The following is a 40,577-nucleotide window of genomic DNA, read 5'->3' on the forward strand; positions in this document are numbered from 1 at the left end:
GTAAGTCCTGAGTGTCTGTTTCTGGCCGATTTCTGCCTTTGGCCAAAGGCAGCTCTGGGTCGAAAGCAGCCCCTCACTTTCTCCAATGTGGGTCTAGCAGTCCTCCAACGCCCCAGCCAGACTGGTTAATCCACTGCGACTCCTTCGCTTTGTAGCAATTTCTAAGCAAGCTGCAATTACTGCCTGACAGGGGCACTGCCGGTACTATGCTTGTATTTTTCTTGAAAGGGGTCGACGTCATGCCTTGTGATTATTCATTGTCGGATGTACTGGAAAGACTTTACGAAAACCAGCAGGCTCTGCAGGCGGCCGTTATGGAGTTGACCCTCCTGGTTGAGGAGCAAGGGGCGCAGGAAGTGGGCGGAAATGTCCGTGGAGCACTGTGGACCATGGGTGAAAACGCCGGCCATATTAAACAAGGCCTGGCACGATTGAAGAAATCAGACATCGGTTGACCGATTGCACACAAAAGACCAATCGACAGTCATGTCGAGGTGAATTCTGGGAACCAGTCCGGTTCACCTCACAGGCAGCTATCGGGCCAGAATCGGCCACTCGACTCAATCGGCGAAAATGCGCTGGATTTGCGTTTCGCAACGCCACTCACTTAGCGAAGAAGGCGGTTGTGAACTATCGTTCTTTGGCGATGCCTTGATGTGGTTTTCAGACACGTGGCTTCAGAGTTGTATGTTTGGCCGATTAATAATTTACAACATAAGTTAGCTTGGCACCTATTTCACCTAGATGAACCGATCAAAGTAGGGAGTTATGAGATGAAAAGGATAAAACCCATACTACTGTCCGGCGTTGTTCTTACGAGCGGCTGCCAGCACACTTATGAATCGTTTGTTAGGGAGGAAATGAAGATCCCTAACGTGTTCGTGCCCTCAAGCGATGAGGTCATCCGTATAGTTTGTTTATGGCTAAGAAGGGTAGTAATTTTGAGCAGGTTTGTTCGACAGCAATGCTTACTGGCTTGAGCGAAGATCAAATCAAGGCCAAAAGAGCAGTTAACAAGACAACTGACTATGAGCTTGTTAGCGGCTCGACGGCGACTTTCGATGTTGAATTGAAAAGTAATGATTTGGGCGGACTGTATGCAAATTACGCCATGAAATATGTGAATAATCAGCAGATCTGAAATTTGCTTTAGCCTCGGTCGAAAGCAGACGGTCTGTTTTAGATAGTCCGCGTCGCTAACTCCGATGACGGTTCTCGTCCTCCATTTCCTTCAAGGGGTTATCGTACTTTTGGTGCATAACCCCGAGTGTCGCGACGTGATAGTCAATCCGGCAAAGACTGGAAAACTTCTGCTCCAGAAATACGCCTGAAATCTATTGATGATGGAATGCCAAATGTAGGGTGTGAATGGATATTCTGGCAGCCGCAAATCGCTCGTACCCCATTTGCAATATTTATATTATTTTCATAAAAAATTGCTGTTATTCAATATTGATTGCTACCCTGAATTGAGCACGGGGACATCAATGAGACGAATTGTTATTTTTGGTCTTGCCGACGTTCTCAGGTGCAGACTGTACCGACACATGGAGGTCCGGCACATGAAGTACAGACAGCCAGGGTATACAGCGATTGCTTTGGTCATTGATGATGATCCCTTCATCCGGCTGCTCGCTCGCGACGCCTTGGAAAAGATCGATTTGAAGGTGGAGGAGGCTGGCGATGGGGCATCGGGCCTGTCCGCCATTGCTGCACTGGCGCCCGATATTATCCTGCTCGACGTCATGATGCCCGATATGGATGGCTTTGCGGTATGCCGCCAGGCGCTCCTGATCCCCGGCGCCGCACTCACCCCCGTCCTGATGCTCACCGCCCTTGAGGACACAGACTCAATCAATCAAGCCTATGAAGCCGGCGCCACCGATTTCATCAGTAAACCCATCAATTGGTCGATACTGGGGCATCGGGTGCGCTACATGTTGAAAGCGAGCGCCTTGTTGCGCAATGTCATCAAGAGTGACTTGCAGTTGGCGAAAGCCCAGCGTATGACCTCAGTCGGGAGTTGGGAGTGGAGTATCGAAGCCGACATCACTTCCTGGTCGGAGGAAATGTATCGGATCTGCGGGGAGATATCCGGGACGTTCGATCAAAGCTATCAGAGTTTCCTTGCGCTGGTGTATCCGGCAGATCGGCAACAGGTCGAAACGGCGATGCGCGATGCGCTCGAACAGGTGAGCGCTTACGATGTCGAGCATCGCTTGCTGCGCCCGGACGGCACGGAGCGCATCGTCCATGGGAAAGCGGAAGTCATCTGCGACGCCAATGGCAAGCCCGTTTTGATGTCCGGAACGCTGCAAGACATCACATTACGCAAGCAGGCGGAGTTCCACATCAGTCACCTTGCCAACTACGATACGCTGACAGACCTTCCCAACCGGAATCTGTTGCATGACTGCATGACGCAGTCGATCCTGCTGGCCCGTCGGACCGGGCAACAGTTGGTCATGCTATGCCTGGACCTGGATGGATTCAAGTTCATTAACGACGGCTTCGGCCATGCTGTCGGGGACACCTTGCTCAAGATGGTCGCCGTCCGGCTTCAGGGGGCGATACGTAAGTGTGACACGGTGGCGCGCCTGGGCGGGGACGAATTCGTGCTCATCTTGCTCGGCCTGCCCGACGACGGCAGGGACCTGGGGTCCATGCCGCAAAGAGTGCTGGACACGTTTGCGCAGCCCTTCATCGCCGACGCTCATGAACTGCACGTGACCGCAAGTATCGGCGTGAGCGTCTTCCCCGGCGATGGCGACACCAGTGATACCTTGCTCAAGAACGCCGATGTGGCCATGTATAGCGCCAAGGAGAAAGGACGCAATTGCTTCCAGTTTTACGCGCAAGACATGAGTCTGCGCGCTGAGCGTCGGGTGGAGTTGGAAAATGCGCTTCGCGCGGCGCTCGAACGACAGCAATTCGAACTCCATTATCAGCCCAAAGTCGATCTGCGCAGTGGCAGGATCAGCGGAGTGGAAGCGCTATTGCGCTGGAACCGCCCGGGTCACGGCATGGTGCCACCAGACAGCTTCATTGGTCTGGCAGAAGAGACGCGGCTGATCGTCCCGATCGGCGAGTGGGTCTTGCGCACGGCCTGTGCCCAGGCGAGAAAGTGGCACGATATGGGCTTTGACGGTTTATCCGTCGCAGTCAATTTGTCGGCACGCCAGTTCGCCCACCAAGACATCGTGCAACTAGTGCGGCAGGTGCTCGCAGAGACGGAACTGCCGGCCTGCTACATTGAGCTCGAGCTCACCGAGAGCGTGCTCATGAACGACAGCGCTGCCATGCTCAAAGTACTGCGTGAAATCAAGGAAGTCGGGGTCGTGCTCACGCTCGATGACTTCGGCACCGGCTATTCTAGCCTGGCTTACCTCAGGCGTTTTCCGATCGATGTACTCAAGATAGACCGCAGCTTTATCCACAACGTCACCACCGACGTCAACGATGCCTTGCTCGCCAAGAGCATTCTCTTGTTGGCCCAGTCCTTGAAAATGAAGACCGTTGCTGAGGGCGTGGAAACGCAGGGACAACTGAATTTTCTAAGCGCCAATAAATGCGACGCGGTGCAAGGCTTTTACTTCAGTCGGCCGGTCACGGCGGAAGCGCTGACGGCGATGCTGAGCAGTGATATTGGCCTGCTGCCGCAGGCGACTGGGCGCGAACGCACCGTGCTGCTACTTGACGATGACCCAGATGTGCTTAACGCACTCGCGCGCCTGTTTCGCAAGGACGGTTATCAGATTCTTCAGACCACGACGGCGGCCGAAGGCTTCGAATTGCTGGCCACGCATAGGGTGCAAGTGATCATCAGCGATCAGCACATGGCCACGATGAGCGGCACCGCTTTCTTGGCCAAGGTGAAGGAACTGTATCCCGATACGATCCGCATTATTCTGTCCGGCTATACGGAGCCGAACTCGGTCATCGACGCGATCAACGGCGGCGCCGTGTATCGCTTCTTGACCAAACCGTGGGACGACCATGTCTTGCGCGATCAGTTGCGGGAAGCGTTTGAACACCACTGGCTGATCTACGGAAAACCAATCCAGGACGATCAGGCGCAGGCCTGCTGAGCGGCGCGCCGGCGCCGGACCAACATTGAAGGAGAGAGATATGTTTCTGCTGTCGAAACGGTATTTGGCGGCCTTGCTCCTTCTGTGCGCAGCGGGCTTGACCTTGGCCCAGGAACCCAGCGGGAGAGTGCTGGTAGTCGGCAGCGAAGAAGAGTTCCCGCCGTTTTCCACCGGAACCACGAGTGCCACAGCCGGCGGTTTTACGGTGGAATTGTGGAAGGCTGTGGCTAAGGAGAGCCACCTGAACTATACGATCCGGGTCGGCCCCTTCAGTCAGATTCTTCAGGAATTCAAAGACGGGAAAATCGATGTCCTAATCAACCTGGCACAGTCCGAGCCGAGGCGCCAGTTCGCCGATTTCACTGTGCCGCATGTGACGGTCAATGGTGCCATTTTCGTGCGCAAGGGCGAGTCCGGTATCGGCGCCGAATCGGATCTGGCGGGCAAGTCGATCATCGTGCTGCAATCTGATCTAGCCCATGACTACGCGATCTCGAAAGGCTGGCAGAAGCAACTCGTGGTAGCACCGACAACAGCAGACGGCTTCAGACTGCTCGCCGATGGCAAACATGACGCGGTCCTGATCAGCAAACTGGTCGGCATGCAGACCCTGCAGACGCTCAAGATCGACAATGTCCGGCCCCTGAACATCAAAGCCGGCTTTGCACAAAAATTCTCGTTTACCGTACACAAAGGTAACGCCGATTTGCTGGCCAGCATCAATGAGGGTATGGCGATAACCAAGCTGAACGGCACTTATGATGCGATTCACGACAAGTGGTTTGGCGTCTATGAAGAGCGCAGCGTCTCGCTGCGCGACACGCTTCCGTATTTGCTGCCGATGATGCTGACGCTGCTGATCCTGGTGGCCTATGTGCTCCATCGGCGTCGCACTGAAAACGCCCTGCGCAACGCCAATGAACGCCTCGAAGAGCGGGTTGCGCTGCGCACGAGCGAACTGGAACTGGCGAAGAACGTGGCCGAGTCGTCGAGCCGCGCCAAAGGTGATTTCCTCGCCAACATGAGTCATGAGATTCGCACACCGATGAATGCGATCATCGGCATGTTGTACCTCACGCTTAAGACAGAACTCAATCCGAAACAACGTAATTATCTCGAAAAAATCGACATTTCCAGCAAACATCTGCTCGGCGTCATCCATGATATTCTCGACTTCTCCAAGATTGATGCGGGTAAACTGGACTTGGAGTTGATCGATTTCGACCTGAAAGCCGTACTCCAGAACGTAGTCGATCAGGTGTCATTCAGGGCGTTCGAAAAGAGCCTCCGGCTGCGCCTCGAGATCGATCCTGGCGTGCCGCGTTACTTGCGCGGCGACCCGTTGCGCCTGACACAGGTATTGCTCAATTTCGCCAACAACGCCGTAAAGTTCGCCTCCAGCGGTGACATCGTCATCAGCGCTTTGGAGGCCGAAGCCGGTAGCAACGACAGTCTGATTCGTTTTGAAGTACAAGATAGCGGGGTTGGCATGAGCGCCGCACAGCAAGAGACGCTGTTCCAGGCATTCCAGCAGGCCGACACCACGACTACGCGCCGCTACGGCGGCACCGGTCTTGGGCTCGTCATCAGTAAGCAGCTGGTGACGATGATGGGGGGCGAGGTGGGCATGCAGAGTCAACTGGGTCAGGGCAGCACGTTCTGGTGTGCGATCCGCTTCGTTTTTGGCCGCGCCCCGCTTGGGCTCGACGACCCGCAGGCATTGGCGCGGCCGACCTGGTTGCGAGGCGCACGTATATTGCTCGCTGAAGATAACCTGTTCAACCAGCAAGTGTCGATCGACTTGCTGGAAGATGCCGGGGCCGTAGTGTTGCTGGCTAATAACGGAAGCGAAGCGCTTGCCCTGTTGGACCACGAGCGCGTTGACTGCGTGCTGATGGATATCCAGATGCCGGAGATGGACGGGCTTGAAGCGGCCCGGCGCATCCGTTCCGAGCCGTCCTTGTGCGGATTACCGGTGATTGCACTGACGGCCAATGCGCGCAAAGAGGATCGCGAGCAGTATATCGCCGCTGGCATGGATGATTTTGTCAGCAAACCGATCGAGCCAGAGGTGCTGTACGCAACGCTTCGAAAATGGCTGCCGGCGCAGGCGCCAGAGAATCGGACGTCCAAGTTGCCCGCCCTGAGTGCCGAGCCGGCCCCTGCGCCCCAGCCCCAACGGCCCATGGACGCCATGTCGCAGACCGGGTCGGAGGGTATCGATCTGTCTGTGCTAGCCAAACTCTGCGTCAATAACCCGGAACGCGTCGCGCGCTATGTCGACGTGTTCATGGACTCGGTGCAGCAGGCCGGGAAGGAGATCGAAGCCGCACTGCAGCGCGAAGACCTCGCGGCATTGAGCGCCTTAGGGCATAGGATCAAGTCCTCGGCCAGCGCCGCAGGTGCGATGGGTCTGGCCGACTTGGGGCGGACACTTGAGACGGTGCAGACGGACAGCAGCCTGGAGCAGGCACGGTATCTGATCGCTCGACTGCCATTTGTTCTAGAGAAAATCAGGGGGCAGGTGGCAGCGTATGCAAGAAAGCGCTGACGGCATCGCCGCGACAATAGGAATGAACTACCCACTCTCCGAGTCTCTACCGCGTTTATTCGCAGGCATACAAAGCTCCCTTTGATAATGGCTGTGGCCGCCTTCGACCACAGTTATTGAGCGTAGACCACATAGCGTTGTTAGGCGCCTAGAACAATCCACCAAACACCATCGGCTCCCAGTTCATAATCACCAGCTCACCGCTGACTTCAGCCTTCCCCTGCCGCTGATTGGTGTTGCTGTAGCGGATGTCCAGCGTCTCGAAATGAAACCCCTCAAACACCCGCCGAATATCCGGGTGGTCGTTGATACTGACCATGACTTTACCTTTGCAGCGTCGCATAAAGTCGGCCATCCGCTCGTAATTCTCGAAGGGAAAATCCACCCCATAACCGGCGGTCTGCCAGTAAGGCGGGTCCATGTAGTGGAAGGTATGGGCGCGGTCGTAGCGTTCGGCGCAGTCAAGCCAGGGAAGGTTTTCCACGTAAGTGCCGGACAACCGCTGCCAGGCGGCCGAGAGGTTCTCCTCGATCCGCAGCAGGTTGATCGCCGGGCCGGTCGTGGCGGTGCCGAACGTCTGTCCGGTGACCTTGCCGGCGAAAGCGTGGTGCTGCAGGTAGAAGAATCGGGCGGCGCGTTGGATGTCAGTGAGGGTTTCGGGGCGGGTCATCTTCTGCCACTCGAACACCTGACGAGAACTGAGCGCCCATTTGAACTGGCGCACGAACTCTTCAAGATGGTTCTGCACGACGCGGTACAACGTCACCAGGTCGCCGTTGATGTCATTGAGGACTTCGACCGGTGCCGCCTGGGGCCGCATGAAGTACAGCGCGGCACCGCCGGCAAAGACTTCGACGTAGCATTCGTGAGGTGGGAAAAGCGGAATGAGGCGGTCGGCCAGACGGCGTTTGCCGCCCATCCAAGGGATGATGGGTGTAGACATTGATAGCAAGACCTTTACTGTATGGATAAACAGGTGCTAGGCTCGCCGGGCTTTGTGCACGGAGCAAGAGCCTTGGCTGGACTTGCAGGGACAATCTGCAGGGACGGTGGCCGGGTTGGATGTTGACGCATCCACCCCGGCCGCTCTTTTTCACTTCGGTGTTGAGACTTCTTTGGCATAGGCCTGGCAGGCAGCCAGGGCGATCAATCCTTGATCGCCGGCATCGGTGATGCCGATAATTCGTTGAGCATGCGCTGGGTCAAGTTGGGCTCTTGTGGGTCCATGAACCACGCCGCCGGTGGCGGTTGTGGCTGGCACCGCACAGCCGCTGACGGGATCGGTGGCGTCGAGTAAGACTGACAACCGCAGATCAGCAGTAGCGAGACGATCACGCAGGCGAGCTTGAAGGTTTTTTGCATGGGTCAGTTGTCCGTAATGGGCTTGGTCGCTGGACTGCAAGCGCTGCTCCAGGGCCAGACGTTTGTCTTGTTCAGTCCGCTGCAGCGCGGCCGAGGCCAGCGCTATCTCGGTGAGGGTGTCGCTGTGGACCCGGGCTTGTTGCTCCAGCTGCAGGCCGTAGCGCCAGTCCTGAACTGTCCAGGTCGCAGCAATCACACCGCCGAGCAACATGGCGACCAGAAGGCCGACAGCCATGGGTCGGTATTGCATCGGGATCAGGTCGAAGACACGCATAGCACCGCCCTCGCCCGCGCCCACAGTTCTTGTCGATCTTTCAAGCCGTTGAGCCCACCGTTGATCTTTCGGGTGATGCCCTCGAAATCATCACGATCCGCCAGGGCATTCAGCTCGCGCACCCACCAGAACCATGCAGCCGATTCGGCAGCCCATTGCGGCAACTCGAGTAGCTCCGGTGTTCGCAACAAACGCTCATCGCTGAACAATGCCAAGCTACATCGCAGATAGTTGCTACGACCCGTCACCTGAATCAGACCGCGACCGCAATAGCGCTGACCATCACCGTCGGCTTCCAACGTGTTACCCAGCCTCGAGGCGAGTGAACCCGTGTCGTACTTTGCTAGGTACTGCTCGCCGCCGAGCTCGCGGACATACTGCAGCTGGCCAGACTCATGACCGGCCTGCGCCAAAAAGGCCGCCTGGCGTTTCGTTGTATCGATCTGGCGACGGGTCATTGCCGCGTTCAGAGCAGATACAAAAACGCCCGCTTTGCGGCGGGCGTTAGGCATGATTCGCAGCAATTGCTGCTCAGTAATCGACATAGCTTCTCCAGAAATAAAAATGCCGCTCACAGGCGGCGGTTGCTCGATCCGGTTGGAACAGCGTCACAGCTGGACCACTTTGGTTTGCTTGGCCTGCTTTTTCTTCTTGCCTTGGGCCTTGGCCTTGCCCTGCTTGCCGCCGTTGCATTCGACGGTGGTGTCCCACCCCGATTGGGTAAATACCTGCTCCACCGAGTCGACCAGATATTCCCCATCCAGGCCGACCTTGAAGCCCTGGGCATTGATCAGGCGTTCGGCAAACAGGTCGGTGCGGCCGACCATTTCCAGGCGGACTGCAGCGGTCGAGCGGTTGAAGGCCGCCAGCCGTGCCCGAGCGGCCTGCTCGGCGGCGGTCTTGTGCGGATGAATATGGCGATCGGTATGCACCGGCGGCAGGCCGTCCGGGGCGCCCTCGTTGTCCAGGGTGACAACCGCCAGCTTGCCGGTCTGCTTGTCCTGGTACTTGGCGCTAACGGCCTTGTGGGTCGAGCGATCGCCGAGGCGGAACTGCCAGCGACTGACATCGCTGCGCCCGATCGTGACCACGCCAAACGCCTTGCCGCTCGCTCTCTGCCCGCCCTGCCGGGGCATTACCAACAACTTGTCGTCCGCCACCTTGGCCGTACAGTCATATTGCCGGGCCAGGCGCGTGACAAAGTTAAAGTCCGACTCGTTGAGCTGGTCCGCCCGGGGCACGACGGTGGCCACCCGGCAGGCCGGCTCCCAACCATTGCGCCGGGCGATGGTGCTCACGATCTGCGCAAGGCTGACGTTTTCCCAACTGCCGCTGCGCGTGGTCTTGCCACTGCCGCGCATGTCGCTGGCCTTGCCCCGGATCACCAGGGTATCCGGCGGCCCGGATAACTCGACCTCATCCACCGTGTAACGGCCCTGGCGGGCCAGGTCCTGGCCGGCGTAGCCGAGATAAACCTCAATGCTCGCGCCGCGCTCGGGCAGTGCTACGGCGCCGTCACGGTCATCAATGCGCAGCTCAAACTCGTCCGACTCCATGCCGGGCTTGTCCGAGGTGCGCAGCAACAGCAGGCGGTCATTGATCAAGCGGGTAATGTCGCTGCCATCAGCAACGATGCGAAACATGGGGGTCATGGTCGGTACCAACAAAAAGCCCCGCACTCGGCGGAGTAATCCGGGGGATGTAGGAAAAGCTCAGCCCCAGAGCTGAATGACTTCCTCGACAGCCGCCTGGGGCAGGTCCGGCAGCACGATCAGCAGCCCGGCGCGAAAAGGTTGCGGCTCAGCAGCCAACCCGGGGTTGGCCTCCAGCACCGCCTCCACGCTCCCATTCAGATGGCCATAGACGTTATGGCAAAGGCTGTCCAGCCGATCGCCGTCAGACGTTCTGCAAGTCTTCGCCATAGCGAACGAACTCCAGGCTAAAAGATTGTTTGCGCGGGATGCCGCCCTGCAGCAGCGCGCTCTGTTCTTCATCGATCGAGGTCAGGCACCAGTCGCCCAGGACGTGGCCATAGCCCGTGGTCAGCCCCAGCGGCAACAGCTGGGCACCGATACTGCGCAAGGTGTCCAGTTGCTTGAGGCCGCCTTTGTGGCCCGGGTAGATCGCGCCCTTGAGCGTGATTTTCTCGTCGCCCATGCCCACCGCCTGCTGCGCCGGCCGCCGCGTCAGACGCTCCTGCGAGGCCCAGCGGAATGCCGTCTGCCGACTCAGCTCGTCAAACGCTGCGGTGTCCAGGTTGAAGTAATACGGCGGCGCCTCATGCTTGTGCGGCTGGATGATCAGCAGGTGCGGAAACGGCTTGACCGCTTCCACCGCCGGCGTGGTGTCCTTGGCAAAGGCGCTGGTCGGAATGATGCTACCCAGCGAGGGGCTGAGTTTGCCGGCCAGCTTGTTGATCGCGGTACCGGCCCGCGCCGCCAGCTCCTTGAACACCCCCAGGCGCTCCTCGATCTGCGAGGCAGCGCGGGTCGCCGTGTTGTAGATGGCCACCACCGCGCCCACCTTGGCCTGCGCGGCAGTGACGCCACGCATGACCCGCTGCAGCTTCTCGCCCACGGCCGGGCCAATGATCGGCAGGCGTTCCAACTCACCCACCGCGCCGCTCATCTCGCCAATTGCGCCATTGACCGGCCCCAGCATCCCGTCCAGGTTGCGCCGCCCCGCCTGCCCGGCCGCGACCAGGTACTTGAGGCTGCCCTGCATTTGCTCCATGTACGGCATCCCGCCTCCTTACCCAACGTGTGGGGCATCGAATAGTTTTCGTGACTCGGCTTGACGGGTGAAGTCGTCAAACAGGCGGCGCAAGTGCGGCTCCAGATCGCGGGACAATTGCGCCGGATCTTTTACGTCCCCCTGCACCGTGATGGCCAAATTCGGCGCAAACGTCAGCTTCTGCTCGATCTTGGCCGGCGGCGGCATGGGGGCCGGCGCCGGCTTGAGCATCATCGGCGGCACGGCCCCCGACTTCGACTCGGGCGCCATCAGCGCCCGGGCGACATCGCCCATGGCCGGCCCTGGCAACGGCTTGAGCAGTAACGGCGACGGCGCTAAGGCGTTCGGGCTGGCTTGGGCCTTTGCACCAAACACCGCCTTGCCTGCCTGGCCGCCCAGTTCACCCCCACCCCAGGCACCGAGCATGCCGCCGATCAGCCCACCAACCACGGTACCAATCAACGGCACCACGGAACCGACCGCAGCCCCTGCGGCGGCGCCGGCCATGGTGCCAGCCAGCGTGCCCGCCGCATTGCCGTAGCCCTCGGCCTTCTCGTCCTGGGTCGTGGCCGTCTGATAGACCTCGACCGCCTTCAGGCCTGCGCCCAGGACGGCCAGCGGCACGGTCGCCTTGACCACCGTAGCCGCCCTTGCCAGGCGTCCGCCCTTGCCCGCACCTTTCGCGGCCTCGCCGGCAACATCAGGACCGGCCGCCGTTGGGTTGGTCACAAACACGCGCTGAACGGCGTTCGGCTGGCCAGCCATCGCGCCGCGAGTGACATTGAGCAGCCCCCGGCCAATCTTGATTGCCGCGACCACATTGCGCAGCGCGAGAAGCCCCGCACCGGCCGCCGCCAGGCCAATGACCAGCGGCGGCGCCTTGTCCGTTAGAGTGGTGATACCCCGCGCCGCCGTGGTCAGCCCGTCGGCCAACGCATCAGTCGCCGGCCGAATCGCATCACCAATGCTGCGCAATGCGTCATTACCGGCCTGGGCCATTTCGGCCCACTTCTGCGACGACGTTTCCCGGCGCTCGGCCAGGTTCTTGTCGAGAATGCCAGACGCTTGCGCCCCGTCCTTTTTCAACTGCTCGTAAAGCTGCTTGTTCTGTACATAGGCCGTCAGCGCGGCCTTGACCTGCATGTCGGCGAAGAGGTCGCCAGTGCGCAATGCCTGCTCCAGGGCGTTGATCATGGCCAGGGCTTTGACCGGGTCCGCCTCCTGGCTGATCTTGGCCGTCGCCTCGGCCATCTGCTTGGCCTTGTCCGGATCGGTCGCCTCGATGTAGCGCTGCGCCAAGGCAAAGCTGGATTCCAGCGTCGACATGCCTTTCTGCAGACCAGTGTTCATCGAGCCCTGGTAGTCGATCCCGGCCTTGTCATAAGCCTTGACCACATCCCCCGAACCGATTTTTTCCATCCAGTTTTTAAGATTGTTGGCGGCCTCGTCTGCGCCGCCGGCAGTTTTCATTTGCACCTGCAGCATCGCGCCGAGCTGGGTCACGGCATCCATACCGCTGATGCCCAGCTTGCCCATGCTGGCCAGCAGCTCGGGAAACCACTTGGCCATGTCGCTGGCTTCAAAGCTGCCCGCCTGCCCCTGATAGGCGATCGCCTCCAGCGCCTGCTGCATCTGCTTGGGATCGCTGATCTCGGCATTCTGCTGCAGCGCCTGGATCATCTTGGCCGTGTCGGTACCACCTGAGCCCTGGCCAACCACGAACTTGGCCGCCACCGGCGCATACTCCAACGCCTTGGCCAGGTCCATGCCGGCGCCTACCAGCTGATTGACCACATCGGCCACGTCGTTTCGCCCCATGCCGGCGCGTTCCGAGGTCTGGATAATGGTGCGCGACATCTGCGCCTCGGCCGGCGCATTGGCAATGCCGGCCTTGATGGCGATGTCGCGGATCATCGCTTGGTAATCGGCGCTGACCTTGGTCGGGATCGCCGCTACACCCGTGGCGGCCACGGCCTGACCGATGCCGCTTTTCAGGCTGGCCCGGCCGTCGTCAATTTGCTTGTGTCCCTTCAGCTGCAGGTCAGCGCTGCGCGCCACCTGGCCGAGCACCTTGTATTCCCGGGCCAGTCGGCCCACCTCCACGCCCTGCTTGCGCAGACTGGCCAGGTTATTTTCCAGTCGCCGCAGCAGCGCCGAGGCGCCTTTCTCGCCGCTGTCGTGCGCCTTCTTCCACTCATCGCGCAGACGCATGGTCTCGCCAATGGTCTTCTGCAGCACCCGCGCCTTGTCGCCCTGCGCGGAAAGCTTGTCGATGCGCCTGCCCACATCCTTGAACGCGGCGCCCACGGTCGCACTGACCGCGCCGCCGATCACCAGACCGAGTGCCAGTTTATTTGCCATAGAAGGGCCTTGTTACGCGTAACGGGAGGGAATGGGCTCAGTCCATGAGCCACCAGAGCATGCGGTCAAACGGCATACTCTCGATTTCAGCGGCCGAGAAGTGAAACTCCTGGGCCAGCCGCTTAGCGACCGCTCGCTGTGTCGTAGGGGTAAGGCTCATCATCTTCGACCAGGCGAAAATAACCGGCCTGGAGGCGGTTGTAGTCCACCACGGTCAGGCGCTCGACATCTTTCGCCCCTACCTCGGCCAGGCTAGCCAGCAAGATCACTTCGCGCTTCTCATCATCGCCCGCCGATTGCTGGGTGGCCTGGCGGACATCGAACACGCTCGGCGCGCGCAGGTTGAGGGTGTTGACCTTTACGCCGTTGCACTCCACGGCCTTGCGCAACTTGATGCTTGCGCCGTCCTCGGTCAGGGTCAGCCAGCTTGGCAGTTTTTTCTCAGTCGTCATCGTCATAGCTCCTTACATGCCCAGTGCGTTACGCACGTCCATCAGTTGGTCGACGCCATTAATGACGCGCACCGAGCTCACGGGATCGATTTCGTACATCACCCGGCCATCGATCTCCAGCTTGTAGTAAGTCACGGCGACGGCGTACTTGAACTCGCCCTTGTCGCCGGCCTTCCAGTCGCCCGGGTCGACTTCCTTGAGGCCGCCGCGCAGGGTCGCCACCACGGCAGTGACTGCGCCTTTCTGGCCCTTGAAGGCGCCCCGGAACGTGGCGTTGAAGCCGGTTTGATCGAAGGCGCCGAAATGCTTCAGCACCTCCTTACGCACACCGTTGGTGTTAAAGCTGGCCTCCAGCTTTTCCAGGCCCATATCCATCTCCACCGGCGCATCCATGCCGCCGCCCCGGTACTCGTCGGTTTTAACCGTCAGCTTAGGCAGGGTCAGGCTCGGCACATCGCCCTGCAGGCTGGTACCGTCGATGAACAGGTTAGTGTTGAACAGCGTTTGCGGAATCATTGGGTGCCCTCCTTAGGCTGCTTCCAGGACTTCAGTCAGCCACTCGTTAGTGACCTCGATTTGGAAAATCGGGTTTTCCGCCGGCGGTACATCGGTAAAGCGGATCGTCCAGTACACCCGGCCCTGCTCAATCTGGGTGGCCGTGTTCAGCTCGGGATCGGCGTACACCTCGAAATTGATCACGGCGCCCAGGGCCTTCAGGTCGCGCATGAACGCCTGCAGCCCCTCGGTCACATCCTTGATGTAGGTCTTGGTGATGCCCAGGTCCACGGCCCACTTGTGCCCCGCCTGGATCGCGTCCATGACCATGTCGGTGGTGCGCACGCGGGTGACGAAGGCCCATTTCGGATCGCTGGACAGCGTGCGGTTGCCCCACAGACGGAACCCGCCATCACGGATGATGGTGGTGACGTTGGCCGCGTTGAGCAGGTTGGCCCGGCAGGTCGGATCACCGTCCAGGTACTCGACCGGCCGGCCGGTGCCGGTGATGCCCGCGATTTCCTTGTTCGACGGCGACGCCCAGAAGCCAAAGCGCGCATCGGTCTGCGCGAACAATCCCGCCGCATGCGCGGACGCCGGCACGCTCTCGTCGGCGTTGGCCAACGTGCTCCACTGCTTGACGCCGGGATCGACCAGGAAAAAGCGCTTGGAGCCAAAATTACCGGCAAAGGCAATGGCTGCCTCATCGGTGGTATTCGGTCCGTCAATGATGGCCAGCGCCTTGAGCTTGTCCGCCAGCACGCCCATGGCCGTAGTCACCGCCTCGGTGGCGCTGTGCGCAGGCGCGATCAACAACCGCGGTCGCAGGTTGAACAGGCTTTTGCCGTCCAACAGAGCTTGCAGGCCGGTGCGCTTGCCGTCCGCCGCCACGCCGCCAATGATCGCGCTAGTGAGTACGCCCGCCTCGGTATTGGCCGGCACGCCGATGGCCACGATCGCCGCAGCAGCCTGATTGAAGATGGCCAGCGCGGACTTGGTCAGTGCCGAGTCGGCACCGAATGCCGCCACCGCCTCACGCGGGGTGGTCAGCAGCGTAGGCACATCGGACTCCACCAGGCCCAGGCCAGGGGTGAAGGTGTCGACCAGGCCAATGACCGAAGACGACGGCAGGCGAATGACGCGCGCGCCCTTTTCGACCAGCGCCGTCGTGACGCCGTGAAAGAAGTCGGTAGAACTCATAACTATCTCCATAGAAACAAAAAAACCGCCAATCGGCGGTTGCGTTACAGCGGTAGAACTTGTGCTTACATCGGCGTGACGCGATACCCGACCGCGATCCAGCGAACACCAAAGGACTGAACGCCGCTATCATATTCAGTGAAAGCGAGAACGAATCCCGAAGTGGTCAATGAGGTTTCGACCATCGCGCAAGTAACCGACGAGGCCGCCCAATTGCCGCCTGGGTGCATGGTAATAACTGGAATAACAATAAAAGGCGCGGTATCAAACCAACGAGGAAAGTTGAACTGCACATTCCATTGGCCGCCCCGCATGTCGCCCAAGTACGAGTTACCCCACTGCACAAACAGCCCGGTGTCCTTGTCCCACCAGAAGCCCGTCGGGCTGTGATACAAGCTTGCCGGCGTGCCGGCGCCGATGTTCCCCCGCGCCCAGGCCGGGTTATTGGCACCCGTGCCACCGAGCGCGATCGGCAAAATGCCGCTGACAATCTTGCCCGCGTCCAGGCCGGCCAAGGCCAGTTGAATGGTGAGGTCGCTATTGCCGTCGAACCAGCCAATCCCCGTCGCCGCACCGTTGAAGGTCAGCGCCCGGCCGTTCTGCAGCTTGGTCGCAGTGCCGGCGTTGCCGGTGGTCGGCCGGCTCAGGGTGCCGGTAGTGATTTTGCTGGCATCCAGCGCCGGAATATCCGCCGCCGCCAGCGCCTGGCCTTCGACCACCAGGCCCTTGGCGTTGACCTTGACTTTGCCATAGGCGCCCGCCTTGACCCCCGTATTGGCGAGCGTCAGGGCGATGCCCGCATTGTCCGAGCCATCGAACTGGGCCTCACCGGTGGCATCGCCCGTCAACGCGATTTTGCGTGCGGTCTTCAGCTTGACGGCGCTGCCCGCCTCGCCCTTGGCGATCTCCTCGCGCACGGTGTTGACGGTTGCCGTGACCAGGGTCGGGTCATCAAACAACGTGATGTTGGCCGTGCTGCTCACCAGGATCTGCAAGCGGATGCCCTGGGTGCGCCCGGTGCCTTGGGCCAGGGTCGGCTTGTAGGTCGCCGGGTAGCTGGCCACCGCGACCAGGGCGCCGGTCGAGTCGTACAGACCGACTTCGCGCACCCACCAGCCACCCACGTCTGACGGCAGGATCAGTTCCGCGACGATCACCGGGCGATCCGCACGAACCGTCAGCCGGTTTAACTTCATCCGCACGTTTTCGTGAATCAGCTTTTTTTGCAGTTTCGACGGTAACGGCGTTACCCCGTTTCCATCCCCCACGCCCATATGGGTGATGTCCCAGGGCGTCCCGTTTGCAATCGCTTTGGCTTGTTGCGCCGCGCCAACATCCGTCAGCATGGCGATATACAAAGTGTTTTGCTCTGCCATGAATACGCCTAATTAAATAATTAACAGTTCGCCCACAGCCGCACGTGTCCAGGGACTTAGAGAACCAGAATCAGTGCGCTGTAAGTTGCTTTGAAGAATGTGCTGCCGGGCGAAACTTAGGCCGGCATCGGCGCCCCATAGATATTCGCGCCTGGCCCCAGCGTGCGATACAAGATGTACAAGCTAAGCCCACGCAAAATCTCCCCGGCCCAAAAGCCGAAGAACATGCCGTTATCGGTGCCTAGGCGCACCGCTGGCGACCATGACCCGTTCATGGGTTGACCCGGTACCGGCGTGACCACGTAATGGGTCTGCAGTTCGGTCACACAGGCCTCGATCAGGTAGTCCAGATCCGCCACCTGACAGCCCGCCAGCCCCGCCAGGCACGCGCCGGCCAACCACAGCCCGGTGATATGTCCGGTAAAGTCATCCGCGACCGGCTGCGGCAGGCCGGCCATGGGGAAGTCGGTGGGCAAGATGCCGCCCGATGCCTTCACAAACTGGATCAACCAGGTCAGCCAGTTTTCCGCGTAGGCGATCAGCTTGGGCGGCACCGCCTTGCCCTGGCTGGCCAGCTCGTACCAGGCGCGACAGGCGCCCATCATGGCCCGGGGCTGGTAGCCGCTCCAGGCGGTACCCGTGCCCCAGTGGTGCATGGTCCAGGTATCGGGCGCGCCATATTTGTAGTTGTCCCAGCGGTTCCACACGTAGGCCGAGGCGCCGGGGCCAAGCTGGCCAAACTGCTGCCAGTACCACTGCTGCGAGTCATACAGGAACTCGACCATGTGATTGAGCTGAGTGCCGTATTCATCCTGCGGATCGATGCAGTAAATGAACGGGTACTGATAGCCCGGGTACGGCATGCCGTGCCAGGCCCCGATCTGGTCGGCGCCCTCCGAATAGATGTTTGAAAACGGAATCAACCCCGGGCAGTACGCCAGGGAGTCCGATCGATACTGCAGGATGGTGCAGTCGCCGACCAGGGCGCGGAACTTGGCCTGCCCCTTGATCGTTAACCGATAGTTGAGGGTGTAGCCATCTTCGGCGGCGAAGGCCGGCGGAACGTCGTTGATGCAGTAATAGGCGAACGTCAGGTTAGTGTCGGCGCTGTTATCCATCAGGATGGAGAAGTCCTCCAGCTCCGTATACACCGGCGCGCTCGGCTCGGGCCGGCCCTCGGCGCCGGGCTGATAGCTGGACAAGGCGGCATCCTCGGGCCGAATCACCAACGTTACCCAGACCCCAGCCGTGGCCGGCAGCATCCACCACCAGCGCCAACCCTGGTCATCGCTAATGCGCAGGTTAAAGTTGCCGTCAGCGCGATAGGTGATGCTCTGCAGCGGCGCCTTTTTACTTGGTAGCAACCAATGCCCGATGCTGTACCAGCCCTCATCGGTGGGGAAAAACGAGCTGACCGCATTGCCGCCACGCCCCCCGAAAATGCCCGGCTCATAGCCCTCCTGCGACACGATGTCTTCTGAGTGCGAGACGGCGCGCAGGTCCGCCATGATGTACTCGGAACCATCCTCCTTGCTCAGCCGGGTAAAGCTGCTCAAGGGAATGTCGTGCGTGACCACCTCGATATTGGACACCGATTTGGGCAACGCACAGCTGTACTTGACCCCACTGCCCTCGGCCTTGCTCGGCGAAACCACCAGCTCGACCTTGGCATTGAGCGGGGCATTGAAGGTATCAATGCCGCCGTAACAGGTCCGCACCAGGGAATCCTTGCTGATGCGAAACCACACCGCTTGCTGCTCCAGCGAGACTTGCGCTGCTTCCTCGGTGTCCACGGTGATGTACCCCAGCGAGTCACGCCCCAGCACCGGCGCCACCTCATTGGGGTAGCTGAACTGGTAGGCGATGCCGTCGGTGTAGGGTGTGCGCTCGGTACGACTCTGCCGGAAAAAGCGGTCGGCCGAGTCGATTTGCGTGTACTCGTGCGCGGTAAAGCGACAGGCGTCCATCGCCTGCTTGTAGCGCGCCGCACCGGTGATACGCCACAGCAGATAGCAGGCATCCATGTACCACTGCTCACCATCGGCGGCGTTACCCATCTGGTTGACGCCGCCCAACAACGGGACATGCAACGGCCGGTTGTGTTGCACGGCATTGCGCGGGATCAGGTAGCCGCCGTGCTCCACCGGCTGGCGGGTGGCATAGTTGAATTTATGCACGCCGTTGACGCCGGTGTTTTTCAGCTGAACCTGACCGCGCTCCTCGAGCGCGTGACCTTCGGACAGCACCTCGCCATCCGCATCAATTTTTTGCCCGGTCCAGGCAATGATCCAGTCGACATCGTATTGCACCGCGGAGCTGTCCCAGTCGGTCGAGCCGTCCGCCTTCACGGCCTGCACCGTGGCGTTGATCGCTTCCCAGGCCAACACCCCGTCAAAGGCAAAGGTCGCCTTGTCCAGGTACTCGCCCCAGTGCGGTGCTCCGTGGGGAATCGTCAGGGCGCCATTGCTGAACGTAAAAGGCACGCCTTTGAAGCCGCTGTGTGTTGGCTCGACGGGATCGATCGGCCAATTGGCCAGCACCGGCTCCTTGGCGTTGACGATCCAGTTGGCAATGCGCCGCTGCGGCGTCGCCGGGATCGGCTGGCCCTTGTAGAAAAACTTCTCGTAGGCCTCCCAGTGCCACACCGCCGCCTCCAGGTAGCGGGCATCCTTGGTCGCCAGGTAGGCATGCGCATAGCCGAGGATCTGCAGCGCCTGGCCCTCGGTGGTGCCGTCGCCGTTGGGCTGATACTCCATTTGCGAGTGCGCGATAAAGTGCCGATTGTTGGCCAGCACCCCCTGAGTGTTCTGCGCGAAGTGCTGCAGCGTGGCGTCGTCAGTGTCGCCGGTATTGCGCTTGAGAAAGCGGTGGTGCCCTTCAATCATGCTGAGCGCATTGGCCAGGCCGGTTTTGTGGCCGACCGGGCGGCGGCTGTTAAGCGGGGACAGAAACATCGAACCAACTCCCATCAGAAACACCCAGCCAGTGATTGTCGACCGACATGAAAGTCAACACGTCAGCGGCGCCAGCCTCATACGCCAGTACCGGCGGCCGCTTGCTCGGCCAATGGACGTTGGCCGGGAACGTGACCTTGTTCGCCCCGGTGCCTTGGCGCAGGCGCACCGTGAAGGACCAGATGTAACCGGCCGGCACGTTGGCATTGAGAAAGCTGAGCACGCATTGCGGCTGGTCGAGGGTCACATCGAAGAACGACACGCCGGCGGTATAGGCCACATCCAGGGCCAGCGCGGCGCCGGCCGAGGCGATCGCCTGCTGGCGCGGCAGCAGCAGGCCACCGGTCAAGTCGGTAATCATGTTCGCCAGCGCCAGCAGCGTCGGCGACGGTCCCGAGCCGGTTTGGACGATCGCGTCCGCCGGCTTGTTGACGATGTCGTGGGCCGTTTGCGCCGCCGCTTCGAATAGCTCGACGGCAGCGCGTTGGCGGTCAGAAAGCTCGCTCATATAACCCTCATCAGGCCGGGCAAAGTGAAGTTGCTGAAGTAGCTGAGGTCATTGGCCAACAGCTCCAGGTTGATCAGGTCGAGGTCATCGGCCCACAGCTCCGGCGAGGAAATCACCACCTCATCCCCCGAGGAAATCGCCGCTCCCAGGTAGTAGGTACCGTTCGGGCTGTAGGTGATGCTCAGCCCCACCAGGTGCCGACTGATCGGCTTGGTGTCGTTGATCATCCGTTCCAGCTCGGCAATGCCTTGTTCGCTCAGGCCACTGTCGAACAGGGCCAAACTCAAGCTGAACGTGCCGGGCTCGCCCATGGGCTCCAGCTCATGCCACTCGGTGATATCAATGATGTCGGCAAATGGCTCAACCACCCGGCGCAACGCGCCCACGGTGCCCTTGCGCTTGTGGACCTCAAACGACTCCTTGACCACCTTGCGCTTGATCGTCTCGGACCAATCCGGGTCCCAGCGGTCGACGCTGCGCTGGATCGCCAGCCACGGCAGCAGCTCCGCCGGGCAGGTATCGGGCGAAATCATGTCGCGCAGCACGTTCGCCAGGTCGGGGTTTCCCAGCGACACTTGCGCCAGAGCCTGTTCCAGCGGCGTGCGGTTGGACGGCAACAGGCTGGCGTCACTCATCGGTGCCCCCGATCGCCACGGTAAAGCCCGTGCAGTTGGCGGCCTCATGATCCTGCACAACCACATCAGCGGCCGGGTGAATCAGCTCGACCCGCTGGACCCGCGACACATGCAGCGCGGCATGGATCGCCGAGCGGCGAATGTCGCGACCCAAACGGCGCTGGGTGTTCACGTAACGTTCCAGGGACGCCCGGGCCTCATTCAGGCTCAGCTCCATTTCCGGCCCCGGGTAGAGGTACAGCACCGCCTCAATCTGGTAATCGATCAGGCTGGCCGACTGCACAATCAAGCGATCGCCCACCGGGCGCACGTCCTCGTCACTGAGCGCGACCCGGACCTTTTCCAGCAGATCCGCCGAGGCCTGGCCATCGCCGAGTCGGCTCAGGATGCTCACCAGCACCGTGGCCGGGCTCGGGCTGCTGGCCCGGGCATCCGCCACCCGGCCATCGGCCGACAGTGCGTGAAACACGTAGGCATCCCGAGGGCCGGCGATCGACATCCCTTCAAACGCCAGCAGCGTGCGCTCGACCAGGGAATCATCCAGCTCATACTGCGCCTCGATCGGCGGCACGGCGGTTGGGTCAGCCTCGACCACGGTCAAGCGCTTGACGTTGTAGTTGGCCGCCAGGTGGTCGACATCGCTACCCCGAGCGAACGCCAGCAACAGCGCTTTAGCCGCGTCGTTGATCCGCGCCCGCTCCAGCATCTTGTCGTAGGCCCGCTTTTCCAGCAGCTTGACCACCGGATCAGACTCCAGCACCGCTGACCAGTTGTCGCCCATCAGCTGGCGAAAATCGGCCAGTGCCTCCTGGTAAAAGTCTTCAAAACTCAGCGTCTCGATGACCATCGGCGCCGGCAGGCGGGAAAGATCCAATGCGCTCATACAGTGATTTCCAGTTGCTCGCTGACGTCCTGATAGGTCCCGGTCAAACGAAAGGTGATACGGCCATCGAGCACGGCCAGGACTTGCACCCGCGACAATTTCAATCGCGGCTCCCAGCGCCCCAGGGCCCGAGCCGCCTCAGCCTGGACAGCACTTTTCCAGCCCTCGGTGACCGGCATGTCGACAAAGCGCCGAACCGTGCTGCCGTACTCCGGCCGCATGACCCGCGACCCCAGCGGCGTGCTTAGGATGTCTCCAATGGACTGCCTCAAGTGCTCAAGGCCCGAGATAGGCAGCCCGGTATGGCGGTCCATGCCGATCATGGGTTTACTCCGGCAAGCGCTCTAAATCGGCGTGACCATCGAGAAAGGCCTGCGCCTGGGCGTCCAGCGCCTTGATCTGGAGGCGGCCATTGCTGACCTGCAGCAAGCGGCCACCTGGCATAACCAGGGTGCGCGAGGTGAAGGCCTTGTCGCGGAAATTCACCACCGCCGCCAGCTCCTCCTCGCTGAAATCTGCCGCTGATTTGATCGGCACCGCCACGGCATCAGCGGTGATAGGCACCGCCGTGGCATGCACGGTGATAGGCACGGCCACGGCATCCACCGTAACCACCTCGGCCGCGTTGGCGGCCTGGCTTACTTTGCTCGTCATAGTTTTTCTCCAGGCAGAAAAAAGCCCGCGCTCGGCGGCTGGATAAGGGTTTCGATTAGTGTTGGTGGTTGGGCGAATTGCCACCGGCGTCCATGATCTTGCCGGCCGCCTCGATGTCGCCCGTGACGCGTAACGAACCGTTGATAAGCACGTCACCTTTCCAGGTCAGTCGCCCGGCCTGCGCCTCAATGGCCTCTTCCGTTACGGTCACGCTCGAACCGCCCACGGTGATGGCCACCGTGCCCTCCGGTAGGGTGATGCGGTAGCTTTTGGCCTCCCAGTCGTAGACCAGCGAGCCGCCATCGTCGAAATGCCAGGCCTCGACATGGTCGCGGTTGTCCGGCGCCATGCCAGCATCGCCATACAGCCCCGGCACGAAGGTGCCTTGCGACACCTCGCCACTGGGGCTGATCAGGCTCCCCTGCTCGCCCATACCGGGCGCACGCCAATGCCGCGCTTTACCGGCCGCCAAGCTGTGCCAGCGGACCCAGGCGCTAGTCCACTCGCCATCAGATACCCGACACACCGGCGGGCTGGCCGTCAGGTCGACGGCGACCACATAACAAGCCTTGACCAGGCCGGCAAGCATGCGGTCATGCTCAGCACTGGCGAAGCTCATCCCAGTGCCTCGGGCGCCACGGGCTGCTCCTCATGGCCGACGTGAAACAGCAGCGTGCCCGGTGGCTCATCTGGCCATGGCCATTCCTCGACGCCGAGATAAACGCCCTGCGTCCACTCCACCAGCCACACGGTGTAGCCATCAAGCTCGGGTCGGGTCCAGTCCTGCTGGGCCTGCACAAACTCGGCACACTCGACTGGCAGCCCCCAACTCTGCGCTCGCAGCAATACGGCGAGCTGAGTGGCCAATTGCACGGCCTGTCGATGGTGGTCATCCCTGATCGGGTCGACGATGATTCGCGCTTCGAACTTGCAGACCAGCACCGTCTCACCCGTACCGATGTCCTTACCCGGCTCGAACTCTGCCAGTTCGAGGAACACCGCTGGCAAACGAATGTGATCAGCAATAGCAGGCCATGCAGCGACCGTTTGCACACCCGGCAGATTGACCTGCAGATGTTGCTCGATAGCGCCGTAAAGCTGATCGAGGCTAAAAGGCTCATCAGACACGAGCATTCCCCTTCAGGTATTTTTGTAGTTCAAAGTTGAGTTCTTGCTTGAGGATCTCCAGCAAGAGTTCATCGGCGCGTTTGATCCAGCTGTCGAAGTGCGGACGCGCTTGCTCCAGCGACACCTTGGCTTTGGCCAGCGGGAAACGGTTGTCGTTTTCCTCGACAAAGCCCGAGCGCCGACGGCCCTGCTCAGTATCGGGATAGTTCTCTGCGTTGAAGTGCTTGCTCGCGGTGCGAATCCAGATATCGGATTTGCTTCCGTAGACCTTTTTGTAGAACGCCCCCTGATAACGCCGACTAGCCACCGATACACCGCTACCAGTTTGCCGTGCTCGGCCGGTGCGACTCGCCTCGATCGCATTGAGGCCAAACCACAGCTTGCCGCGCATCGTGCTGCCAGTGACCGGATAAGCCCGCAGGCGTTGCCGAACCGCAGCGATGGCGATCCGCTCCTGTTTGCCCACCGCCCGAGCGATGTGCGTGCGCAACCGGCCCAAGGTTTTGTTGATCGCCCGTCGCTGTGCCGCTGCCGCAGCTTTCGGCAGCAGCTTGGCAAAGTCCTGAAAGGCTTGAACGTGCACCGCTGACGGCTGGATGGTGAGCATCCCGCTATCGCGCTTTAGCTCCTTGAAGCTGCCTACACTCATGCGCGTTTCCTCAGGATCAAGGCCACCAGACCGTCACCGCTGGGCTCCAGCTGCAGCAGGTCATAGTCGCCGCCACCGTCCAGCTCCGGCAGATCCACGCTCACCAGCAAGCCTTTGCTCAGGCCATGGGAATCGCTAACGCGAATCTCAAAGCGCGGTTCACGCAGGCCGGTGTTGAGCTTGCCGAACTTCGGTTGCAACCAGGGTGCGGCGAACATGCCGAGGACCGGTTCATCTCGGCCCTCGATCCGGACGGTGTCGCCCAGGGTTTCGAACACCACCGCATCGACTTCGGCGATTAGATCGCGGAAGCCCATGATCAGAGCTCCAGGAGAATCTGCGCTCGAGGTCGAGTGCACAGGTGCAACGGGTTGGACTGTGCCTCACCAGCCATGCCTTTGTTGAACGGCAGCGGCTCGATCTTGCTGTAGTACGGAATGCCCTGGGTGTTGACCGTCTCCATGTAATCGGCCGGAGCGAACGCAGAGATGTACAGGTCCGGCACACCCTCCGGCACTAGCAGCGCCTTGTCGTCATGGACAAAGGGTTGACCAGCGATGCGACCCCGGTAGCGTTCCCAGGTGATGCCACCGAACTCAAAACTTTCGCGTGCGTCACCGCGCAGAGCAGCGGCTTGCAGGGTGTTTTTGTAGGTTTCTTCTACATCCTTGTGGGTGACCAACTCTTCCCAGAATTTCTTGCCGCAGAACGCACGCGAGCCGCTGGTAGTGGTACTGCCCAACGCATCCTCTTGCATGTCCAGTGCTTCAAGGCATTGAACACGTAACTTGGTGTCAGGGGTCTTGAAGCCCATTTTCAGGGTTTGCTTCTCCACCCCGAAACGCTGGTACAAATCGAGCAAAACTGTCTTGCCATCGGCATCCAGGATCACACCGTTAAGGGCGCCCATACGCTGATATTCATGGGTGACGTCCAATTGGCGACGGGCTTTCAACAGTCGCGCATTGACCACGTCCTGCACGGCCTGCAGTTCGCTGCGGGTGCCGAAGGCGCGGATGCCCTGAATCTCATCGGCCTTGATGGTGAAGCGCTCAGGCAGGTGCACGGTGTTGAACGGGATCAGGTTGCGCTTGCTGCCCGCGACCACCAGACCCGAAGTACCGCGCTCACCGGCCGGAACCAGTGCCAGGGTGTCACCATCCTTTTCGATCTGCACGGTCAGAGTGGTGATGCCCTCTTCCTGAAACAGGCCGAGGCTGCTCAAGCGCCCGGGCAGGTATTGCTGCTCGTTGATGGCAGCGGTCAGCGACGAAACAGAAAATGCTTCGTCGTCAAAGATGGCGATGTCGGCCATTGGGGAATCTCCAGAAAGTAAAAACCCCGCTCAGGGCGGGGTGCAATAAAAGGGGCGGTCGGCTTAGCGCACGATCACGAAATGCTCGGCCAGGTCTTTCTCAGCCTCCGGATCGAGGCCGGTCAGATGCGCTTCGCTGACCTCGGCCATCCGTACCACCGCACGGCCTCGGCGCACAATGTCGGACGCGCCCAGCGGGCCATACAGAATGGCGACGGCCTTCTGGCTGCCGTCCTCGGCGGTCGGAACATACGGCGCGAATTCCCCCGAGGCAGTCACCAGCCCCAACACTTGGCCGGGGTACAACGCCGCGCCTGCGGCCACGTTGATCGCTTCGCGGGAGATATTCCCGGCGCCTTCGGACAGCAGGAACTCGCCCGCGTGCATCGGCTCTTGTTTGATAGTCATGCTCTCGCCCCTTTGGCAGGTTGGGTCTGGGCTGCGCGACGGGCCGCGTAGATCCCATTTGGATCGGGTTGTTTGGCCTGGGGTTTCGGCGCCGGGTCATCGTTGATCGGAAGGCTGTTGTCGATTTCAAAACCGCCCCCGCTGACCAGCTTGTCGAACAGCCGACCGCGCACCGCTTCGGCGCCCAGCCCGGCCGCGACGAACTCTTGGGTGAACTCCGGCAAACGCGCCGCCACGCACAGATCGCGCACGGCTTTGGCATTGGTTAACGCCGCGTTGACGGTGGCTTCGTCGGCCAGCTCGGTGCTGCTGATCAGCGACTCGATCAGGTTGCTGATACCGGCCGTGTTGCAGCTTTGGGTAATCAGCAAGGCCAATTTGGCCGAGTCCACAATGGGCGGTTTTTCGGGGTCAGGCTTGACTGGCTCCGGGGTGGGTTCTGGCTCGGGCGGTTCCTCCAGCTGAGCCAGCAACGCTTTCGGGGCGTGCTGATAACGCTGCAAGGCGCCACCCTGCCCCAGACAGGCTTTGACGGTGACACCCTCGCCGACTTGGTCGGCCAGTCCCAAGGCCACCGCTTCGCTTGCGGTCAGCCAGGTTTCAGCATTGACCAACCGCCGCAGCTCGACTTCGTCGATGTTCGGCGCCTTCGATTTGTAGGCCGCGATAATGGCTTCCATCGCTTGATCCAGCGCGGTGGCCACCTTGCGCAGATCGTCGGCATCGCCTGACGCGTAAGTCCACGGGTTGTGGATCATCAACATCGCGTTGGACGCAATAACCACCCGGTGCGCGCCGCACACCGCGACACTGGCCGCGCTGGCTGCCAAGGCATCAACCCGGCCGGTACAACGCTCGCCCAAACGCGACAGCGCGTTGTGAATAGCCAAGCCGTCAAACAGGTCACCGCCTATGCTGTTAAACGCCACGACCACCGGCGACACGCCATCATCCAGTGCCGCAAGGTCGCGCACAAACTGGTTGGCGGTGATGCCCCAGGTGCCAATCTCGCCGTACACGTAGACCTCGATGCTGCGGGTCTCGGCTTCGCCGCTGGCTTGCAGGCTGTACCAGTGCTTGTTTTGCGGCGGTGGTTGATCGCCGGCTTTGTTGAAAATCCGTAGCGGGTGCTGCGTGGTCATGGTGTCTCCTTGTCGGCTGCCGGTTCTGGCTGGTCGACGAGCGTTTTGTAGTTGAGGCCCAACTCACGGGCGCGGGCCTGATCGGCAGCGTTTTCAGCGTCGACGGTTTCGGCGTCGTAACCCTGACGCAGGACCATTTCGCTGCGGGAGTTGAAGCCCGCGTTGACCTCCATCATGCGTGCCTGAATGTCCTGCACCGGCTGGATGTAGGCCCAGCCTTGCGGTACCCAGCGAGTACGCAGGTATTCACGGCGGCGTTGCGCGTAATCGGCCAATTTGAGGCGACCAGCCAACACTGCCATGTCCATCCATGCAGCACGCACAGGACGGCACAGCTGGTGCACGTACACGCCGAATTGCAGTTGCTCCAAACGGCGCCGGAATTCGTTGAGCACCACCCGCAACGCCCGATCGTTGACCTCGCGCATGTCGCCAGTGAGGATCTCGTAAGGCGTGCCGGTACCGGCTGCAGCGGCCATCAGTTGCTGACGCATAAAGTCCGGGTAGTTGTTGCCCGCGTCCGGCGGCTTGGAAAACTCCACCTCTTCGCCCGGCCCCAGCTCCTGCATGGTGCCGGGCTCCAGCGCGACCATTGGCGTAAAGCCGTCGCGATCCTCGCTAAGTGGCAAGCCGGTAATCGGGTCGCGGGGTTGCTGCGTCGCTTCGGGCGGCGGCTTGCTGATAAAACCGGCAAACAGGTTGGCAACCTCCTGACGAAACAGCACCGCGTCGTCGTAGTTGTCCAGGCTGCGCAAGCGCTTAAGCACCGGCGCCAAGCGCGGCACCCCACGCAGTTGGCCGGGTTCGACCGGCTCAAAGATGTGCAGCACCTGCGCTGCCGGTATCCGTACCAATTGGTTGTAACCGGCGTTCAGCGATGAGGCATCGCGCGGGTGCACGCGATACATCCAGTAGGCGACCCGCTGATGGGCCAGGTTGAACTCAATCCCAGCACGGATGCTGTTGCCGTTTTTGCACGGTTCAAACTTGTCGTGCGGCACAAATTCCGGGGCCAGTACCTGGAGCTGCAACGGCACTGCCAGATCCTCGTCCAAGCCGCGTGGCCGCAAACGCACAAAGCATTCACCGGCGGTTTCCACCGTGCGGGCAATCAATGCCTGCTGGCCGTAGAAGTCGGTCAGACCATCGGCGTCCGACTCGTCGACCCAGTCTTCCCACAATTCCTGCTGCAGTTTGCGCAGGGCATCGTCTTCGATTTTGGGTCGAGGGGTGATGCCCGTGCCGATCAAGTTGCTGACGCGTTTGTCGATGACGTTAAACGCGTACGGGTCATTACGTACTGCCGATCGCGAGCGAGCCCGCAGGTTGCGCAACGCCGGAGTGTTGAGGCTGTTGATGCCAATGTCAGGCGCGTCCCAACTGGCCGAACGCCTGCCCTCACCGGCCCCTTCGTAACTGGCTTTGATCCGCTCCGGCAGCAAGAAGCCGTTGCGGGTCAGCGTCGGATACTGGCGTGCCATTAGAGTCCCTTGCCTCCGTGAGAAAGACGGATCACCCGCGCGCGAGGCCCGGCAGCCGCGATCAGTGAACTGCGGATCTGATCGCGAGCCTTAAGCAGCTCATCCACCGTGCGGTATTCCACGGTGCGATCGGCATAGCGCACGGTTTTCTCGCCACGCGCGATGGCCGACTCAACGGCATCGAGGTGCTTTTGGGTAAAGGACATAATCAGCGTCTCTTGAGGTAGCCGCTGCTGGAGCTGCGACGTTGAGGGGGACGTGCGACCGGCTGCGGTGGAGCTGCCGGGGTTACAGGTGCAACGGGTTCAATCGGTTGTTGCACAACTGGAGGTGCTGTTTTGGCCGGCGCTGCAACACGTTCGACCTGGACCGGCTTGTCATCGAACAACCCGGCCTGCGCCAAGGCTTGTCGAATCCGCTCCCAGTCGTGCTCCTTGTAGCGGTTGAGGCCGAGGTAATGCGCCATTGCCAGGCAGTACACCATCAGGTCGAGCGCTTCGTTGCGTTCGGCCTTGCCCTTCACCCACTCGATACGCTTGTGACCGCGCACGTAGCGCGCCACCTTGCGCTCGGCCACGCACTGGTCGAAGAAGTCATCCGGCAGGTCATTGGCAAAGTGCAAGGCACCCGGCCCGTCTTCAAACGAGTAGCGGTTGTAGATCCAGTCCTTGGCGGTGTCGGTGCCGACAAACCACAGCTCGGCGCCGTTGCGTTCGGTCTGACCTTTCCATGTCACGTCGACCATCGACGGGCGTTGTGCAATCACCGGTTTACCCGGCTTGCTCGCGCCCTTGATGGCAAAGATGTTGCGCCACCGGCGGATGCGGCAGAACTGGTACACCTCGTCCGTGTGGTGACCGCCAGAGTCGACGGCGGTGGCCAGAATACCGAGGCCCACTCCGCAAGGGTGCGGGTAGCGCACCTTGAGCTTGTCATCGAGCACGGCCCACGTACGCTCATCAGCTGGGTCGCCCCAGATCACCTGGTAGTCGATGACCCAGCGCTCCATACCAACGCCCCAGCCCATCACCATCAGCTCCAGGCGGTTGGCTTGCACGTCGACCGAGGCGGTGAGCATCAGCACGCGGTGTGCCATCGAGCCGAGGCCGTAGGTTTCGCGGCGGGCGCGCTCTTTCAGCACATCGGCTTTGGTCTGCTCCTGGGCGCTGTCCCAGACCTTGGCCAGACGGGTGTTGTAAAACACCTGCATGGGCTCAAGGTCGCCACGGTTTTGCGCTTTTTTCGCCTTCTCAAACTGTTTGGCCAGCGAGCGCCAGTCCATCCAGCCGAGCGGCGAATACAGCGCATTGAGGTGAAAGCCGATGGTTTCGCCATCGCCCTGCGCGTGCGATCGCCATTCGCCCTGGGCCAGCATCTGGCCCTTGTGATGTTCGTCGATCAGCACGTCGCAATCAGGACTGGCGCACTGGTAATGCACCACGCTGTAATCAGCCGAGTAATGCAGGCTTTCCCATTCCAGCACCTGCATGTGGCCGCAGTGCGGGCATGGCACGTAGTAGTAACGCTGATCGCTGGTCTCAAACAGATCGGCGATGCGCGAAGCGCCCTTGATTGTGGGCGAGCTAGAGAAGTAGAACTTCGCGTTGCGCCCGAAGGTACTGCCCCGGGTTTCGGCCAACTCGATGGGGTCGCCCTCTTCGCCCACGTCCACATCCCAACGGTCGATCTCGTCGCCGTAGATGTAGCGCGCCGACAGCTCGGCCAAGTTGGCTGCCGAGCCTGCGGTGGTAACGTACAGCGAGCCACCTTCGAACTCTTTGGTGTCCATCGTGTTGCGTGCGTCACGCGAACGGTTGGCCGCGACACGCTCGCGCAGCACTGGCGTGGCCTTGATGGTCTTGCCGATCCGTGACGACACCCGCTTGGCTAAGCTGAGGCTGGGCAGCAGGGTCAGGATGTTGGACGGCACCATGTGAATCAGGCCGCCGATCCAGTTCAACGCAATCTGGGTTTTCATCAGCTGCGAGGCCACCATCGTGACCACGCGCTTGCAGGGGTGAGCCGGCGACAAACAACGCATGGGCTCGCGAGCATAGGGCGTTCGCGAGGTGCGGTACTGACCGGGCTCGGCGGCGCCGGTGTCACGCGGGATACGCATGTACTCATCGGCCCACTGGTCGACCCACAGCGATGGGTCAGGCCGTAGCCCACGGAAATACGCCTCACGGTACACCTCTGCACCGTTCGGGATTTCCGTGTGCATGGATTAGCTCTTTTGGTTAAGGGCGTGAACCAGGTCAGCCGACGACATGCGCTCGGCGTCCTCCAGCGAGGCGCGAATTGCAGCGGTCAGACGGCGTTCGATTTCCCAAGGATCGGTCATGGCGGCCAGCTCCGGTGCCAGTTGTGGCGGCATGCCCAGCAGTTGATCGCGCAGCAGGCGACCCGCGTTGAAGGCGCCGGTTTTGACCGCTTCCAGCTCGACCTGCGAACCCTGGACCTTGTGGAATTCAGCCTCGGCCAGCTGCGCCAGGTAGTACTCGCGATGGGCGCGGGCCTTTTGGAAGTCAGGCTGCTTACCTGCCGGGCCGATGGCGGGCTGCGGCGCAGCCATGTTCGGCGTGGACTCAACCAGCGGTGACAGCTGACTGGTCACATCGCGCTGCAGCCGGCCTTCTTGATGCCGAGCCGCGACGGCGGCCTTGGTTGGGTCCGCCGTGTCGCGGATCAGCGCGATGGTTGCCTCAACATTGACCAGCTTGCCGTCATCGGACAGGACCAACCGATTGTTGTTTTTCAGCCAAGTGATGTAACTCGGCGCCTTGCCGATGTGGGCCGCAAAGGCGCTCTTCGACAGAAAGATGGGGTCTGTCACAAGCCCTCCTTTTCAACGGCTTTTCAATGCAAGCCTTTCAATTTCAATGGATTGAATTTCAATAAGCTGCCAACCCTGCGGCTAACGATTTCCCGCGGGTTTCCGACCCCGTACCCTCCGAATACCCCCAGGGTCCCCGGCGGTTTTCGGCGCCCCGGTACGGTGCATCACCCCTGTTCGCCACTGGCACGTGGCACTTCGGAAACGCCCAGCCGCTTGGCAGCCCAGCGTTCGTAAAGGCCGATGGCAACATCCGCACCGGCCATCGCAGTCAGGCAGCCCAAGCTGCCCGCCGTCCAGATCGTCATACCCGCGCCGATCATCAGCATCATCGCCGACACGCCACAGACAATGCAGGCGCCGGACCGAAGTGCGAGTCGACGCAACAACGCCCAGCCCCGCGCCCCATCCTTATCGGCTCGCCACATCTCACCCGACACACCGCCGACCAGGGCTAGGATGATCACTAACCAGATCGGCATCTCTGCCAGCGCTTGCTGCTCGTTCGTCATCGCCCTACCCCATAAACGCAAAAACCCGGCGCAATGGCCGGGTTTGGTGTGTGGTGCCTGCCGCTTTCTGCGGTCGCACCTATCGAAGATGGGTACTTTTTACAGGTGGATTCCGGTGGCAGCAAGCGAGTTTTAATGCCATGGAACAATACGGGTGCAACGTGGGTGTGACGCAGGTACAACGTAGGTACAACGCATTCAATCGGCTATCGCTTCTGATGCCCCGTCCTACCTGTCCCACTATGCAGAGTCGAAGTAGGACAGCTACAGGCGCCTAATTTCGGGGCTCTGCCCTACTGTCCTACCTTATTTAACTTTCTCTTGTGTATAGAGAGAAAACTAAAAGCACGCATGCGCGCCATGGGCGCGACTACGTGCCCGCTATGCTTACGTGTGCATGGGGCGGGCAAAGGTTGGACAGTAGGACAGCCCAGTAACGGCGCGGCCTGCGCTTGTCCGACTGCTCTAAATGGCAGTCGGACAAGGCCGGACAGTAGGACACTGGCACGCGGAGTGATACCAGGGGTCACGCAGCCTTCCCCATCAACATGCCAGCGATGTGCAGGTGCGCTTCGTGCAGACGTTGGTAATAGGTATCGCGACTGCAACCGCAGTGGGTGTACTTCTGCGAGAGGAAGCTTTCGTGATTGCAATAGTGCTCCCACACCACCACCGACAGCTGCGCCGGCAGATGCTTGTTCACGATCAGCTCGATATCCGCCGACTCATCCAGCAGCACCCGACTACCGCGAGTCCCACGTATCAGCTCGCCCTTGCACTCCATCAACATCGCAATCATGTTGCCGCCACCAGATCCGGCAAAGTCGGGGTTCATCGGAGAATGCAGATCCTGCGCCCAGAGCTTGAGCATCTCATCAATTCGCTTAATCAAAGCAAGGCTCCTCTACCAGGGGCGCCTGCAATGCAGCCCCACGCCCCCAGGTCTCTGGCTTCTGATAGGCCCATTGCCGGATGCCGCTCTTCGCCAACGCCGGCATGCGCTTCTTCCGCCAGCCCAGGCGATGCATGATCGCCCCGACGCGCATCTGCTCCGGCTTGCCCCAATGGCCGACGTCTAACTTGAGGGCCTGGATCAAGATCTCGTTGCCGGTGGCGGTTTCACCGATCTGCGACTCCTCCAACCAGGTCAGGATCGGACCTTCCCACTCGTCCACAACAAAACGCTCGTCCTGTGCCTCGGCGAACATCCAGGACTCGTCCTTTGTCACCCACCAGATATCGCCGGCCTCGAAGCAGAACACCGCTTCAGCCCACAGCTGGTCGCGGATCTCGCGTAATTTTTCTAAGTCGACCTTGTTGCAGAACACCGGCCAGTAACGCCGGTTGCCGGTAGCGTCCTTGAGGTATTCCTCTTGGTTGGTGGTACCCACGAACACACACTGGCGTGGCACGTCATTCGTTCTGCGGCCGTAGCTCTCTCGGTACGTGTCGGTGGATGCCGAGAAGAACTGCTTGGCCTTGGTGCTTTCGGCCTTGTTGAAGCTGTCCAGCTCCCCCAGTTCAACGATCCATTTGCCACGAATCGCTTGGAAGCTGTCCTTGTCACCGAGGGCAAAAGGCGTGTCCATAAACCACTCGCCACCGAGAATGCCCATGGCGGTGGACTTACCTTCACCCTGCCCGCCTTCAAGGATCATCACCGAATCGGCCTTGCAGCCTGGGCGCATCACCCGAGCCACCGCCGAGATCGGCCAGCGCTTACCCACTTTGGCCGAGTACTCGTTGGCATGAACCCCAAGTACGTCTGTCAACCATGTTTCCAGCCGAGGGACGCGGTCCCATTCGAGCCTTTCCAGGTACTCGCGCACCGGATGAAAAGAATGGTCGTGGGCAACCACGCTGACAGCCTCGATCACATGGGACGCTTTGACCCGCAGGTTGTATTGCTGCGCGAGCCACTTCATCACCCGCATGTCATCGATGTCGGCCCAGTCACCTGCACCGCCGCCAAAGGGCGCGGATCGCAACTTGACGATCTTAGAGCTGAACACGCTGTAACCAATGACACCTGCCCAGCGTTCGTCATTGCCCAGGATCAACTCGACGTTTTGCATGTGCGCAATCAGGGAACCGTTTTCAGTGCGGGCCAATTGATCCTTCCAACCACCAGCTGCAGGAGGTTTGACCACCGCCAACACCTGGCGGCGGACAGCCTCCAATCCTTCGGCAATGTGCAGGTCGTTGAAGTCGGTCCACTTGATGTCACGCTCGCCCGAGAAGACTGGCGCAACCACCTGGCCACCGACGATCAACGCGGCGTTGTTGGCCTTTTCCTCACCTGGGTTCCAAGGCTCGCCATTCGGACGCTTGGTTTTCCAGTCATCGTCGCGGCAAATGATAACCGGGCAGCCGGGGAACTGCTCTCGCATGGCCTTGGACACCGAGAGCAAGTTGCCCGCATCGAAGGCGATAGCCACCGCCATCGAGGTCGCCATGTGCAGGCTGGCGCCCGTGGCGTACCCCTCACAGATCAACACCGGCTCACCTGGCTCAGGATGTCCGCCGATCAAGTGAAAAGCGCCTTCCTTCGACATGCCGGCAGGCCAATAGGTTTTGTCGCGACCTGTGTCTTCCTGTTTAACGGGGAAGATCACCTGTAGGCCAACGATCTGATGCCGCACGTTGCTCATTGGCACCAATACCGCGCCAGTGCGCGGTGCATAACGAACCTTGAACCCAACGATCTGCTTTCGATCCAGATAGGCGCTCTTGCCCTTTTCCGGCATGCGCTTGAACAAGCCGGCTGCACGGTTGGCCGCTCGCCGTGCCGCGTTGGCCGATACCTCTGCGGCCTTACGCTTGGCGTCTTCCTGCCGGGCACGCATGACTTCGCGCTCTTCTGGACTCATGCGCCAGGCCTTCACCTTGATCTTTTGCGACTCGCCCGAACGCCAGTCACCGAAGCTGCCGAAGATCAGCGTTTCGTTCTTCTCGGTGCGATGCTCGTGGACGACATACCAACCGTTTTTTTCCTTGCCCTTGTCCTGAGCCGTCTTGCACCTGGTGAGCTTGCCGAAGATCAGCGGCTGTTCTGGCTCAAGCCCGTAGTCTGCGAATTGATTCAATACCTCATCGAGCATGGCGGGCCTCCCGCGCTTCATCGATGGACTGGCAGATAACGCACTGGGTGCAACCCGGCAGAGCCAACCGACGCGGCTCTGGAATAGGCCCGTCGCAGCCTTCACAGAATAGAAATGAATGCGCCGCCAAGGCGGGCTTGGCGGCGTTCCGTGCAGCCAGCGCCTGATCTAGACGCTCCTGCACAAGGTCGTTAGCAAAATCAGCAATGTCAGCCACGATCAACACCCCGCGTCGTTTGATTGACGTAGGTAGCGCGGTTGAACATTCCCAGCAGCCCTTGAATACCTCGAAACACTTGGAAGCGGATCTCGGCCAGCTCACCATCATCAACCTTGCCATCGCCAATGCTCTTTGCCCAGGTATCAGCCAGGTCCGCGACTTGTCGGAAATAGGCGGCAATACCGGTTGTCAAAGTCTCGGGCATATCGTTTGTGTATGCCTCAGCCAGCTCCTGCCAGGCGGTGTCTCCTACCATGGCGTGCACCGCATCCAGAATGCGACGGTCCTTGGTCAGCTCCAGGATCTCGCCGAACTCCTGAATGTTTACCGTGTGACTGGGATGGGTGGGAGACAGCTTGTGCTGCAGCGTGGTGGCGTTTCTGCCGGTGGTGGCGGCAATTGCAGCGGCGCCGCCGGGATAGTCCCGAGCAGCATGGTAAAGCGCTAGATCGAGCGGCAGGATTTCCCGCTGCGCCCGTTCTATGGAACTCAGAGCGATTCGGCTCATGGCATTAATCCTTGTAAGTTGCCAGTGCCGCGCGACATGCAGTGGTGATACATTTGCCGCGTGGCTTGAAAGGGCCCAAACGCCGGCTAGATCTTCAGGATCGATACCGGCACCGTGCCGAGGCGAACGATCCGTCGTTCACCTCTGGCGCAACAGCTGCCCAATCTGTGGTGGAAAAGGCAGCAACACCAAGACATCCGTGCCTTGGAAAGCGCGATAAAGAGAGGTGGTTAGCATGTGGTGTGCCCTCCTATCTTTATCGCGACCCGACAGCGCTGTGGTGGTGCGTGCCGGGAGGAACTGGGCGACCCTTGGGTCGCCTTTTTTCTGACTATGCGGCTTTGATTATTGGAGTTGTTTCGGTGATACCGAAATGCTCCAGAACCTCAGCGAGCGAGACACAACCTTCACTTTCACGGGTCAAGGACTTGATCAGAGAGACGCTTGGGTCTTTGCTCGCGTATTTGACGTGAAGACGCAGATAGCTCACAGCAATCCGACAACGCACGGCATAGGCCGTGAGTGTCTCTGAGTCCAAACTGTTGATGTAGTCGCGCAGTTTCATGTGGTGTACCTCCTGACGCGCAATTTAACCACAAAGGTTAATAATTACAATACCAACATGGACATTCACCTTAAAGGTTAATCCAGCCAGAATCGGCACATGAAAATCTCAGACACCCGCTTACAGAATTTTCGAAGAGTCCTGGCCGAGAAAAAGCTCCGCCTGACTGACGTCGCAGACCTACTAGGCAAAGCGCCTGCCCAAGTGAGTGCGTTCGGGGGCAAGAACCCCACCAAAGGCATCGGCGACCAGATTGCTCGAGAGATTGAGAAAGCGCTGGATCTGCATAGTGGCTATCTCGACATGCCCTACGGACTTGGTGAGTTCAATAACGCTACGGTAATGAGCCATACAGACCGAAAATTGCCGGTGATAGGATCGATTGCGGCAGGGGCATGGTGTGAGCCAAATGGAGTCTTCGACCCGAGAGACGCTGAGGAATGGATAGATGCACCAGGACCAGTCGGCCCACGTGCGTTTATCCTTCGCGTTGAAGGAATGAGCATGGAGCCAAAGTTCTTAGAAGGAGACATGATTGTTATTGATCCCTCACTTGAGGCACTTCCCGGTCATTTCGTGGCAGCAAAACGGACCAGAGATCAAGCTGCAACACTAAAGCAGCTCAGACAAGAGGGAGATGAACAATATTTGTTCGCTATTAACCCAGACTGGCCGGAGCGAATTATTAGAATGAACGAAGAATGGAGTATTTGCGGCCGAGCCAGGTGGAAAATATCAAACTTGTAGCCTACCTGCTAAGCCCCGCTAATTTGGCGCACTTATCTTTAGCTTGACTAAATTGATATACCGCCAACTTCACCTTTTTCATATTTCTCCAGCAAAGGTTTATTGCACTGACGCATTGCCAAGTTTAATCGATTCTTCAGAGCTAATCCATCTGATTGACCACAGGCCAAGAGTCTTCCAACTCGCCCCATTGCTCGATTATATAGCTCACGCAACTTAATCAAATCCGCACCAGCCTCTGCCAATATTTCAAACTCTCTAACCGCAGAACGTATTTTCTTTCTTTCTTCTTTTGTAACACCAGGACGAGGACCGGCGACACTTAGACCTGTAACTACTACAGGCTCAGGTTTTTTAGCTGTTGTAATCGTTTGACCTTTTTTCAAGACATGCATTTTTTGCCGTTTCTGAAGAAAGCCTTTTGCAGCGAGCATCCCAGTAACTCTTCGCACAATCTCGGTTTTTTGATCGGGCAGAATTATGTTTTTCGAGGATATGCTTATGTCATCTGCAAAGCGACTATACGACATCCCCAGCGCCCTGATCCATACTACCAACCTTGGCTCTACATTCCAGAAGACCAAATTTGCAATGTAACTACTTGTACTCGCCCCTTGCGGCACAATTCCACCCTTTGTTACAAGCCGAGTTAGCATAACAGCGACTTCATCACCGAACCCCATCATACCTTTAAATATCGAGAGCACCTTATCGATGGTAATAGATGGAAAAAAATTCTTTATGTCTTGTAAAACAAGATTACGCGCCCCCGAATGAGACTTAACATTCGAGTAAATACTTCGCGGGTAATTAGAGTCTCGAATTCCACCATGAAGGTAGTCAGGATAGGAAACTTTAGCTAGCAACCTATCAACAATTTTTCTTTGAACAGACTTCAATGGCTCATGAGCATCAAAAGTCTCTCTTTCCGATCCATCCTTCTTAACTTGAGGTACACGCCGATACATCTTGTGAGAATCCTCCGCAAGTTTATTCAACAAGGGCACAGTTTCTCCAAGCAATAGAGCAAGGGACTTAATATTATGGATTGACTTGTAAGGATAGAGCGGAGAGTCCATTTCCACCTCGGAAAAAAATAAGGCCAGCTGATTTGCTGGCCTTATCGGAAATTCGATGATGCGATTTGCTGCGTCATAGGTTAAACAACTCCACGAAGGCCTCAATCATTTTCAAGGCATGCTCCTGGACGAAAGGCCAGTTCTGAATTCCCCAACGTACAGCTTCCTTTGTCGCGGTTTTGACCACAACGGTCAAAATTTTGCTTCGGGTCTCTGCAGCATCAGGTGTAGCAGCTTTTGGATCCTTTCCGGTCTTATCATTGACGCGGACACCTTCATTGTTGTGCACATCATTTGCCGCTTTAGGGCGACAAGTTTTCTTCAAATATTTCATCGATACAGCTCCTCAAGGCGGAATTGCCCCGCCGCGAAGCTTCTAGGCCGAAAGGAACTTGAAGGTGTCCATACAAATCGCAGTTCTGGCTTATCAAAAACTTTTGATAAGCCCGTCCGCCGCCATTCGCCCATTTCTCATCTGACTAACCGTTCGCGTATTCGGCCAACGGCGGCTAAGCGCTGTATGGTTAACGCTAAGCAGCTTTACGTTAATGCTGAGCAGCTCTACGTCACCGTAAAGTGTCATTTCGTTAGCGCAAAATGCTTCACTCGTTACCGAGCAGCCTTTGTCAAAGTAAGTAGACAGCACACGATAAAGCAGCGTCTGTCGAAAAACCGGTTCGGATTGCTGCACCCTAAGGCACACATCGCGAACAGATTTCATGGGTCGAGCATGCGGGTGGCGGAGAGAGTCTTGGTAAACACCCAAAACTGATTGGTTGCCCAATCACCAACTGCAAGCCTAGAGATTTATCGATATTTAAAGAGCACCTGGGTGGTACACCCAGCGAGGTATTTATAGCCCATAGCCATCACAAGCGCAATCCTCAGCAATAAAGCATGCAAAAAAAACAAAAACACCTCAAAGGTTATTTTTATTGACTAAATAACCTTTGAGGTTAATATTCGTCTCACTCTTACACCACAGAGCGAGGCAATACCATGCACACCACAGCCACCTTGCACGTCCATCCGACCGCTGCTGACCCATTCCGTATCTTCGAGATTCGCCGCCTGGCCCGCGAATACGGCTGCGCGTTTATCCCTACCAAACCAAAACTGAAAACTCGCGCCACATCCGCGCCATTCGATCCAAATGGCGGAGGGTATGCAGCATGAGCAAGTACAAACTGGACAATCGCACGCTGCAGCTGCTCAACGCCCAAGTCAATCTGACCGAGACGTTCAACCACGTTTTGAGGTCAGCCCCCAAGCGGGAAGCTCTTGCGTTCCGCCTGAAAGTGGAACGCAGCACAGCTGACACTCACTTCACCGTCGAACTGGGAAGCGAACGCCACTCGCTGACCCTGAAAAACGATAAAAAGATGCATCTCAAGCTGGCCGACTTCATTGAAGAAATTGCCAACGGGCCGGTCGATCCCAGCATCACTGCCGAGCTACTGACGCTTCCTTACGCGAGCCGACAATATGCCCAGTTCGATGCCGATAACAGGCAGAGGGTATTCGAACTAGTTCGTACTGGCGGCTCCCTAAGCCTCGACATGGGCTTCGAACTGCCGATCCATGTTGCGATCCATCGAACTCAAACACGGACCGGCATCACCACCATCATGAGCATCGGCGTGAAACGTCCGCGCACTAAGTGCTTCACCGTGTGCGGTACCGATGCAGAGATCTACGAAAAGGTTGCTGAGTCCATCACCCACTTGGCTGCCGTGGCTACTCCCGCCGCGCATGCGGCCTAAGGAGGGCAAATGGATCGCACTCTCGCCCAAGCCGCAACCCAACTCGGTCTAACCCGGCCCAAGCTGATCGCTCTCATGCGTGAAAAGGGCTTACTCAAAGGGAACCTCCCGGCCTACCCCAAGCGCGACCGCGACTATCTGCGGATCAAGGATGGCCAGTGGTATCACGAGACATCCGGCATGCAGTACAGCCAGTCAACCAGGGTGAAACAAGCCGGCATTCGATGGCTTGCCGAGCAACTGGGGCTGGAGCTACCAGAAATCCCGGTAGACAACCGTGACGTGGCCTAGGGAGTACGCCCGCCAGATCGTTGCCATGCGCACACGCGAGGAGCGCAATGCCGCACTCCTTGAAGTGCCTGACCATCTGCGAGAACTGACCAAACGCCATTGCCTGAACGCCTGGAATCACCCGAAAAGGAAAAAACCAAATGAATCATGACCTCTTAGATTATTTGCTGAAAACGCTGCTTGATTTGCCTCGCGCCGAACGAACGACCAAAAAAGTTAAGAACGCCCTTGAACTTGTCGCCGAACCGGCGTTTTTCAAGGTAGTTGTCGCGTCAACCGTCCAGCTATGCCGCTCTTTTCTCGTCC

General features: G+C 59.5%; 43 protein-coding genes. 7 read left to right on the forward strand and 36 right to left on the reverse strand.

The features are described 5' to 3' along the window. Positions 1 to 239 precede the first annotated feature (239 nt). From IC37_RS26495 to IC37_RS26510, 4 genes are all read left to right on the forward strand, one after another. Positions 240 to 455: a hypothetical protein gene (locus IC37_RS26495; protein ID WP_030128491.1), complete on the forward strand. Its 216-nt coding sequence runs from the start codon at positions 240 to 242 to the stop codon at positions 453 to 455. 464 nt (positions 456 to 919) lie between these two features. Further along, complete coding sequence (locus IC37_RS26500; protein ID WP_030128492.1) at positions 920 to 1,141, forward strand: hypothetical protein; 222 nt, start codon at positions 920 to 922, stop codon at positions 1,139 to 1,141. Positions 1,142 to 1,562: 421 nt separating this feature from the next. Continuing rightward, on the forward strand, positions 1,563 to 4,088 hold the full coding sequence (locus IC37_RS26505; protein ID WP_051414790.1) for an EAL domain-containing protein: 2,526 nt from the start codon (positions 1,563 to 1,565) through the stop codon (positions 4,086 to 4,088). 40 nt (positions 4,089 to 4,128) lie between these two features. Then, positions 4,129 to 6,639, forward strand: coding sequence for a response regulator (locus IC37_RS26510; RefSeq protein WP_051414791.1), 2,511 nt, complete (start codon positions 4,129 to 4,131; stop codon positions 6,637 to 6,639). A gap of 148 nt (positions 6,640 to 6,787) precedes the next feature. Here IC37_RS26510 and IC37_RS26515 read toward each other — a convergent pair whose 3' ends face one another. From IC37_RS26515 to IC37_RS26680, 34 genes are all read right to left on the reverse strand, one after another. Beyond that, positions 6,788 to 7,582 (reverse strand): DNA adenine methylase, encoded by a 795-nt coding sequence (locus IC37_RS26515; protein ID WP_030128495.1) that lies wholly within the window; start codon positions 7,580 to 7,582, stop codon positions 6,788 to 6,790. 150 nt (positions 7,583 to 7,732) lie between these two features. After that, positions 7,733 to 8,275 (reverse strand): lysis system i-spanin subunit Rz, encoded by a 543-nt coding sequence (locus tag IC37_RS26520; protein ID WP_030128496.1) that lies wholly within the window; start codon positions 8,273 to 8,275, stop codon positions 7,733 to 7,735. Then, the gene (locus IC37_RS26525; protein WP_030128497.1) at positions 8,257 to 8,820 is read right to left on the reverse strand and encodes a glycoside hydrolase family 19 protein; all 564 of its coding nucleotides are present in this window, start codon (positions 8,818 to 8,820) and stop codon (positions 8,257 to 8,259) included. The genes IC37_RS26520 and IC37_RS26525 overlap by 19 nt, the downstream gene beginning before the upstream one ends. 63 nt (positions 8,821 to 8,883) lie before the next feature. Continuing rightward, complete coding sequence (locus IC37_RS26530) at positions 8,884 to 9,927, reverse strand: phage late control D family protein (protein ID WP_030128498.1); 1,044 nt, start codon at positions 9,925 to 9,927, stop codon at positions 8,884 to 8,886. Between the two features lie 60 nt (positions 9,928 to 9,987). Further along, positions 9,988 to 10,197, reverse strand: coding sequence for a tail protein X (locus IC37_RS26535; protein ID WP_030128499.1), 210 nt, complete (start codon positions 10,195 to 10,197; stop codon positions 9,988 to 9,990). Beyond that, on the reverse strand, positions 10,172 to 11,017 hold the full coding sequence (locus tag IC37_RS26540; RefSeq protein WP_030128500.1) for a phage tail protein: 846 nt from the start codon (positions 11,015 to 11,017) through the stop codon (positions 10,172 to 10,174). Before IC37_RS26540 ends, IC37_RS26535 begins: the two co-directional genes overlap by 26 nt. Positions 11,018 to 11,026: 9 nt before the next feature. Next, positions 11,027 to 13,369, reverse strand: a complete 2,343-nt coding sequence (locus IC37_RS26545; RefSeq protein ID WP_030128501.1) for a phage tail tape measure protein — start codon at positions 13,367 to 13,369, stop codon at positions 11,027 to 11,029. A 122-nt stretch (positions 13,370 to 13,491) separates the two neighbouring features. Then, the gene (locus IC37_RS26550; RefSeq protein WP_030128502.1) at positions 13,492 to 13,821 is read right to left on the reverse strand and encodes a phage tail assembly protein; all 330 of its coding nucleotides are present in this window, start codon (positions 13,819 to 13,821) and stop codon (positions 13,492 to 13,494) included. 12 nt (positions 13,822 to 13,833) lie between these two features. Then, on the reverse strand, positions 13,834 to 14,337 hold the full coding sequence (locus IC37_RS26555; protein ID WP_030128503.1) for a phage major tail tube protein: 504 nt from the start codon (positions 14,335 to 14,337) through the stop codon (positions 13,834 to 13,836). Positions 14,338 to 14,349: 12 nt separating this feature from the next. Continuing rightward, positions 14,350 to 15,516: a phage tail sheath family protein gene (locus tag IC37_RS26560; protein WP_030128504.1), complete on the reverse strand. Its 1,167-nt coding sequence runs from the start codon at positions 15,514 to 15,516 to the stop codon at positions 14,350 to 14,352. Positions 15,517 to 15,581: 65 nt separating this feature from the next. Then, the gene (locus tag IC37_RS26565) at positions 15,582 to 16,892 is read right to left on the reverse strand and encodes a phage tail protein (RefSeq protein ID WP_030128505.1); all 1,311 of its coding nucleotides are present in this window, start codon (positions 16,890 to 16,892) and stop codon (positions 15,582 to 15,584) included. Positions 16,893 to 17,008: 116 nt separating this feature from the next. Next, a complete protein-coding gene (locus IC37_RS26570) occupies positions 17,009 to 19,846 on the reverse strand; it encodes a hypothetical protein (RefSeq protein ID WP_030128506.1) in 2,838 nt (945 codons plus the stop codon). Continuing rightward, entirely contained in the window at positions 19,827 to 20,354 is a 528-nt protein-coding gene (locus tag IC37_RS26575; RefSeq protein WP_030128507.1) for a hypothetical protein, read from the reverse strand. Before IC37_RS26575 ends, IC37_RS26570 begins: the two co-directional genes overlap by 20 nt. Continuing rightward, positions 20,351 to 20,989, reverse strand: coding sequence for a phage tail protein I (locus IC37_RS26580; protein WP_030128508.1), 639 nt, complete (start codon positions 20,987 to 20,989; stop codon positions 20,351 to 20,353). The genes IC37_RS26575 and IC37_RS26580 overlap by 4 nt, the downstream gene beginning before the upstream one ends. Continuing rightward, positions 20,982 to 21,872 carry a baseplate J/gp47 family protein gene (locus tag IC37_RS26585; protein ID WP_030128509.1) on the reverse strand — a complete coding sequence of 297 codons (891 nt, stop codon included), beginning with the start codon at positions 21,870 to 21,872 and terminating at the stop codon, positions 20,982 to 20,984. Before IC37_RS26585 ends, IC37_RS26580 begins: the two co-directional genes overlap by 8 nt. Beyond that, positions 21,869 to 22,195 carry a GPW/gp25 family protein gene (locus IC37_RS26590; RefSeq protein WP_030128510.1) on the reverse strand — a complete coding sequence of 109 codons (327 nt, stop codon included), beginning with the start codon at positions 22,193 to 22,195 and terminating at the stop codon, positions 21,869 to 21,871. Before IC37_RS26590 ends, IC37_RS26585 begins: the two co-directional genes overlap by 4 nt. A 4-nt stretch (positions 22,196 to 22,199) precedes the next feature. Further along, on the reverse strand, positions 22,200 to 22,526 hold the full coding sequence (locus tag IC37_RS30745) for a hypothetical protein (protein ID WP_033864824.1): 327 nt from the start codon (positions 22,524 to 22,526) through the stop codon (positions 22,200 to 22,202). 55 nt (positions 22,527 to 22,581) lie between these two features. After that, on the reverse strand, positions 22,582 to 23,145 hold the full coding sequence (locus tag IC37_RS26600; RefSeq protein WP_030128511.1) for a phage baseplate assembly protein V: 564 nt from the start codon (positions 23,143 to 23,145) through the stop codon (positions 22,582 to 22,584). Continuing rightward, positions 23,142 to 23,654, reverse strand: coding sequence for a hypothetical protein (locus tag IC37_RS26605; RefSeq protein WP_030128512.1), 513 nt, complete (start codon positions 23,652 to 23,654; stop codon positions 23,142 to 23,144). The genes IC37_RS26600 and IC37_RS26605 overlap by 4 nt, the downstream gene beginning before the upstream one ends. Beyond that, entirely contained in the window at positions 23,647 to 24,303 is a 657-nt protein-coding gene (locus IC37_RS26610) for a hypothetical protein (RefSeq protein ID WP_030128513.1), read from the reverse strand. Before IC37_RS26610 ends, IC37_RS26605 begins: the two co-directional genes overlap by 8 nt. After that, entirely contained in the window at positions 24,300 to 24,620 is a 321-nt protein-coding gene (locus IC37_RS26615; RefSeq protein WP_030128514.1) for a hypothetical protein, read from the reverse strand. Before IC37_RS26615 ends, IC37_RS26610 begins: the two co-directional genes overlap by 4 nt. Positions 24,621 to 24,622: 2 nt before the next feature. Continuing rightward, a complete protein-coding gene (locus tag IC37_RS26620) occupies positions 24,623 to 25,618 on the reverse strand; it encodes a major capsid protein (protein ID WP_030128515.1) in 996 nt (331 codons plus the stop codon). A gap of 63 nt (positions 25,619 to 25,681) precedes the next feature. Continuing rightward, positions 25,682 to 26,026, reverse strand: a complete 345-nt coding sequence (locus tag IC37_RS26625) for a head decoration protein (RefSeq protein ID WP_030128516.1) — start codon at positions 26,024 to 26,026, stop codon at positions 25,682 to 25,684. Beyond that, positions 26,023 to 27,168 (reverse strand): head maturation protease, ClpP-related, encoded by a 1,146-nt coding sequence (locus tag IC37_RS26630; RefSeq protein WP_030128517.1) that lies wholly within the window; start codon positions 27,166 to 27,168, stop codon positions 26,023 to 26,025. The genes IC37_RS26625 and IC37_RS26630 overlap by 4 nt, the downstream gene beginning before the upstream one ends. After that, the gene (locus IC37_RS26635) at positions 27,165 to 28,649 is read right to left on the reverse strand and encodes a phage portal protein (protein WP_030128518.1); all 1,485 of its coding nucleotides are present in this window, start codon (positions 28,647 to 28,649) and stop codon (positions 27,165 to 27,167) included. The genes IC37_RS26630 and IC37_RS26635 overlap by 4 nt, the downstream gene beginning before the upstream one ends. After that, a complete protein-coding gene (locus IC37_RS26640) occupies positions 28,649 to 28,855 on the reverse strand; it encodes a phage head-tail joining protein (protein ID WP_030128519.1) in 207 nt (68 codons plus the stop codon). Before IC37_RS26640 ends, IC37_RS26635 begins: the two co-directional genes overlap by 1 nt. Positions 28,856 to 28,857: 2 nt before the next feature. Beyond that, complete coding sequence (locus tag IC37_RS26645) at positions 28,858 to 30,873, reverse strand: phage terminase large subunit family protein (RefSeq protein ID WP_030128520.1); 2,016 nt, start codon at positions 30,871 to 30,873, stop codon at positions 28,858 to 28,860. A gap of 3 nt (positions 30,874 to 30,876) precedes the next feature. Further along, positions 30,877 to 31,485 (reverse strand): hypothetical protein, encoded by a 609-nt coding sequence (locus IC37_RS26650; protein WP_030128521.1) that lies wholly within the window; start codon positions 31,483 to 31,485, stop codon positions 30,877 to 30,879. Positions 31,486 to 31,652: 167 nt separating this feature from the next. Further along, on the reverse strand, positions 31,653 to 31,997 hold the full coding sequence (locus tag IC37_RS26655) for a phage holin family protein (protein WP_030128522.1): 345 nt from the start codon (positions 31,995 to 31,997) through the stop codon (positions 31,653 to 31,655). 526 nt (positions 31,998 to 32,523) lie between these two features. Then, positions 32,524 to 32,889 (reverse strand): hypothetical protein, encoded by a 366-nt coding sequence (locus tag IC37_RS26660; RefSeq protein ID WP_030128523.1) that lies wholly within the window; start codon positions 32,887 to 32,889, stop codon positions 32,524 to 32,526. Next, a complete protein-coding gene (locus IC37_RS26665) occupies positions 32,882 to 35,098 on the reverse strand; it encodes a VapE domain-containing protein (RefSeq protein ID WP_030128524.1) in 2,217 nt (738 codons plus the stop codon). Before IC37_RS26665 ends, IC37_RS26660 begins: the two co-directional genes overlap by 8 nt. Then, positions 35,088 to 35,315 (reverse strand): TraR/DksA family transcriptional regulator, encoded by a 228-nt coding sequence (locus tag IC37_RS26670; RefSeq protein ID WP_030128525.1) that lies wholly within the window; start codon positions 35,313 to 35,315, stop codon positions 35,088 to 35,090. The genes IC37_RS26665 and IC37_RS26670 overlap by 11 nt, the downstream gene beginning before the upstream one ends. Beyond that, complete coding sequence (locus IC37_RS26675) at positions 35,308 to 35,826, reverse strand: phage regulatory CII family protein (protein WP_030128526.1); 519 nt, start codon at positions 35,824 to 35,826, stop codon at positions 35,308 to 35,310. The genes IC37_RS26670 and IC37_RS26675 overlap by 8 nt, the downstream gene beginning before the upstream one ends. Positions 35,827 to 36,157: 331 nt before the next feature. Beyond that, the gene (locus tag IC37_RS26680) at positions 36,158 to 36,391 is read right to left on the reverse strand and encodes a hypothetical protein (RefSeq protein WP_030128527.1); all 234 of its coding nucleotides are present in this window, start codon (positions 36,389 to 36,391) and stop codon (positions 36,158 to 36,160) included. Between the two features lie 99 nt (positions 36,392 to 36,490). On the opposite strand from IC37_RS26680, the gene IC37_RS26685 reads away from it, so the two are divergent. Further along, positions 36,491 to 37,138 carry a LexA family transcriptional regulator gene (locus IC37_RS26685; protein ID WP_030128528.1) on the forward strand — a complete coding sequence of 216 codons (648 nt, stop codon included), beginning with the start codon at positions 36,491 to 36,493 and terminating at the stop codon, positions 37,136 to 37,138. 47 nt (positions 37,139 to 37,185) lie between these two features. Here the strand turns inward: IC37_RS26685 and IC37_RS26690 are convergent, their stop codons facing one another. Both IC37_RS26690 and IC37_RS26695 read right to left on the reverse strand, forming a co-directional pair. Continuing rightward, positions 37,186 to 38,217: a reverse transcriptase family protein gene (locus tag IC37_RS26690; protein ID WP_030128529.1), complete on the reverse strand. Its 1,032-nt coding sequence runs from the start codon at positions 38,215 to 38,217 to the stop codon at positions 37,186 to 37,188. Positions 38,218 to 38,290: 73 nt separating this feature from the next. Beyond that, positions 38,291 to 38,551, reverse strand: a complete 261-nt coding sequence (locus IC37_RS26695) for a hypothetical protein (protein WP_030128530.1) — start codon at positions 38,549 to 38,551, stop codon at positions 38,291 to 38,293. 838 nt (positions 38,552 to 39,389) lie between these two features. Here IC37_RS26695 and IC37_RS26700 point away from each other — a divergent pair. Beyond that, positions 39,390 to 39,980 carry a hypothetical protein gene (locus tag IC37_RS26700; protein WP_030128531.1) on the forward strand — a complete coding sequence of 197 codons (591 nt, stop codon included), beginning with the start codon at positions 39,390 to 39,392 and terminating at the stop codon, positions 39,978 to 39,980. Between the two features lie 9 nt (positions 39,981 to 39,989). Then, positions 39,990 to 40,271, forward strand: a complete 282-nt coding sequence (locus tag IC37_RS26705) for a phage antirepressor KilAC domain-containing protein (protein ID WP_030128532.1) — start codon at positions 39,990 to 39,992, stop codon at positions 40,269 to 40,271. The last annotated feature ends 306 nt before the right edge of the window (positions 40,272 to 40,577 follow it).

It is taken from the genome of Pseudomonas sp. QTF5 (assembly GCF_000512695.2).
Taxonomy (GTDB): domain Bacteria; phylum Pseudomonadota; class Gammaproteobacteria; order Pseudomonadales; family Pseudomonadaceae; genus Aquipseudomonas.

Bases quoted from the DNA above. Each gene is read 5' to 3' on its own strand.
- IC37_RS26645 (WP_030128520.1), bottom strand. From the start codon at position 30,873: ATGCACACGGAAATCCCGAACGGTGCAGAGGTGTACCGTGAGGCGTAT.
- IC37_RS26575 (WP_030128507.1), bottom strand. From the start codon at position 20,354: ATGAGCGAGCTTTCTGACCGCCAACGCGCTGCCGTCGAGCTATTCGAA.
- IC37_RS26510 (WP_051414791.1), top strand. From the start codon at position 4,129: ATGTTTCTGCTGTCGAAACGGTATTTGGCGGCCTTGCTCCTTCTGTGC.
- IC37_RS26610 (WP_030128513.1), bottom strand. From the start codon at position 24,303: ATGAGTGTAGGCAGCTTCAAGGAGCTAAAGCGCGATAGCGGGATGCTC.
- IC37_RS26520 (WP_030128496.1), bottom strand. From the start codon at position 8,275: ATGCGTGTCTTCGACCTGATCCCGATGCAATACCGACCCATGGCTGTC.
- IC37_RS26640 (WP_030128519.1), bottom strand. From the start codon at position 28,855: ATGTCCTTTACCCAAAAGCACCTCGATGCCGTTGAGTCGGCCATCGCG.
- IC37_RS26515 (WP_030128495.1), bottom strand. From the start codon at position 7,582: ATGTCTACACCCATCATCCCTTGGATGGGCGGCAAACGCCGTCTGGCC.
- IC37_RS26625 (WP_030128516.1), bottom strand. From the start codon at position 26,026: ATGACTATCAAACAAGAGCCGATGCACGCGGGCGAGTTCCTGCTGTCC.
- IC37_RS26675 (WP_030128526.1), bottom strand. From the start codon at position 35,826: ATGAGCCGAATCGCTCTGAGTTCCATAGAACGGGCGCAGCGGGAAATC.
- IC37_RS26525 (WP_030128497.1), bottom strand. From the start codon at position 8,820: ATGTCGATTACTGAGCAGCAATTGCTGCGAATCATGCCTAACGCCCGC.
- IC37_RS26545 (WP_030128501.1), bottom strand. From the start codon at position 13,369: ATGGCAAATAAACTGGCACTCGGTCTGGTGATCGGCGGCGCGGTCAGT.
- IC37_RS26630 (WP_030128517.1), bottom strand. From the start codon at position 27,168: ATGACCACGCAGCACCCGCTACGGATTTTCAACAAAGCCGGCGATCAA.
- IC37_RS26655 (WP_030128522.1), bottom strand. From the start codon at position 31,997: ATGACGAACGAGCAGCAAGCGCTGGCAGAGATGCCGATCTGGTTAGTG.
- IC37_RS26495 (WP_030128491.1), top strand. From the start codon at position 240: ATGCCTTGTGATTATTCATTGTCGGATGTACTGGAAAGACTTTACGAA.
- IC37_RS26540 (WP_030128500.1), bottom strand. From the start codon at position 11,017: ATGCCGTACATGGAGCAAATGCAGGGCAGCCTCAAGTACCTGGTCGCG.
- IC37_RS26500 (WP_030128492.1), top strand. From the start codon at position 920: ATGGCTAAGAAGGGTAGTAATTTTGAGCAGGTTTGTTCGACAGCAATG.
- IC37_RS26530 (WP_030128498.1), bottom strand. From the start codon at position 9,927: ATGACCCCCATGTTTCGCATCGTTGCTGATGGCAGCGACATTACCCGC.
- IC37_RS26555 (WP_030128503.1), bottom strand. From the start codon at position 14,337: ATGATTCCGCAAACGCTGTTCAACACTAACCTGTTCATCGACGGTACC.
- IC37_RS26570 (WP_030128506.1), bottom strand. From the start codon at position 19,846: ATGTTTCTGTCCCCGCTTAACAGCCGCCGCCCGGTCGGCCACAAAACC.
- IC37_RS26705 (WP_030128532.1), top strand. From the start codon at position 39,990: ATGGATCGCACTCTCGCCCAAGCCGCAACCCAACTCGGTCTAACCCGG.
- IC37_RS30745 (WP_033864824.1), bottom strand. From the start codon at position 22,526: ATGACGAGCAAAGTAAGCCAGGCCGCCAACGCGGCCGAGGTGGTTACG.
- IC37_RS26560 (WP_030128504.1), bottom strand. From the start codon at position 15,516: ATGAGTTCTACCGACTTCTTTCACGGCGTCACGACGGCGCTGGTCGAA.
- IC37_RS26620 (WP_030128515.1), bottom strand. From the start codon at position 25,618: ATGGCCGACATCGCCATCTTTGACGACGAAGCATTTTCTGTTTCGTCG.
- IC37_RS26535 (WP_030128499.1), bottom strand. From the start codon at position 10,197: ATGGCGAAGACTTGCAGAACGTCTGACGGCGATCGGCTGGACAGCCTT.
- IC37_RS26665 (WP_030128524.1), bottom strand. From the start codon at position 35,098: ATGCTCGATGAGGTATTGAATCAATTCGCAGACTACGGGCTTGAGCCA.
- IC37_RS26700 (WP_030128531.1), top strand. From the start codon at position 39,390: ATGAGCAAGTACAAACTGGACAATCGCACGCTGCAGCTGCTCAACGCC.
- IC37_RS26505 (WP_051414790.1), top strand. From the start codon at position 1,563: ATGAAGTACAGACAGCCAGGGTATACAGCGATTGCTTTGGTCATTGAT.
- IC37_RS26690 (WP_030128529.1), bottom strand. From the start codon at position 38,217: ATGGACTCTCCGCTCTATCCTTACAAGTCAATCCATAATATTAAGTCC.
- IC37_RS26565 (WP_030128505.1), bottom strand. From the start codon at position 16,892: ATGGCAGAGCAAAACACTTTGTATATCGCCATGCTGACGGATGTTGGC.
- IC37_RS26590 (WP_030128510.1), bottom strand. From the start codon at position 22,195: ATGATCGGCATGGACCGCCATACCGGGCTGCCTATCTCGGGCCTTGAG.
- IC37_RS26695 (WP_030128530.1), bottom strand. From the start codon at position 38,551: ATGAAATATTTGAAGAAAACTTGTCGCCCTAAAGCGGCAAATGATGTG.
- IC37_RS26680 (WP_030128527.1), bottom strand. From the start codon at position 36,391: ATGAAACTGCGCGACTACATCAACAGTTTGGACTCAGAGACACTCACG.
- IC37_RS26615 (WP_030128514.1), bottom strand. From the start codon at position 24,620: ATGGGCTTCCGCGATCTAATCGCCGAAGTCGATGCGGTGGTGTTCGAA.
- IC37_RS26580 (WP_030128508.1), bottom strand. From the start codon at position 20,989: ATGAGTGACGCCAGCCTGTTGCCGTCCAACCGCACGCCGCTGGAACAG.
- IC37_RS26635 (WP_030128518.1), bottom strand. From the start codon at position 28,649: ATGGCACGCCAGTATCCGACGCTGACCCGCAACGGCTTCTTGCTGCCG.
- IC37_RS26600 (WP_030128511.1), bottom strand. From the start codon at position 23,145: ATGAGCTTCGCCAGTGCTGAGCATGACCGCATGCTTGCCGGCCTGGTC.
- IC37_RS26685 (WP_030128528.1), top strand. From the start codon at position 36,491: ATGAAAATCTCAGACACCCGCTTACAGAATTTTCGAAGAGTCCTGGCC.
- IC37_RS26585 (WP_030128509.1), bottom strand. From the start codon at position 21,872: ATGAGCGCATTGGATCTTTCCCGCCTGCCGGCGCCGATGGTCATCGAG.
- IC37_RS26550 (WP_030128502.1), bottom strand. From the start codon at position 13,821: ATGACGACTGAGAAAAAACTGCCAAGCTGGCTGACCCTGACCGAGGAC.